Source organism: Streptomyces sp. NPDC006326 (assembly GCF_040612915.1).
Lineage (GTDB): Bacteria > Actinomycetota > Actinomycetes > Streptomycetales > Streptomycetaceae > Streptomyces.
Genome location: NZ_JBEXRC010000001.1, coordinates 281,225 through 337,332 on the forward strand (window position 1 = coordinate 281,225; position 56,108 = coordinate 337,332).

57 protein-coding genes and 1 pseudogene (2 of these 58 running past the window's edge) are annotated in these 56,108 nt (G+C 71.6%); 39 read left to right on the plus strand and 19 right to left on the minus strand.

Annotation, left to right across the window (positions count from 1 at the left end; all coding sequences use genetic code 11):
- Positions 1-44, plus strand: partial view of a SpoIIE family protein phosphatase gene (locus ABZ128_RS01335; RefSeq protein WP_356845465.1) — the end only. Its footprint begins 2,515 nt before the window's first position; 44 of the gene's 2,559 nt are visible here — the last part of the coding sequence; the start codon falls outside the window, past its left edge; its stop codon occupies positions 42-44.
- Positions 45-97: 53 nt separating this feature from the next.
- Here the strand turns inward: ABZ128_RS01335 and ABZ128_RS01340 are convergent, their stop codons facing one another.
- From ABZ128_RS01340 to ABZ128_RS01360, 5 genes are all read right to left on the minus strand, one after another.
- Complete coding sequence (locus ABZ128_RS01340; protein WP_356845390.1) at positions 98-739, minus strand: PQQ-binding-like beta-propeller repeat protein; 642 nt, start codon at positions 737-739, stop codon at positions 98-100.
- 131 nt (positions 740-870) lie between these two features.
- On the minus strand, positions 871-1,644 hold the full coding sequence (locus tag ABZ128_RS01345; protein ID WP_356845391.1) for a succinate dehydrogenase/fumarate reductase iron-sulfur subunit: 774 nt from the start codon (positions 1,642-1,644) through the stop codon (positions 871-873).
- Complete coding sequence (locus ABZ128_RS01350; protein ID WP_356845392.1) at positions 1,641-3,542, minus strand: fumarate reductase/succinate dehydrogenase flavoprotein subunit; 1,902 nt, start codon at positions 3,540-3,542, stop codon at positions 1,641-1,643. The genes ABZ128_RS01345 and ABZ128_RS01350 overlap by 4 nt, the downstream gene beginning before the upstream one ends.
- A gap of 1 nt (position 3,543) precedes the next feature.
- On the minus strand, positions 3,544-4,365 hold the full coding sequence (locus ABZ128_RS01355) for a hypothetical protein (protein ID WP_356845393.1): 822 nt from the start codon (positions 4,363-4,365) through the stop codon (positions 3,544-3,546).
- 106 nt (positions 4,366-4,471) lie between these two features.
- On the minus strand, positions 4,472-4,705 hold the full coding sequence (locus ABZ128_RS01360; protein ID WP_356845394.1) for a hypothetical protein: 234 nt from the start codon (positions 4,703-4,705) through the stop codon (positions 4,472-4,474).
- A 350-nt stretch (positions 4,706-5,055) separates the two neighbouring features.
- Between ABZ128_RS01360 and ABZ128_RS01365 the strand changes: the two genes are divergently transcribed.
- From ABZ128_RS01365 to ABZ128_RS01465, 21 genes are all read left to right on the plus strand, one after another.
- Positions 5,056-7,338, plus strand: a complete 2,283-nt coding sequence (locus ABZ128_RS01365) for an ABC transporter family substrate-binding protein (RefSeq protein ID WP_356845395.1) — start codon at positions 5,056-5,058, stop codon at positions 7,336-7,338.
- A 338-nt stretch (positions 7,339-7,676) separates the two neighbouring features.
- Positions 7,677-9,581, plus strand: coding sequence for a translational GTPase TypA (gene typA / locus ABZ128_RS01370; RefSeq protein WP_356845396.1), 1,905 nt, complete (start codon positions 7,677-7,679; stop codon positions 9,579-9,581).
- A 417-nt stretch (positions 9,582-9,998) separates the two neighbouring features.
- Positions 9,999-11,621 (plus strand): ABC transporter substrate-binding protein, encoded by a 1,623-nt coding sequence (locus ABZ128_RS01375; protein ID WP_356845397.1) that lies wholly within the window; start codon positions 9,999-10,001, stop codon positions 11,619-11,621.
- A 96-nt stretch (positions 11,622-11,717) separates the two neighbouring features.
- Positions 11,718-12,662: an ABC transporter permease gene (locus tag ABZ128_RS01380; RefSeq protein WP_356845398.1), complete on the plus strand. Its 945-nt coding sequence runs from the start codon at positions 11,718-11,720 to the stop codon at positions 12,660-12,662.
- A complete protein-coding gene (locus ABZ128_RS01385) occupies positions 12,655-13,608 on the plus strand; it encodes an ABC transporter permease (RefSeq protein ID WP_356845399.1) in 954 nt (317 codons plus the stop codon). The genes ABZ128_RS01380 and ABZ128_RS01385 overlap by 8 nt, the downstream gene beginning before the upstream one ends.
- 13 nt (positions 13,609-13,621) lie before the next feature.
- The gene (locus ABZ128_RS01390) at positions 13,622-14,677 is read left to right on the plus strand and encodes an ABC transporter ATP-binding protein (protein ID WP_356845400.1); all 1,056 of its coding nucleotides are present in this window, start codon (positions 13,622-13,624) and stop codon (positions 14,675-14,677) included.
- The gene (locus tag ABZ128_RS01395) at positions 14,670-15,722 is read left to right on the plus strand and encodes a dipeptide ABC transporter ATP-binding protein (RefSeq protein WP_356845401.1); all 1,053 of its coding nucleotides are present in this window, start codon (positions 14,670-14,672) and stop codon (positions 15,720-15,722) included. Before ABZ128_RS01390 ends, ABZ128_RS01395 begins: the two co-directional genes overlap by 8 nt.
- A 187-nt stretch (positions 15,723-15,909) precedes the next feature.
- Positions 15,910-16,842, plus strand: coding sequence for a GNAT family N-acetyltransferase (locus ABZ128_RS01400; RefSeq protein WP_356845402.1), 933 nt, complete (start codon positions 15,910-15,912; stop codon positions 16,840-16,842).
- 107 nt (positions 16,843-16,949) lie between these two features.
- The gene (locus ABZ128_RS01405; protein ID WP_356845403.1) at positions 16,950-18,578 is read left to right on the plus strand and encodes an ABC transporter substrate-binding protein; all 1,629 of its coding nucleotides are present in this window, start codon (positions 16,950-16,952) and stop codon (positions 18,576-18,578) included.
- A 30-nt stretch (positions 18,579-18,608) separates the two neighbouring features.
- On the plus strand, positions 18,609-19,532 hold the full coding sequence (locus ABZ128_RS01410) for an ABC transporter permease (RefSeq protein WP_356845404.1): 924 nt from the start codon (positions 18,609-18,611) through the stop codon (positions 19,530-19,532).
- The gene (locus ABZ128_RS01415) at positions 19,525-20,517 is read left to right on the plus strand and encodes an ABC transporter permease (RefSeq protein ID WP_356845405.1); all 993 of its coding nucleotides are present in this window, start codon (positions 19,525-19,527) and stop codon (positions 20,515-20,517) included. The genes ABZ128_RS01410 and ABZ128_RS01415 overlap by 8 nt, the downstream gene beginning before the upstream one ends.
- A gap of 14 nt (positions 20,518-20,531) precedes the next feature.
- Positions 20,532-21,515 carry an ABC transporter ATP-binding protein gene (locus ABZ128_RS01420; RefSeq protein WP_356845406.1) on the plus strand — a complete coding sequence of 328 codons (984 nt, stop codon included), beginning with the start codon at positions 20,532-20,534 and terminating at the stop codon, positions 21,513-21,515.
- Entirely contained in the window at positions 21,508-22,590 is a 1,083-nt protein-coding gene (locus ABZ128_RS01425; RefSeq protein ID WP_356845407.1) for a dipeptide ABC transporter ATP-binding protein, read from the plus strand. The genes ABZ128_RS01420 and ABZ128_RS01425 overlap by 8 nt, the downstream gene beginning before the upstream one ends.
- 367 nt (positions 22,591-22,957) lie before the next feature.
- Positions 22,958-23,152: a hypothetical protein gene (locus ABZ128_RS01430; protein ID WP_030291103.1), complete on the plus strand. Its 195-nt coding sequence runs from the start codon at positions 22,958-22,960 to the stop codon at positions 23,150-23,152.
- Between the two features lie 24 nt (positions 23,153-23,176).
- Complete coding sequence (gene mshB / locus ABZ128_RS01435; protein WP_356845408.1) at positions 23,177-24,076, plus strand: N-acetyl-1-D-myo-inositol-2-amino-2-deoxy-alpha-D-glucopyranoside deacetylase; 900 nt, start codon at positions 23,177-23,179, stop codon at positions 24,074-24,076.
- Positions 24,073-24,456, plus strand: coding sequence for a DUF6113 family protein (locus ABZ128_RS01440; RefSeq protein WP_356845409.1), 384 nt, complete (start codon positions 24,073-24,075; stop codon positions 24,454-24,456). Before mshB ends, ABZ128_RS01440 begins: the two co-directional genes overlap by 4 nt.
- A gap of 359 nt (positions 24,457-24,815) precedes the next feature.
- On the plus strand, positions 24,816-26,675 hold the full coding sequence (locus ABZ128_RS01445; RefSeq protein ID WP_356845410.1) for a peptidoglycan binding domain-containing protein: 1,860 nt from the start codon (positions 24,816-24,818) through the stop codon (positions 26,673-26,675).
- Between the two features lie 151 nt (positions 26,676-26,826).
- Positions 26,827-27,780 (plus strand): ABC transporter ATP-binding protein, encoded by a 954-nt coding sequence (locus tag ABZ128_RS01450; RefSeq protein ID WP_356845411.1) that lies wholly within the window; start codon positions 26,827-26,829, stop codon positions 27,778-27,780.
- A gap of 17 nt (positions 27,781-27,797) precedes the next feature.
- A complete protein-coding gene (locus tag ABZ128_RS01455; RefSeq protein WP_356845466.1) occupies positions 27,798-28,538 on the plus strand; it encodes an ABC transporter permease in 741 nt (246 codons plus the stop codon).
- 52 nt (positions 28,539-28,590) lie between these two features.
- Positions 28,591-29,748, plus strand: a complete 1,158-nt coding sequence (locus ABZ128_RS01460) for a sensor histidine kinase (protein ID WP_356845412.1) — start codon at positions 28,591-28,593, stop codon at positions 29,746-29,748.
- Positions 29,745-30,362, plus strand: coding sequence for a response regulator transcription factor (locus tag ABZ128_RS01465; protein ID WP_356845413.1), 618 nt, complete (start codon positions 29,745-29,747; stop codon positions 30,360-30,362). The genes ABZ128_RS01460 and ABZ128_RS01465 overlap by 4 nt, the downstream gene beginning before the upstream one ends.
- Before the next feature lie 5 nt (positions 30,363-30,367).
- Here the strand turns inward: ABZ128_RS01465 and ABZ128_RS01470 are convergent, their stop codons facing one another.
- Both ABZ128_RS01470 and ABZ128_RS01475 read right to left on the minus strand, forming a co-directional pair.
- Positions 30,368-31,162 carry a transglutaminase-like domain-containing protein gene (locus ABZ128_RS01470; protein ID WP_356845414.1) on the minus strand — a complete coding sequence of 265 codons (795 nt, stop codon included), beginning with the start codon at positions 31,160-31,162 and terminating at the stop codon, positions 30,368-30,370.
- On the minus strand, positions 31,159-32,139 hold the full coding sequence (locus tag ABZ128_RS01475) for a GNAT family N-acetyltransferase (RefSeq protein WP_356845415.1): 981 nt from the start codon (positions 32,137-32,139) through the stop codon (positions 31,159-31,161). The genes ABZ128_RS01470 and ABZ128_RS01475 overlap by 4 nt, the downstream gene beginning before the upstream one ends.
- Before the next feature lie 117 nt (positions 32,140-32,256).
- Between ABZ128_RS01475 and fdxA the strand changes: the two genes are divergently transcribed.
- Both fdxA and dapC read left to right on the plus strand, forming a co-directional pair.
- Positions 32,257-32,583 carry a ferredoxin gene (gene fdxA / locus ABZ128_RS01480; protein WP_030291119.1) on the plus strand — a complete coding sequence of 109 codons (327 nt, stop codon included), beginning with the start codon at positions 32,257-32,259 and terminating at the stop codon, positions 32,581-32,583.
- Positions 32,584-32,690: 107 nt separating this feature from the next.
- Positions 32,691-33,809: a succinyldiaminopimelate transaminase gene (gene dapC, locus ABZ128_RS01485; RefSeq protein WP_356845416.1), complete on the plus strand. Its 1,119-nt coding sequence runs from the start codon at positions 32,691-32,693 to the stop codon at positions 33,807-33,809.
- A 73-nt stretch (positions 33,810-33,882) separates the two neighbouring features.
- Here the strand turns inward: dapC and ABZ128_RS01490 are convergent, their stop codons facing one another.
- Both ABZ128_RS01490 and ABZ128_RS01495 read right to left on the minus strand, forming a co-directional pair.
- A complete protein-coding gene (locus ABZ128_RS01490) occupies positions 33,883-34,278 on the minus strand; it encodes an ATP-binding protein (protein WP_356845417.1) in 396 nt (131 codons plus the stop codon).
- A 236-nt stretch (positions 34,279-34,514) separates the two neighbouring features.
- The gene (locus ABZ128_RS01495; RefSeq protein WP_356845418.1) at positions 34,515-35,474 is read right to left on the minus strand and encodes a hypothetical protein; all 960 of its coding nucleotides are present in this window, start codon (positions 35,472-35,474) and stop codon (positions 34,515-34,517) included.
- A gap of 87 nt (positions 35,475-35,561) precedes the next feature.
- Here ABZ128_RS01495 and dapE point away from each other — a divergent pair, with 87 nt between their 5' ends.
- Both dapE and ABZ128_RS01505 read left to right on the plus strand, forming a co-directional pair.
- On the plus strand, positions 35,562-36,641 hold the full coding sequence (dapE, locus tag ABZ128_RS01500) for a succinyl-diaminopimelate desuccinylase (RefSeq protein WP_356845419.1): 1,080 nt from the start codon (positions 35,562-35,564) through the stop codon (positions 36,639-36,641).
- A 64-nt stretch (positions 36,642-36,705) separates the two neighbouring features.
- Positions 36,706-37,533: a TIGR00730 family Rossman fold protein gene (locus ABZ128_RS01505; protein WP_356845420.1), complete on the plus strand. Its 828-nt coding sequence runs from the start codon at positions 36,706-36,708 to the stop codon at positions 37,531-37,533.
- 31 nt (positions 37,534-37,564) lie between these two features.
- On the opposite strand, the gene folP is transcribed toward ABZ128_RS01505, so the two are convergent.
- The gene (gene folP / locus ABZ128_RS01510) at positions 37,565-38,425 is read right to left on the minus strand and encodes a dihydropteroate synthase (protein ID WP_356845421.1); all 861 of its coding nucleotides are present in this window, start codon (positions 38,423-38,425) and stop codon (positions 37,565-37,567) included.
- A 100-nt stretch (positions 38,426-38,525) separates the two neighbouring features.
- Between folP and ABZ128_RS01515 the strand changes: the two genes are divergently transcribed.
- On the plus strand, positions 38,526-38,924 hold the full coding sequence (locus ABZ128_RS01515) for a DivIVA domain-containing protein (protein WP_356845422.1): 399 nt from the start codon (positions 38,526-38,528) through the stop codon (positions 38,922-38,924).
- Positions 38,921-39,496 (plus strand): DNA-3-methyladenine glycosylase I, encoded by a 576-nt coding sequence (locus tag ABZ128_RS01520; RefSeq protein WP_356845423.1) that lies wholly within the window; start codon positions 38,921-38,923, stop codon positions 39,494-39,496. The genes ABZ128_RS01515 and ABZ128_RS01520 overlap by 4 nt, the downstream gene beginning before the upstream one ends.
- A gap of 43 nt (positions 39,497-39,539) precedes the next feature.
- On the opposite strand, the gene ABZ128_RS01525 is transcribed toward ABZ128_RS01520, so the two are convergent.
- Entirely contained in the window at positions 39,540-40,343 is an 804-nt protein-coding gene (locus ABZ128_RS01525; RefSeq protein WP_356845424.1) for an enoyl-CoA hydratase-related protein, read from the minus strand.
- Positions 40,344-40,675: 332 nt separating this feature from the next.
- Here ABZ128_RS01525 and ABZ128_RS01530 point away from each other — a divergent pair, with 332 nt between their 5' ends.
- Positions 40,676-40,843, plus strand: coding sequence for a DUF3117 domain-containing protein (locus tag ABZ128_RS01530; protein WP_009997451.1), 168 nt, complete (start codon positions 40,676-40,678; stop codon positions 40,841-40,843).
- A gap of 199 nt (positions 40,844-41,042) precedes the next feature.
- Here ABZ128_RS01530 and ABZ128_RS01535 read toward each other — a convergent pair whose 3' ends face one another.
- Positions 41,043-41,705 (minus strand): class I SAM-dependent methyltransferase, encoded by a 663-nt coding sequence (locus tag ABZ128_RS01535; protein ID WP_356845425.1) that lies wholly within the window; start codon positions 41,703-41,705, stop codon positions 41,043-41,045.
- Positions 41,706-41,918: 213 nt separating this feature from the next.
- Here ABZ128_RS01535 and sigE point away from each other — a divergent pair, with 213 nt between their 5' ends.
- The 5 genes and pseudogenes from sigE to ABZ128_RS01560 all read left to right on the plus strand — a co-directional run bounded on the left by sigE (position 41,919) and on the right by ABZ128_RS01560 (position 46,084).
- Positions 41,919-42,698, plus strand: coding sequence for an RNA polymerase sigma factor SigE (gene sigE / locus ABZ128_RS01540; protein WP_356845426.1), 780 nt, complete (start codon positions 41,919-41,921; stop codon positions 42,696-42,698).
- Positions 42,695-43,111 (plus strand): annotated as a pseudogene (locus ABZ128_RS01545) (zf-HC2 domain-containing protein); the annotation flags it as partial. The gene sigE and the pseudogene ABZ128_RS01545, both read left to right, overlap by 4 nt.
- Positions 43,112-43,372: 261 nt before the next feature.
- The gene (locus tag ABZ128_RS01550) at positions 43,373-44,629 is read left to right on the plus strand and encodes a trypsin-like peptidase domain-containing protein (protein WP_356845427.1); all 1,257 of its coding nucleotides are present in this window, start codon (positions 43,373-43,375) and stop codon (positions 44,627-44,629) included.
- Between the two features lie 106 nt (positions 44,630-44,735).
- Positions 44,736-45,173 (plus strand): sec-independent translocase, encoded by a 438-nt coding sequence (locus ABZ128_RS01555; RefSeq protein ID WP_356845428.1) that lies wholly within the window; start codon positions 44,736-44,738, stop codon positions 45,171-45,173.
- Positions 45,174-45,340: 167 nt separating this feature from the next.
- A complete protein-coding gene (locus ABZ128_RS01560) occupies positions 45,341-46,084 on the plus strand; it encodes a hypothetical protein (protein ID WP_356845429.1) in 744 nt (247 codons plus the stop codon).
- A gap of 93 nt (positions 46,085-46,177) precedes the next feature.
- Here the strand turns inward: ABZ128_RS01560 and ABZ128_RS01565 are convergent, their stop codons facing one another.
- The 3 genes from ABZ128_RS01565 to ABZ128_RS01575 all read right to left on the minus strand — a co-directional run bounded on the left by ABZ128_RS01565 (position 46,178) and on the right by ABZ128_RS01575 (position 49,364).
- Positions 46,178-47,311: an Mrp/NBP35 family ATP-binding protein gene (locus ABZ128_RS01565; RefSeq protein WP_356845467.1), complete on the minus strand. Its 1,134-nt coding sequence runs from the start codon at positions 47,309-47,311 to the stop codon at positions 46,178-46,180.
- A gap of 69 nt (positions 47,312-47,380) precedes the next feature.
- Positions 47,381-47,908: a DUF1003 domain-containing protein gene (locus ABZ128_RS01570; protein ID WP_356845468.1), complete on the minus strand. Its 528-nt coding sequence runs from the start codon at positions 47,906-47,908 to the stop codon at positions 47,381-47,383.
- A 175-nt stretch (positions 47,909-48,083) separates the two neighbouring features.
- Positions 48,084-49,364, minus strand: coding sequence for a CBS domain-containing protein (locus ABZ128_RS01575; protein WP_356845430.1), 1,281 nt, complete (start codon positions 49,362-49,364; stop codon positions 48,084-48,086).
- Positions 49,365-49,595: 231 nt separating this feature from the next.
- Here ABZ128_RS01575 and ABZ128_RS01580 point away from each other — a divergent pair, with 231 nt between their 5' ends.
- Positions 49,596-50,390 carry a hypothetical protein gene (locus ABZ128_RS01580; protein ID WP_356845431.1) on the plus strand — a complete coding sequence of 265 codons (795 nt, stop codon included), beginning with the start codon at positions 49,596-49,598 and terminating at the stop codon, positions 50,388-50,390.
- 48 nt (positions 50,391-50,438) lie between these two features.
- Here the strand turns inward: ABZ128_RS01580 and ABZ128_RS01585 are convergent, their stop codons facing one another.
- Together ABZ128_RS01585 and ABZ128_RS01590 are read right to left on the minus strand one after the other, a co-directional pair.
- Positions 50,439-50,951 carry a hypothetical protein gene (locus ABZ128_RS01585; protein ID WP_356845432.1) on the minus strand — a complete coding sequence of 171 codons (513 nt, stop codon included), beginning with the start codon at positions 50,949-50,951 and terminating at the stop codon, positions 50,439-50,441.
- Positions 50,952-50,982: 31 nt separating this feature from the next.
- Positions 50,983-52,098, minus strand: a complete 1,116-nt coding sequence (locus tag ABZ128_RS01590; RefSeq protein ID WP_356845433.1) for a magnesium and cobalt transport protein CorA — start codon at positions 52,096-52,098, stop codon at positions 50,983-50,985.
- Between the two features lie 403 nt (positions 52,099-52,501).
- Between ABZ128_RS01590 and ABZ128_RS01595 the strand changes: the two genes are divergently transcribed.
- The 4 genes from ABZ128_RS01595 (at position 52,502) to ABZ128_RS01610 (ending at position 55,527) form a co-directional block, all read left to right on the plus strand.
- The gene (locus ABZ128_RS01595; protein WP_356845434.1) at positions 52,502-53,086 is read left to right on the plus strand and encodes a suppressor of fused domain protein; all 585 of its coding nucleotides are present in this window, start codon (positions 52,502-52,504) and stop codon (positions 53,084-53,086) included.
- A gap of 61 nt (positions 53,087-53,147) precedes the next feature.
- Positions 53,148-53,789, plus strand: a complete 642-nt coding sequence (locus ABZ128_RS01600; protein WP_356845435.1) for a DUF6758 family protein — start codon at positions 53,148-53,150, stop codon at positions 53,787-53,789.
- A gap of 215 nt (positions 53,790-54,004) precedes the next feature.
- Positions 54,005-54,871, plus strand: coding sequence for a PHP domain-containing protein (locus tag ABZ128_RS01605; RefSeq protein ID WP_356845436.1), 867 nt, complete (start codon positions 54,005-54,007; stop codon positions 54,869-54,871).
- 50 nt (positions 54,872-54,921) lie between these two features.
- A complete protein-coding gene (locus ABZ128_RS01610; RefSeq protein ID WP_356845437.1) occupies positions 54,922-55,527 on the plus strand; it encodes a MarC family protein in 606 nt (201 codons plus the stop codon).
- A gap of 69 nt (positions 55,528-55,596) precedes the next feature.
- On the opposite strand, the gene ABZ128_RS01615 is transcribed toward ABZ128_RS01610, so the two are convergent.
- Complete coding sequence (locus ABZ128_RS01615; protein WP_174250346.1) at positions 55,597-55,749, minus strand: hypothetical protein; 153 nt, start codon at positions 55,747-55,749, stop codon at positions 55,597-55,599.
- A gap of 84 nt (positions 55,750-55,833) precedes the next feature.
- A protein-coding gene (locus ABZ128_RS01620) for an alpha/beta hydrolase (protein ID WP_356845438.1) crosses the window boundary here: on the minus strand, positions 55,834-56,108 show its 3' end. 583 nt of this gene lie beyond the right edge of the window; the window shows 275 of its 858 coding nt (coding positions 584-858); its start codon lies off the right edge, out of view; it ends in the stop codon at positions 55,834-55,836.

Consider the following 56,108-nt stretch of genomic DNA (forward strand, 5'->3'; position numbering starts at 1 on the left):
CATCCGAGCTGTCCGCGGAGCAGCTGCTGGGCATGTACGGCTGACCCCGCGGCCGCGCCGCTCAGGGGCGCGGAGGTCCGCGGCCCGCCGGCCCCGCTCAGTCCCGGGGCAGCGCGAGCGCCGTCAGCTCCGGAACCGGGAGGACGAGGTACTCGCCGGACGGCACCGCCCCGCCGCCGACCCCCGTCCGGTCCTCCCACTGCCGGCGCGGCCGGCCCGTCGCCAGGTCGAGTCCGGCGACGAAGGGGGGTACGGCCCGGTCCCCGCCCAGCAGCGTGCGCCGGGAGCCGGCCGCGGACCTCACGTACAGCGCGCCCGACTGGGTGCCCAGCAGGGTGAGCCCGCAGGTCCGGCCGTCGCGCCGGGTCAGCGAACGCCGCCGGCGCGCCTGCCCGGTGTCGGCCGCCAGCGCGAACACGACGTCCCAGCTGTGCTCCGGCGGGTGGTGCGCGGCCGCGTACACCGTGCCGTGCTTGACGAGCAGCCGCGCCGCGGGCGCGCCGAGCTCCGCGCGCCACCGCTCCTCACCGGTGCGCCGGTCCAGGGCCCGTACCGTGTGCCCGTCCCGTACGTGGACCAGGTCGCCGGGGCCACGAGGCGGTCCGCCACGGTCAGCCTCCGGGACGCACCAGCGCACCCGCCCGCCGTCCGACCGCCCCAGCACCGTCGCGAGGTCCTCGCCGGGGAGCAGCTCCATCACGATGAACAGCCGGCCCTCCTGCTGACCGACGTCGTGCACCACCGTGATGCCCGGGCCCGGTAGCGGTTGGCCAGTCGATCCCCCACGCGCACCGCGAAGCCCCCTGACATCACGTCATCCGACGTTCCCCAGGGGGCCTTGTGTCCTGCGGGCGATCCGTACGGGAGCCGCTACGGCTCCGAACGCCTGCGGATCCTGCTGCCGAGCCAGACCAGCGGGTCGTACTTGCGGTCCACCGCCCGCTCCTTCAGCGGGATCAGGGCGTTGTCGGTGATCTTGATGCCCTCGGGGCAGACCTCCGTACAGCACTTGGTGATGTTGCAGAAGCCGAGCCCGTGCTCCTCCTGCGCCGTGCGCTTGCGGTCCAGGCCCTCCTCCGCCGCCGCGTCCAGGGGGTGCATGTCCAGCTCGGCCACCCGCATCAGGAAGCGCGGACCGGCGAAGGCCGTCTTGTTCTCCTCGTGGTCGCGCACCACATGGCAGGTGTCCTGGCACAGGAAGCACTCGATGCACTTGCGGAACTCCTGCGAGCGGTCCACGTCCACCTGCTGCATCCGGTACGCGCCCGCGGCCACGCCCTGCGGCGGCATGAAGGCCGGGATCTCCCGGGCCTTCTCGTAGTTGAAGGACACGTCGGTGACCAGGTCGCGGACGACCGGGAAGGCCCGCAGCGGAGTGATCGTGACGGTGTCCGTCCGCTCGAAGGTGGACATGCGGGTCATGCACATCAGCCGCGGCCGGCCGTTGATCTCCGCGCTGCACGAACCGCACTTGCCCGCCTTGCAGTTCCAGCGCACCGCCAGGTCCGAGGCCTGGGTGGCCTGGAGCCGGTGGACGATGTCGAGGACGACCTCGCCGTCGTGCACCTCGACGGTGAAGTCCCGCAGCTCCCCGCCCTCCGCGTCGCCCCGCCAGATCCGGAAGCGTGCGTCGTAGGTAGTCACTCGTAGAGCTCCTCTTCGGCGAGGTACTTGACCAGCTCTTCCTTCTCGAAGAGCGCGAGCAGGTCGGGGCGGATGGGTTCGGTGCGGGTCCGCACCAGGGTGATCCGGTCGGCGGCCGGGTCGGCGGGCGCCGGGTCCACCGGGCGGCACAGCAGGTTCACCGGGCGCCAGCTGCGCTCCATCGACGGGCAGTCCTCCCGGGTGTGCCCGCCCCGGCTCTCGGTGCGCTCCAGGGCCGCGCGGGCCACGCACTCGCTGACCAGCAGCATGTTGCGCAGGTCCAGGGCGAGGTGCCAGCCCGGGTTGAACTGCCGGTGCCCCTCCACCCCGGCGCGGGCGGCCCGTACGCGCAGGGCCGCGAGCTTCTGCAGGGCCTGCGCCATCTCGCCCTCGCGGCGGATGATGCCGACCAGGTCGTTCATGGCCGTCTGGAGTTCCTGGTGCAGGGTGTACGGGTTCTCCGCGCCGTCGGCCGCGTGGAAGGGGGCCAGTGCCTCCGCGGCGGCCGCGTCGACCTCCTCCTGGGCGACGGCCGGACGCCCGGCGGACGCGGAGGCGTACTCCGCCGCGTGCAGACCGGCCCGCCGCCCGAAGACGAGCAGGTCGGACAGCGAGTTGCCGCCGAGCCGGTTCGAGCCGTGCATCCCGCCCGCCACCTCGCCCGCCGCGAACAGGCCCGGGACTCCGACGGTGGCCGCGGTGTCCGAGTCCACCGCGATCCCGCCCATCACGTAGTGGCAGGTCGGGCCGACCTCCATCGGCTCGGCGGTGATGTCCACGTCCGCCAGCTCCTTGAACTGGTGGTACATGGAGGGCAGCCGCCGCTTGATCTTCTCGGCCGGCATGCGCGTGGACACGTCGAGGAAGACCCCGCCGTGCGGGGAGCCGCGACCGGCCTTCACCTCGGAGTTGATGGCGCGGGCCACCTCGTCGCGGGGCAGCAGCTCGGGGGGCCGCCGGTTGTGGTCCGGGTCCTCGTACCAGCGGTCGCCCTCCTCCTCGGTCTCGGCGTACTTCTCCTTGAAGACGTCCGGGATGTAGTCGAACATGAACCGCTTGCCCTCGCTGTTGCGCAGCACCCCGCCGTCGCCGCGCACCGACTCGGTGACGAGGATGCCCTTGACCGAGGGCGGCCAGACCATGCCCGTGGGGTGGAACTGCACGAACTCCATGTTCAGCAGCGGGGCCCCGGCGAGCAGGGCCAGCGCGTGGCCGTCGCCGGTGTACTCCCAGGAGTTCGAGGTGGTCTTGAAGGACTTGCCGATGCCGCCGGTGGCCAGGACGACCGCCGGGGCCTCCAGTACGAAGAAGCGACCGGACTCGCGCTCGTAGCAGAAGGTCCCCGAGACCCGCTGCCCGTCCTTGAGCACCCGCGTGACCGTGCACTCCTGGAAGACCTTGAGCCGGGCCTCGTAGTCCCCGTATTCCCTGAAGTCCTCCTGCTGGAGGGCGACGATCTTCTGCTGGAGGGTGCGGATCAGCTCCAGCCCGGTCCGGTCGCCCACGTGCGCGAGGCGCGGGTACTCGTGGCCGCCGAAGTTGCGCTGGGAGATCCTCCCGTCGGGGGTGCGGTCGAAGAGGGCGCCCCAGGTCTCCAGCTCCCAGACCCGGTCCGGCGCCTCCTTGGCGTGCAGCTCGGCCATCCGCCACTGGTTCAGGAACTTGCCGCCCCGCATGGTGTCGCGGAAGTGGACCTGCCAGTTGTCGCCCTCGTTGACGTTGCCCATGGAGGCGGCGATCCCGCCCTCCGCCATCACCGTGTGGGCCTTGCCGAACAGGGACTTGCAGATCACGGCCGTGCGGGCGCCCCGCTCGCGGGCCTCGATGGCGGCCCGCAGCCCGGCGCCGCCGGCGCCGACCACGACCACGTCCCACTGCTGCCGGTCGACTTGAGCCATGTCAGAAGATCCTCGGGTCGGTGACGGTGCCGCTGGCCAGCAGGTACACGTAGAAGTCGCACAGGGCCACGCTGACCAGGGACGCCCACGCCAGCAGCATGTGCCGGGAGTTGAGACGGCTCACCCAGCCCCACAGCCGGTAGCGCACCGGGTGCTTGGAGAAGTGCTTCAGACGGCCGCCCATGATGTGCCGGCACGAGTGGCAGGAGAGGGTGTAGGCCCAGATCAGCACGATGTTGAGGACGAACAGCAGCGTCCCCAGGCCCATGTGGCCCCACTCGTAGCGGTCGTTGCGGAAGGTCAGCACCGTGTCGTAGGTGAGGATGCCCGCGACCGGCAGCGCCGCGTAGAAGAAGTACCGGTGCATGTTCTGGAAGACCAGCGGGAAGCGGGTCTCGCCGGTGTACTTGGTGTGCGGCTCCGCGACGGCGCAGGCGGGCGGCGAGGCCCAGAAACCCCGGTAGTACGCCTTGCGGTAGTAGTAGCAGGTCAGCCGGAAGCCGAGCGGGAAGACGAGGATCAGCAGGGCGGGGGACAGGCCCCACCAGCTGCCGAAGAGGTCCAGGTTCGGCCCGCCGCGCATCTCCTGGCAGTTCTCCGCGAGGCACGGCGAGTAGAACGGGGAGACGTAGGGGGCGGCGTAGTAGTCGGCGTTCGCGAAGGCCCGCCAGGTCGAGTAGACGACGAAGGCGAGCAGCCCGGCCGCGGTGCCGGCCGGGGCCAGCCACCACCGGTCGGTGCGCAGGTGCCGGGCGGCGATCGAGGCCCGGGAGGCGTCGTGGACGCCGGTCAGCTGCCGGGGTGGTTCGGTACCTGTGGCCAAGGGTGACTCCGGGAGGAGTGGTCAGGGTGGCCCGCCGGACACCGGCCGGCCGCCGCTGAGCGCGGCGGCCGGTGTCCGGGGGAATGGCGGGAAACGGCTGTGGGACCTAGGGAGCGCGGCGGTCGCGGGCTCCGAGGCCCTCGTCGTCGGTGTCCGTCCACAGCGTGCTGTCGTACGGGGTGTCCGGGACGGTCACCATGCCCGGCCCGGGCCTGTCGGCGGTGGCGGACCGGCCGCCCTCCGCCTGCTGCCGCCCGGCTTTGCGCTCCAGCTGCTCGACCTTGCGGGTGAGCTCGTCCAGGCTGCGCCGTACGGCGGTCAAATCGTCTTGCAGGGACATGACTTGCCCTCACTTCCGCAGGGTGCGGTGGCAACGCCCATGTGCGCCTGCGAGTGTCGCGCCTCACGTCCCCGCTTGTGAAGGGACATGCAGCGATTGCGGGCGCGCAGGCGCGATCTGTGCGCCCCTCCCTGCCCCCCATTCTCATCCCTCGCCCGAGGGAACGCTCGTCCGCAACGCAAGCGGGATTGGTCCGCACGGGTGGGCTTCGCGGCGTGGCGAGGGTCCGCTGCGGGGGGTGCGGCGGCCCGTCGATTTCAGTGGTTCCGGCACCCGGTGTGATCAGCTCCATATACCGCCAAACGTGATCAAGCTGTCCCTTTCGCCGCCCCGTCCCGGAGGTACCACCCATGTCCCAGAGAAGGCGCAGGTCCTTGGCGCTCCTGACCTCGGGAGTCCTCGCACTGCCGCTGCTCGCGGGGTGCGGCGCCGGTGACGAGGGCGGCCCGGTGGCCGCAGGCCAGGACATCGCGGTGACGCCCCGGAACAAGGTCGCCGACGGCGGCGTGCTGCGCTGGGCCGTGGACAGCCTCCCGGACACCCTCAACACCTTCCAGGCCGACGCGGACGCCACCACCACCCGGATCACCGGGGCGGTGCTGCCCCAGCTGTTCACGCTGGACGGCAAGGGGCGCCCCGTCGCCAACCCGGACTACCTGGAGAAGGCGCAGGTCGTCGCCCGCGAACCCAAGCAGGTGGTCCTGTACAAGCTGAACCAGCAGGCGGTGTGGAGCGACGGCCGCGAGATCGGCGCCGCCGACTTCGTCGCCCAGTGGCGCGCCCTGAGCGGCAAGGACTCCGCGTACTGGACGGCCCGCAACGCCGGCTACGAGCGGATCGAGAAGATCGAGCGGGGCAAGACGGACCTGGAGGTCAAGGTCACCTTCGCCAAGCCGTACACGGACTGGCGGTCCCTGTTCTCCCCGCTCTACCCCAAGCAGGTCACCGGCACCCCGGACGCCTTCAACGAGGGGGCGCGCGGCACCCTCAAGGTCACCGCCGGCCCCTTCAACCTCGGCGCGACCGACAAGAAGACCGCGACCATCGCCCTGACCCGCAACCCCCGCTGGTGGGGCCGCCCCGCCAAACTGGACTCGCTGGTCCTGACGGCCGTGCCCCGCTCCGAGCGCCCGGCGGCGCTGGCCGCGGGCAAGGTGGACATCGCGGAGATCGACCGCAGCGGCGCCGACCGGATCGCCCTGGCACACCGGGAGCGCTCGAACACCTCGGGACCGGGCGGGGCCCCCGCCCACGGACCCGGAGCCCTGACGACCCCGGCCGAGGCCACCCTGTCCTGGGCGGTCGCGTACGGCGTGGACGAGGGCAAGGCCCGCGAGGAACTGGACGCCCGGGTGAGGAACGCGGAGGCGGCCAGGAAGTACACCGACGAGCAGGAAGCGCTGCGCGGCTTCACCATCCGCAAGTCCCTGGAGCCGTCCTACACCCAGCTCGCCCTGAACGGGGCCTCCGGCCCGCTGGCCGACGAGCGGGTCCGGCGGGCCGTGGCCCGGGCGCTGAACCGCAAGGAACTCGCCGAGCTCGTCCTCAAGCCCCTGGGCCTGCCCGCGAAGCCGGTCGGCAGCCACGTGGCGCTGGCCGGGCAGCGGGCGTACGCCGACAACAGCGACGCCCTCGGCGGCCAGGACACCAAGGCGGCCCAGGCCCTGCTCGCGGACGCCGGCTGGCGCCCGAACGGCAAGCTCATCGAACCGGAGGGCGCGAAGGCGGGCCCGGAGAGCGACGCGGAGGCGGGCCGCGAGGACGCGAGGACCGCGGGGCCGGGCACCGGCGACGACGGCCTCTACATCGTGGGCCAGGACGACGAGCGCAACGGCGCCGGGCTGAAGGGGCCCCTGGGGGCGGTCAAGCCGCTGGCGCAGCCCCGGCTCGCCGCCGACCAGAAGGCCTGGCTGCTCGCCCAGGCCGAGGCCGTCGGCGCGGCCGCGTCCGACGGGGACGACAAGGAGGCCGGGCGCACCCCGTCCGTGGAGGGCGAGGCGGCCGATCCCGCCCAGGGCACCGCCTCGCCGGCGCCGGCCCCGGCCAAGCAGACCCGTACCTCGGGATCCGTGCTCGCCAAGGACGGCAAGGCCCTCAGCCTGCGCTTCGTCCTTCCCGCCGGACCGGGCTCGGAGGCCCTGCGCACGGTCGGCGAGCGGATCGCCCAGATGCTCCAGAAGATCGGGGTGAGCACCGAGCTGACCAAGGTGGCCGACGAGAGCTTCTTCAAGGACCACATCGCCTCGGGCCAGTACGACCTGGCGCTCTACTCCTGGCCGGCCACCGCCTACCCCGCCACCGACGCCCGGCCCATCTTCGCCAAGCCGGAGCCGGCCGCGGACGGCTCGCTCCTCGTCGAACAGAACTACACCCGGGTCGGCACCGACCACATCGACCAGCTCTTCGACCAGGCCCTCGGGGAACTGGACGAGGAGGCCTCACGGGACCTGCTGCGCAAGGCCGACGCCCGGATCTGGGCCGCCGCCGGCTCCATCCCGCTCTACCAGCGCCCCCAGCTGGTGGCGGTCAAGCCGTCCCTGGCCAATGCGGGCGCCTTCGGCCTGGGCACCCCCTGCTACCAGGACATCGGCTGGAAGAAGCCCCCGGCCACCGCTTCGAAGAACAAGGGGTGACAAACCGGTGTCCGCCGGAACGACCTCCGGGGCCCAAGCTCAGATGTGACTCAATTCCCTTGCCCGCCGGCCACCCCGGCGGGCAAGGTCGTGGATACCCGTTGACCCGCAGGAACACCAGCAGGAACACCCGCAGGAACCCCACAGCACCGACGGCCGGGCCCCCCACCCCGCACCCGGCTCTTCTCAGTCCTCCGGCCTCTTGACAGACCCCCCGGCAGCCGGTTCCCGCCACGCGACGTACGATGGGGTAAGGCCGTGGCAGGTTTTCCGCCCGGTCGAGGCGCGCGTGCCGGACCGTACGCGACGCCATCCACGATCCCGGGAGAAGCGCCGAAGTGCCCACGCGCCACGACATCCGTAACGTCGCCATCGTCGCCCACGTCGACCATGGCAAGACGACCATCGTCGATGCCATGCTCAAGCAGGCCGGTGCCTTCGCCGCCCACCAGCAGCTCGACGACCGCATGATGGACTCGAACGACCTGGAGCGTGAGAAGGGCATCACGATCCTCGCCAAGAACACGGCGGTGAAGTACCACCCCAAGGACGGCGGGGCCCCGATCACGATCAACATCATCGACACCCCCGGCCACGCCGACTTCGGTGGCGAGGTCGAGCGCGGCCTGTCGATGGTCGACGCCGTCGTCCTGCTGGTGGACGCCTCCGAGGGTCCGCTGCCCCAGACCCGCTTCGTGCTGCGCAAGGCCCTCCAGGCGCGCATGCCGGTCATCCTCTGCATCAACAAGACCGACCGTCCGGACTCCCGGATCGACGAGGTCGTCAACGAGACGTACGACCTCTTCCTCGACCTGGACGCCGACGAGGACCAGATCGAGTTCCCGATCGTCTACGCCTGCGGCCGTGACGGCATCGCCTCGCTGACCAAGCCGGAGGACGGCACCGTCCCCGCGGACAGCGACAGCCTGGAGCCGTTCTTCTCCACCATCCTGGAGCACGTCCCGGCCCCGACGTACGAGGAGGACGCGCCGCTCCAGGCCCACGTCACCAACCTCGACGCCGACAACTTCCTCGGCCGCATCGCGCTGCTCCGCGTCGAGCAGGGCGAGCTGCGCAAGGGCCAGACGGTCGCGTGGATCAAGCGCGACGGCACGATCTCCAACGTCCGCATCACCGAGCTGATGATGACCGAGGCGCTCACCCGCAAGCCGGCCGAGGTGGCGGGCCCGGGTGACATCTGCGCGGTCGCCGGCATCCCCGACATCATGATCGGCGAGACCCTGGCCGACCCGGAGAACCCGGTCGCCCTGCCGCTGATCACGGTGGACGAGCCGGCCATCTCCATGGTCATCGGCACCAACACCTCCCCGCTGGTCGGCCGCGGCGGCACCGGCAAGGGCGCCGACGCCAAGGCCGCGGTCAAGGACCGCAAGGTCACCGCCCGCCAGGTCAAGGACCGTCTGGACCGCGAGCTGATCGGCAACGTCTCGCTCCGCGTCCTCGACACCGAGCGCCCGGACGCCTGGGAGGTCCAGGGCCGTGGCGAGCTCGCGCTGGCGATCCTCGTCGAGCAGATGCGCCGCGAGGGCTTCGAGCTGACGATCGGCAAGCCGCAGGTCGTCACCAAGGAGGTCGACGGCAAGGTCCACGAGCCGGTCGAGCGCATGACGATCGACGTGCCCGAGGAGCACATGGGCGCCGTCACCCAGCTCATGGGTGTCCGCAAGGGCCGCATGGACAACATGTCCAACCACGGCTCCGGCTGGGTGCGCATGGAGTTCGTCGTCCCGTCCCGCGGCCTGATCGGCTTCCGTACGGAGTTCCTGACCCAGACCCGCGGCACCGGTATCGCCCACTCGATCCACGAGGGCCACGAGCCGTGGTTCGGCCCGCTGCAGACCCGCAACAACGGCTCCCTGGTCGCCGACCGCGCCGGTGCGGTCACCGCGTTCGCGATGACCAACCTGCAGGAGCGCGGCGTGCTGTTCACCGACCCCGGCACCGAGGTGTACGAGGGCATGATCGTCGGCGAGAACTCGCGCTCCGACGACATGGACGTGAACATCACCAAGGAGAAGAAGCTCACCAACATGCGGTCCTCGTCGGCCGACTCCTTCGAGGCGATCGTTCCCCCGCGCAAGCTGTCGCTGGAGCAGTCGCTGGAGTTCTGCCGCGACGACGAGTGCGTCGAGGTGACCCCGGAGGCCGTCCGCATCCGCAAGGTCGTCCTGGACCAGAAGGAGCGCTCGCGCACCGCTTCGCGCGCCAAGGCCGCCAAGTAGCCTTACGGGCACGGGCCCGCGCTTCACCGAGCAGCCCCTCTCCCACGGAATCCCGTGGCGGGAGGGGCTGTTCGCGTTTGTCAAGCGGATTGTTGCGTTCTGGTGTCCGGATACCGACCGTGACACTCCGGAGGATGAGCTAACCGTCCGTTTCGCACGTGTCTGTCTCCTATCCGTTTGTCCGGATTTCGGGTTTTCGCCATGGGCTGATGTTGTGAAAACGAGACCACTTAAGTGTGGTTTACGGTCTGGGCGTCCCTGAGGATGGCTCCATTGAGCTCGGGTCAATGGGTCACACGCTGTGGGGAGCGTCGACTCACGAGCACACACGATGGGGCCGGATCTCGCTGTCAGGGGTGTCAGCGGAGACCGGGTCCTTTCACGTATCGACAGTGACTCCTGAGGAGGCAAATACCCATGCGCGGAGCAACGAGCGCCAAGTGGGTCGCGGGTGCCGTCGTCGTGGCGCTGGCCGCCACGGCCTGCAGCACCAGCAAGGACTCGAACGCCGGCAAGTCCGGCGGAAACATCACCGTGGTGCTCGGCGAGCCGCAGCACGGCCTGGTGGGTCAGAACACCGCAGAGTCCGAGGGCGCGGAGGTTCTCAACGCGCTCTTCAAGGGCCTGGTGGACTACGACAACAAGACCAACGAGCCGAAGCTCGCGGTCGCGGAGTCGATCGAGACCAAGGACTCCAAGGTCTGGACCATCAAGATCAAGGACGGCTTCACCTTCCACAACGGCGAGAAGGTCGACGCGCAGTCGTTCGTCCGCGCCTGGAACTGGGGCGCCAACCAGGACAACGCCGCCGAGGGCCTGCCGTTCTACTCGAAGATCGAGGGCTCCGACGAGCTGGCGCCGGGCAAGGACAAGAAGCCCACCGCCACCGAGCTCAAGGGCCTCAAGGTCGTTGACGAGAAGACCTTCACCGTCACGCTGAAGGAGCCCTTCTCCCAGTTCAAGACCATGCTGGGCTACAACGCCTTCTACCCGCTGCCGAAGGCGTTCGAGGCCGACCCGAAGAAGTTCGGCGAGGCCCCGATCGGTAACGGTCCGTTCCAGATGGACGGCGCCTGGGACCACAACAAGCAGATCAAGATCAAGAAGTACGACAAGTACCCGGCCGAGGGCCGCGCGAAGCTCGACGGCGTCACCTTCAAGATCTACGACAACCTGGACACGGCGTACAACGACCTGCGCGCCGACAACATCCAGATCGTCGACAAGCTCCCGATCTCGGCGATGGCCACCGTCTCCCAGGAGTTCGGCGACCGCTACATCTACAAGCCCGAGTCGGGCGTCGGCTACCTCGGTCTCCCGATCGCCACCAACCCGGAGGCGTTCGGCAAGGTCGAGATCCGCAAGGCCATCTCCATGGCCATCGACCGGGACGCCATCGGCAAGACCATCTTCAACGGCACCCGCAAGCCGGCCGACGACTTCATCAGCCCCATCATCCCGGGTTACCGCAAGGGCGCCCTGGGCGAGGCCGGCACCTACAACCCGGCCAAGGCCAAGGAACTCTGGACCCAGGCGGGCGGTGTTCCCGGCAACAAGATCGAGCTCGGCTACAACGCCGACGGTGGTCACAAGGAGTGGATCGAGGCCGTCGCCAACCAGCTGAAGGCGAACCTCGGCGTCGAGGTCACCGCCAAGCCGTACGCCAAGTTCGGCGACATGCTGGACGACCTGGGTGCCCAGAAGTACAAGGGCGGCTTCCGCATGGCGTGGTCCATGGACTACCCGGCTGCGGAGAACTACCTGCGTCCGATCTTCTCGAAGATCGCGATCGAGAACGGCTCCAACTACGGCGGCTACGTCAACGAGGAGTTCGAGAAGACCATGGCGGAGGCCGACAAGGCCACCGACCCCGCCGAGGGTCTGAAGCTGTACCAGAAGGCCGATGACATCATCATCAAGGACCTTCCGTACATCCCGGTCTTCACCTACATGTCTTCCTCGGCCTACTCCAAGTCCGTGAAGAACGTCGAGGTCGACGCCCAGGGCCGCATGGACCTGGCGAACGTCGAGCTCAACTAACACCCCTCTTCACACCAAGGGGACACCGGGGGCGGGCAGGCGGAATCAGGTTTCCGTCTGTCTGCCCCTTCCCCCTGCTCTTCTGTTGGAGGTCTGATGGGCCGCTACCTCATCCGCCGACTCATACAGGCGATCCCTGTACTGCTCGGTGCCACGTTCCTCATTTACTACCTCGCCTTCAGCCTGCCCGGCGACCCCGTTTCGGCGCTCGCGGGCGACAAGAAGGCGGACCCCACCGTCGCAGCCATGCTGCGGGCCAAGTACAACCTGGACGACCCGTTCCTGCTCCAGTACTGGCACTACATCACCAACCTCTTCCAGGGGAACTTCGGTGAGACGCTCCAGGGCCGCCAAGTCATCGACCTGATCAGCGAGGCGTTCCCGTACACGGTGAACCTCGCCCTCGTCGCGTTCGCCATCGAGGCCCTCGTCGGCATCGCCGCCGGTGTCATGTCGGCGCTGCGCCGCGGCAAGTTCATCGACCAGCTGGTGCTGATCACCACGCTGCTGGTCATCTCCATCCCCGTCTTCGTCTTCGGCTTCGTCCTCCAGCTCGTCCTGGGTGTCGAACTCAAGGACGCCTGGGGCATCGACTTCTTCCCCGTCTCCTTCAACGAGACGGACGGCCTGCGCGGTTACCTCCTGCCGGGATTCGTGCTCGCCACCACCTCCCTCGCGTACGTGGCCCGACTGACCCGTACGAGCCTGATGGAGACCATGCGCGCGGACTACGTCCGCACCGCGACCGCGAAGGGCCTGCCCCGCCGCCGCGTCGTCGTGCGCCACGCGCTGCGCAACGCGCTCATCCCGATCGTCACCTTCCTCGGCGCGGACCTCGGCTCGCTCATGGGCGGCGCGGTCATCACCGAGCGGATCTTCAACATCCACGGCATCGGCGGCACGTTGGCGATGTACGTCTGGCAGAAGCAGGGCGTCGTCGTGGTGGGCATCGTGACCCTCCTCGTCCTCGTCTACATGTTCGCCAACCTGATCGTGGACCTGCTGTACGCCGTGCTCGACCCGAGGATCCGTTATGCGTGACACAACTACGGTGGGGGACGAGTTGACCGAGACCGAGATCGCCGGCACCCCCTCCGCCGGCGACACCGCCGCCAAGGCCGGCCGCCAGAAGAAGGAGCGCGAGGCCAGCCTCTGGTCCGACGCCTTCTACGACCTGCGCCGCAACCCCGTCTTCCTGATCGGCGCCGCCCTGGTGCTGTTCATGGCCGTGGTCTCCCTGGCGCCGGGCCTGTTCACCTCGGTGGACGCCTACGCTCCGTGTGACCTGCACAGCTCCATGCTCAAGCCGAGCGGCGACCACATCTTCGGCACCGACGTCCAGGGCTGCGACGTCTACGCCAAGACCGTGTACGCCGCGAGCAACTCGATCATCGTCGGCATCGCCACGACCGCCATGGTCGTCGTCGTGGGCGTCACCTCGGGCCTGCTCGCCGGCTGGTTCGGCGGCTTCACCGACACCCTGCTCTCCCGGTTCGCCGAGATCTTCTTCGCCATCCCGCTGATGCTCGGCGGCATGCTGATCATGTCCGGCCTCGGCAAGGGCAACGCCTGGACCGTCTCCCTGGTGCTCGCCACCCTGGGCTGGCCGCAGATCTTCCGCATCATGCGCTCCTCGGTCCTGGCCAACAAGCACAACGACTACGTGCAGGCCGCCCGCGCCCTCGGCGCCGGCACGTGGCGGATCACGCTGCGCCACATCCTCCCGAACGCCATCGCCCCCGTCATCGTGGTCGGCGCGATCAGCCTGGGTGTGTACATCTCCGCCGAGGCCGCCCTGTCCTACCTCGGCGTGGGCGTCCAGGCGCCGGAGATCTCGTGGGGCCTGATGGTCAGCGACGCCCAGGCGCGCTTCCTCCAGGCGCCCTACATGCTGCTGTTCCCGGCCGCCGCGCTGAGCGTCACGGTGCTCGCGTTCATCATGGTCGGCGACGCGGTACGCGACGCCCTCGACCCGAAGCTGCGCTGAGGAAGGGCGTACGTTGACCATCATCGACAAGACCTCGAACGTCCCCGCGCCGCGCTCGGCGCCGGAGGGGACCCCGCTGCTCGAAGTGCGCGACCTGCACGTCGAGTTCCACACCCGCGACGGCGTCGCCAAGGCCGTCAACGGCGTCTCGTACTCGGTGGACGCCGGCGAGACCCTCGCCGTCCTCGGCGAGTCCGGCTCGGGCAAGTCCGTGACGGCGCAGGCCATCATGGGCATCCTCGACATGCCGCCCGGCAAGATCCCGTCCGGCGAGATCCTCTTCCAGGGCACCGACCTGCTGAAGCTCCCGGCCGAGGAGTACCGCAAGGTCCGCGGCTCGAAGATCGCCATGATCTTCCAGGACGCGCTGTCCTCGCTGAACCCGGTGCACACCGTCGGCGCCCAGCTCGGCGAGATGTTCCGCGTGCACCGCGGGATGTCCAAGAAGGACGCCACGGCCAAGGCCGTCGAGCTCATGGACCGGGTGAAGATCCCCGCCGCCAAGGCGCGCGTGGGCGACTACCCGCACCAGTTCTCCGGCGGTATGCGCCAGCGCATCATGATCGCCATGGCGATGGCCCTGGAGCCGGACCTGATCATCGCCGACGAGCCGACCACGGCCCTCGACGTGACGGTCCAGGCCCAGGTCATGGACCTGCTCGCGGAACTCCAGCGCGAGATGAACATGGGCCTGATCCTGATCACCCACGACCTCGGCGTCGTCGCCGACGTCGCGGACAAGATCGCCGTCATGTACGGCGGCCGGATCGTCGAGACCGCCCCGGTCCACGAGATCTACAGCCGCCCCGCGCACCCGTACACCCGCGGCCTGCTCGACTCGATCCCGCGCCTGGACCAGAAGGGCCAGGAGCTCTACGCGATCAAGGGCCTGCCGCCCAACCTGCTCAACATCCCGTCGGGCTGCGCCTTCAACCCGCGCTGCCCCAAGGCGCAGGACATCTGCCGCACCGACGTGCCGGTCCTGCACCCGGTGACCGAGCAGGACGGCACCGAGCTGCCCGGTCGCGGCAGCGCGTGCCACTTCTGGAAGGAGCAGCTCCATGGCTGAGCTCACCAAGAACGCCCCCGAGCGGGAGCCGATCCTCCAGGTCCGCAACCTGGTCAAGCACTTCCCGCTCACCCAGGGCATCCTGTTCAAGAAGCAGGTCGGCGCGGTCAAGGCGGTCGACGGGGTCTCCTTCGACCTCTACCAGGGCGAGACCCTCGGCATCGTCGGTGAGTCCGGCTGTGGCAAGTCCACCGTCGCCAAGCTGCTGATGAGCCTGGAGAAGGCCACCGCCGGCGAGGTCTTCTACAAGGGCCAGGACATCACCAAGCTGTCGGGCAAGGCCCTCAAGGCCGTCCGCCGCAACATCCAGATGGTGTTCCAGGACCCGTACACCTCGCTGAACCCGCGCATGACCGTCGGCGACATCATCGGCGAGCCGTACGACATCCACCCCGAGGTGGCCCCCAAGGGCGACCGGCGCCGCAAGGTCCAGGAACTCCTGGACGTCGTGGGGCTCAACCCCGAGTACATCAACCGCTACCCGCACCAGTTCTCCGGCGGCCAGCGCCAGCGCATCGGCATCGCCCGCGGCCTCGCGCTCAACCCGGAGATCATCATCTGCGACGAGCCGGTCTCCGCGCTCGACGTGTCGGTGCAGGCGCAGGTCATCAACCTGATGGAGAAGCTCCAGGACGAGTTCAACCTGTCCTACGTCTTCATCGCGCACGACCTGTCGATCGTCCGGCACATCTCGGACCGCGTGGGCGTCATGTACCTGGGCAAGATGGCCGAGATCGGCACCGACGCCGAGATCTACGACCACCCCACCCACCCGTACACCCAGGCGCTGCTCTCCGCCGTCCCGGTCCCGGACCCGGACGCCCGCGAGGGCCGCGAGCGGATCATCCTCACCGGTGACGTCCCGTCCCCGGCCAACCCGCCGTCGGGCTGCCGTTTCCGCACCCGCTGCTGGAAGGCCGTGGACAAGTGCGCCACCGAGGAGCCGCTGCTGGCGGTCCCGGAGCGCTTCAAGGGTCTGAACACCCTGGCCGCGCACGAGTCGGCCTGCCACTTCGCGGAGGAGAAGGCCGTCCTGGCCGTCTGATCCCGCCGGTTCGTCCGAACCTCCGGTCCCCGGTGCCCCACGGCGCCGGGGACCAGGCGTTTTCCGGCCGCGGGCGCGGCGGCGGTCATCCCGCGGGACGCCGGGGGCGTCCCGGCCGGGGATCCGTCCCGCCCTGATCGGGTAATTCCGTTGCGGCCCGGGCGGCGGCGGCCCGACAGTGGGGCCCATGCCCTTCATCGTCCGGCCCGCCGGGCCCGGGGACGCCCCCGACATCTGCGCCCTGCTCAATGCCGTCGACCTGATCGAGATCGGCAGGCCCGAGACAGACCTGGGCACCGTCGAAGCCGACCTCAACCATCCCGGCGTCGACCTCGCCACCGACTCCTGGCTCGCCTTCGAGGACGGCCGGCTCGTCGGCTACGCCCTGGTCTGGGCCGACTCCGGGCCGGGCCGGGCCGACTGCGACCACTACGTGCTGCCCGGGCACCGCCGGGCCGCCCTCACCCTGCTGGAGCGCATGGAGGCCCGGGCCCGCGAGATGGCCGCCGGAGCCGGGCCGGCCGTCCTGCGGCTCCAGCTCAACGTCAAACCCACCCTCGACCTCTCCCTGCTGACCGGCCGCGGCTACCGCACCGTGCGCCGCTACCAGGTGATGACCCGTTCCCTCAGCCCGGCCGCGGACCTTCCGCCCACCCCGCCGCCCGGACTCGTCCTGCGCGACTGCGCCGCCGACCCGGCCGACCGCCGCCGGGCGCACGCCCTGGTGGAGGAGACCTTCGCCGCCCACTTCGGCCATGTGGAGCGGCCGTACGAGCAGTGGCTCGACCACCTGGACGCACGCGCCCTCGACTGGTCGCTGGTGTGGATCGCGAGCCTGCCCGAGCAGGGCGACGTGGCCGTCCTGCTCACCCGCGACGACCGCACCAGCATGGCCTGGCTCAGCCACATCGGCGTACGGGGTGACCTGCGCGGGCAGGGCATCGGCGGCCACCTGCTGCGCCACGGCTTCGCCGCGTACGCCGCCCGCGGCCGCGACACCGTGGGGCTCGGCGTGGACACCCTCAACGAGAGCCGCGCCCTCGCGCTCTACGAGGCGCACGGCATGGGCCTGCACTACGCGGTCGACACCTGGGAGCTGCCTTTGCACTCCCAGGGGTGACAGGGGCGGGACGCGAGGGTGCAATCGGTCCAACCAGGAGTGCGCCGGATCTCTCATGGGGTGACATTGGCCCCTAAGTGAGTCTCGGGAGCCCTAGGAGGCACTCCATGCGCGGAGCCACCCACGCCAAGTGGGCCGCAGGTGCGGTGGCCGTCGCCCTCGTGGCGACGGCCTGCGGCGGCGGGAGCGACAGCGGCGGGGGCGGCGGCGCGGGAATCGTCAGTTCCTCGTGGGGCGACCCGCAGAACCCGCTGGAGCCCGCCAACACCAACGAGGTGCAGGGCGGCAAGGTCCTCGACATGCTCTTCCGCGGCCTCAAGCGGTACGACCCCAAGACCGGCGCGGCCGACAACATGCTCGCCGAGAAGATCGACACGACCGACAGCCAGAACTTCACGATCACCCTGAAGGACGGCTGGACGTTCAGCAACGGCGAGCCGGTCACGGCCCAGTCCTTCGTGGACGCCTGGAACTACGGCGCGGACGTCCGCAACAAGCAGAACAACTCCCCGTTCTTCGCCGACATCGTCGGCTACGCGGACGTGCACCCCACCTCCGGCGAACCCAAGTCCAAGACCATGTCCGGGCTGGTCGTCAAGGACGCCAAGACCTTCACGGTCGCCCTGAAGGCGAAGTTCTCCACCTGGCCCGAGACGCTCGGCTACCAGGCCTTCTCCCCGCTGCCCAAGGCCTTCTTCACCGACCACGCGGGCTGGCTCGCCAAGCCCGTGGGCAACGGCCCGTACACGGTGGACTCGTACACCAAGGGCACCGGGATGAAGCTGCGCAAGTGGGACGGGTACCCGGGCGAGGACAAGGCCCGGAACGGCGGGGTGGACCTCAAGGTCTACACCGACAACAACACCGCCTACACCGACCTGATCTCCGGCAACCTCGACCTCGTCGACGACGTCCCGGCGCAGCAGCTGAAGAACGTCAAGAACGACCTCGGCGACCGGTACATCAACCAGCCCGCGCTCATCATCCAGACCCTCACCTTCCCCCTCTACGACCCGCAGTGGAACAAGGAGGGCATGGAGAAGGTCCGCCGCGGCATCTCCATGGCCATCAACCGCGACGAGATCACCAAGCAGATCTTCCGCGAGACCCGCACCCCCGCCAAGGACTGGACCTCGCCGGCGCTCGGCGAGAAGGGCGGCTTCAACTCCACCCTGTGCGGCGACGCCTGCACCTTCGACCCCGCGGCGGCCAAGAAGCTCATCCAGGAGGGCGGCGGACTGCCCGGCGGCAAGGTCACGCTGACCTCCAACGTGGACACCGGCTCGCACCGCGACTGGATGGACGCCGTCTGCAACAGCATCAACAACGCCATCGGCCAGGGACCGGTCTGCACGGTCAACCCGGTCGGCACCTTCGCGGACTTCCGCAACCAGCAGAGCTCGTACAAGCTGACCGGGCCCTTCCGCTCCGGCTGGCAGGCCGACTACCCGCTCATCCAGAACTTCCTGCAGCCGCTCTACTACACCGGGGCCTCCTCCAACTACGGGAAGTTCAGCGACCCGGACTTCGACAAGCTCGTCGACGAGGCCAACCAGGAGGGCGACGGGGCCAAGGCGATCACCAAGTTCCAGGACGCCGAGAAGATCCTCGCCGCCCAGATGCCGGCCATCCCGCTCTGGTACCAGAACGGCAGCGCCGGCTACGCGGAGCGGCTCTCCGACGTGGCCCTCAACCAGTTCAGCGTGCCGGTCTACAACGAGATCAAGGTCAGCTGACCCTCCTACGGATCGGACCGGGAGCAGTCCATGGGACGTTACGTGATCCGGCGGCTGCTCCAGATGATCCCCGTGTTCATCGGCAGCACGTTCCTGATCTTCTTCATGGTGTACGCGCTCGGCGACCCCGTCGCCGCCCTCTTCGGCGACAAGGCCCCCGACCCCGCCACCGCCGCACGCATCCGCAAGGACCTCTACCTCGACCAGCCGCTGTGGAGGCAGTACCTCCACTACATGGGACAGATCTTCCAGGGCGACTTCGGGACGGCCTTCAACGGCCAGAAGGTCACCGAGCTGATGTCCACGGCCTTCCCCGTCACCCTGCGCCTGACCCTCGTCGCGATCACCATCGAGGTCGTCGTCGGCATCACCCTCGGCGTGATCAGCGGCCTGCGCCGAGGCAGGGCCATCGACACCACCCTGCTCGTGCTCACCCTGATCGTCATCTCCGTGCCGGCCTTCGTGACCGGCTATCTGCTGCAGTTCGTCCTCGGGGTCAAATGGGGCTGGGTCCGACCCACCGTCTCCCCGAGCGCCCCCTTCGACGAGCTGATCCTGCCCGGCGTCGTCCTCGCGCTCGTCTCCCTCGCGTACGTCACCCGGCTCTCGCGCACCTCCATCGCCGAGAACGTCCGCGCCGACTACGTCCGCACCGCCGTCGCCAAAGGGCTGCCGCGCCGCCGGGTCGTCACCCGCCACCTGCTGCGCAACTCGCTCATCCCCGTGGTCACCTTCATCGGCACCGACATCGGCGCCCTGATGGGCGGCGCCATCATCACCGAGCGGATCTTCAACATCCACGGCGTCGGCTACCAGCTCTACCAGGGCATCCTGCGCAACAACTCGCCCACGGTGGTCGGCTTCGTGACCATCCTCGTCATCGTCTTCCTGCTGGCGAACCTGCTCGTCGACCTGCTGTACGCGGTCCTGGACCCGAGGATCCGCTATGCCTGAGCCCTACGACCCGCTCCAGCCCGGGGACCGGGAGGCGATCGCCCCGACGGGGCAGGGGGGAAGCATGGACCTCGCACTGGAGGAGGCCGAGAGCCTGGAGAAGAACCTCGGACCGGCGGGCGGCCCCGGACCCGCCGAGAAGGTCCGCTCCCTGTGGAGCGACGCCTGGCACCAGCTGCGCCGCAACCCCGTCTTCGTCGTCTCGGCGCTGCTGATCCTCTTCCTCGTCGTCATCGCGATCTGGCCGCAGCTCATCGCCGGCGGCGACCCGCTGAAGTGCGACCTGTCCAAGTCCCAGCAGGGCCCCGCCCCCGGCCACCCCTTCGGCTACGACACCCAGGGCTGCGACGTCTACACCCGTACCGTCTACGGCGCCCGCGCCTCCATCACCGTCGGCATCTGCGCCACCGTGGGGGCCGCCCTCCTCGGCTCCGCGCTCGGCGGGCTCGCGGGCTTCTTCGGCGGCTGGGGCGACTCCGTGCTCTCCCGGGTCGCGGACATCTTCTTCGGCATCCCCGTCGTCCTCGGCGGGCTGGTCTTCCTGTCCGTGGTCACCGGCACCACCGTCTGGCCCGTCATCGGCTTCATCGTGCTCCTCGGCTGGCCGCAGGTCGCCCGTATCGCCCGCGGCTCCGTGATCACCGCCAAACAGAACGACTACGTGCAGGCCGCCCGCGCCCTCGGCGCCGGCAACGCCCGGATGCTGCTGCGGCACGTCGCACCCAACGCCGTCGCCCCGGTCATCGTCGTCGCCACCATCGCGCTCGGCACCTACATCGCGCTGGAGGCCACCCTCTCCTTCCTCGGCGTCGGCCTGCGCCCGCCCACCGTCTCCTGGGGCATCGACATCTCCAACGCGGCCCCCCAGATCCGCAACGCCCCGCACATGCTGCTCTACCCGGCGGGCGCGCTGAGCCTGACCGTGCTGGCGTTCATCATGCTCGGCGACGCGGTGCGCGACGCCCTCGACCCCAAACTGCGCTGAGGAGCCCTGCCGCCATGCTGCTCGAAGTGCGCGATCTGCACGTGGAATTCAGGACGCGCGACGGTGTCGCCAAGGCCGTCAACGGCGTGAACTACTCGGTGGACGAGGGCCAGACCCTCGCCGTGCTCGGCGAGTCGGGCTCGGGCAAATCGGTGACCGCACAGGCCGTGATGGGGATCCTCGACATGCCCCCGGGCAGGATCGCGGGCGGCGAGATCCTGTTCAAGGGCAGGAACCTGCTCACCATGAAAGAGGAGGAGCGGCGCAGGATCCGCGGGGCCGAGATGGCGATGATCTTCCAGGACGCCCTGTCCTCGCTGAACCCCGTCCTGAGTGTGGGCGCCCAGCTGGGGGAGATGTACGAGGTCCACCGCGGCATGTCCCGCAAGGACGCCCGGGCGAAGGCCGTCGAGCTGATGGACCGCGTGAAGATCCCGGCGGCCAGGCAGCGCGTGGGGGACTACCCGCACCAGTTCTCCGGCGGCATGCGCCAGCGCATCATGATCGCGATGGCGCTGGCCCTGGAACCCTCCCTGATCATCGCGGACGAGCCGACGACCGCCCTGGACGTCACCGTCCAGGCCCAGGTGATGGACCTGCTCGCCGAGCTCCGGCGCGAGCTCAACATGGGGCTGATCCTGATCACCCACGACCTCGGCGTCGTCGCCGACGTCGCGGACCAGATCGCCGTCATGTACGCCGGCCGGATCGTCGAGTCCGCACCGGTCCACGAGATCTACAAGGCACCCGCCCACCCGTACACGCGGGGCCTGCTGGACTCCATCCCGCGCCTGGACCAGAAGGGCCAGGAGCTGTACGCCATCAAGGGCCTGCCCCCGAACCTCCTCGCCATCCCGCCCGGCTGCGCCTTCAACCCACGCTGCCCGATGGCCCAGCCGGTCTGCCGCACCGACGTGCCGCCGCTGTACGAGGTGACCGGGTCCGCGGTGCCACGGTCGAGCGCCTGCCACTTCTGGAAGGAGTGCCTCCGTGGCTGAAACCATCCTGGAGGTCCGCGACCTGGTCAAGCACTATCCGCTGACCCGGGGCATCCTGTTCAAGAAGCACGTCGGCGCGGTCAAGGCGGTCGACGGCGTTTCCTTCGGCCTCGCCCAGGGGGAGACCCTGGGCATCGTCGGCGAATCGGGCTGCGGTAAGTCCACCGTCGCCAGGATGCTGGTCAACCTGGAACGCCCGACCGCCGGGGCGATCTCGTACAAGGGCGAGGACATCACGCGGCTGTCCGGCAAGGCCCTCAAGGCCGTGCGCCGCAACATCCAGATGGTCTTCCAGGACCCCTACACCTCGCTGAACCCGCGCATGACGGTCGGCGACATCATCGGCGAGCCGTACGAGATCCACCCCGAGGTGGCTCCCAAGGGCGACCGGCGCCGCAAGGTCCAGGAGCTCCTGGACGTGGTCGGCCTCAACCCCGAGTACATCAACCGCTATCCGCACCAGTTCTCCGGCGGCCAGCGCCAGCGCATCGGCATCGCCCGCGGCCTGGCCCTCCGGCCGGAGGTCATCGTCGCGGACGAGCCGGTCTCCGCGCTCGACGTGTCGGTGCAGGCGCAGGTCATCAACCTGCTGGAACGCCTCCAGGCGGAGTTCGACCTCTCGTACGTCTTCATCGCCCACGACCTCTCGATCGTCCGGCACATCTCCGACCGGGTCGGCGTCATGTACCTCGGCCGGGTGGTGGAGATGGGCACCGACACCCAGATCTACGACCACCCCACCCACCCCTACACCCAGGCCCTGCTCTCCGCCGTCCCGGTGCCCGACCCGGAGGCCCGCGCCCACCGGGAGCGGATCATCCTCAGCGGCGACGTCCCCTCACCGGCCGACCCGCCGTCGGGCTGCCCCTTCCGCACCCGCTGCTGGAAGGCCCAGCGCCGCTGCGCCGAGGAAGTCCCGCTCCTCGTGGTGCCGGAGACCTTCCCCTCCGGTCCGGCTGCCCATCCCTCGGCATGCCACTTCGCCGCGGAGAAACAGGTCGTGCCGCCGGCGGGCGAACTGGCGCCGCCGCCCTCGCCGCCGCCCGCCGCGCCGGCAGACCTGACGGAGGAGTAACGGGGACCGCTCATTTCTCGCCACCCGCGTGAATACGCCGCGTGGCGCGATCCGGCAGCCTGCCGTCGGCGGCAACACGGTTTACGTGCAGGCAACTTGACCGTTTCTGCCCCGAGATCTACGGCGGGCAGCCTGATGCCGTGCGGCCGTGCGGGTGCCGACAGCCGGCCGGGGAGGCGTACACGGTCCCCGGCCGGCCTCCCCCGTGACCCTGCGCATGCGCGGCATGCGCCCCCCGTGCTGCCGGAATTCGATCGATGCGCTGGTACGGATAGTTATGATCCGTAGCGCACGGTGGGTATGACTCCGCCGAGCACTGAGTACGAGTACGCGTACCGATGTCCGCTCGACGTGGAGGTGAAACGCCGTGGCACTCTCGATCTCGGCCGTGGTGCTGCTGGCGATCGTCGTCTTCCTGCTGGTCCGCAGGTCGGGCCTGAAGGCGGGACACGCCGTTGTCTGTGTGCTCCTCGGTTTCTACCTGGCGAGTTCGACCATCGCCCCGACCCTGAGCCAGCTCACCACGAACGTGGCCAGCATGATCAGTGGCCTCAAGTTGTAGGCGGGGGCTCGTAGTCTTGGCTCCATGAACGGTCTTCCCGCCCGTCGGCTGCTCCTGGTGCACGCGCACCCGGACGACGAGTCGATCAACAACGGCGTCACCATGGCCAAGTACGCGGCCGAGGGTGCCCACGTCACCCTGGTGACCTGCACCCTCGGCGAGGAGGGTGAGGTCATCCCGCCGGAGCTGGCGCACCTGGCGGCCGACCGCGACGACGCCCTCGGCGCCCACCGCATCGGAGAGCTCGCCGCCGCCATGGCGGAACTGGGCGTCACCGACCACCGGTTCCTCGGCGGCCCCGGCCGCTTCCGGGACTCCGGGATGATGGGGGCCGAGCAGAACCGCCGCCCCGGCTCCTTCTGGTCCGCCGGCGTGGACGAGGCCGCGGCCCACCTCGTCGAGGTGATCCGCGAGCTGCGCCCGCAGGTGCTGGTCACCTACGACCCCGACGGCGGGTACGGGCACCCCGACCACATCCAGGCCCACCGCGTCGCCATGCGCGCGGCGGAGCTCGCCGCCGAGCCCGCGTACCGCCGCGACCTCGGCGATGCGCACGCCATCGAGAAGACCTACTGGAACCGCGTTCCGCGCTCCGTGGTCGAGGAGGGCTTCGCCCGCCTGCGGGCGGCCACCGGGGACAAGCCCCCCTTCCCGGGGCTGGCTTCGCCCGAGGACGTGCCGGGCGTCGTCGACGACGAGCTGATCACCGCGGAGATCGCCGCCGACGAGTCGTTCGTCGCGGCCAAGGCGGCCGCCATGCGCGCCCACGCCACGCAGATCGCCGTGGACGGCCCCTTCTTCGCCCTCTCCAACGACCTGGCGCAGCCGCTGTTCGCCCGCGAGTACTACCAGCTGGTCGCCGGCCGGGCCGGTGCCCCCGCCGGGGAGCGCGAACAGGACCTCTTCGCGGGGGTGCAGGCGTGACCGGAACCCTGACCCCCGGCCGGATCGCCGTCCTGCTCGGGCTGTTGGCCGCGGGGCTGCTGACCGGCGGGGCCGGCTGGCTCGTCGTGGACCTGTGGTTCCCGGGCGGGCTGCTGCTCGCCCTGCTCGCCGTGTCCGGGCTGTTCCTCGGGGGGCGGATCGCCGTCGGGACCGGGCTCGGCGTGGGTGCGGGAGCCCTCGGCTGGTTCCTCGCCTACGTGGTGCTCGGCGTACCGCGCCCCGAGGGGGACTTCCTGCTCGGTTCGTCCGGAATCGGTACGTACGCCTACCTTTTGGGGGGCGCCGTGCTGGCTGTGATCTGCGCCACGCTCCGGAGCCCGTCCGACCGGCCGGTTCCGGCCGCGCGGTCCCATAAGTGACGTGCCGTTGAACTCGGTCGGCGCGTGCGTTCCCGGAGGTTGGGCACGGGCTCGGAGGACCTGCGGAGGGGGCGTGGAGGGGCCCAAGAGGAACCTCGGATTCCCCTAGGTCAGTTGCGTGCGGGCGACGGCCAGTATGGTGGTCGGGCCGCCGAGCTGCCCGCGCACGGTATGACGGGCGGCGGAGCCAACCGGGAGAACCTGCCTTGAGTCGTGAAACCGACAGTTCGTCCTCCGGGCCCCAGGGGCGCGGTGGAGCCGCCCACCCCTCGGGTACGCCGCCGTATGGAACCGGCCAGAACCCGTCCACGGCTGTGGTTCCCCGGCGGGCCGCGGCGACTGCCTCGGAGGAGAACTCTGTGACCTCGAACCCGTCCACGCCCGACACCGACGGACCGAAGACCGAGACCACCCTGACGACCCGGATCCGGATCAACATCCCGGGTTCGCGGCCGATCCCGCCGGTGGTCGTACGCAAGCCGGTGGCCGCCGCCGAGCCGGAGGCCGAGCCCGACACCGCGCCGGCCGCGGCGGAGCCCGCACCGGCCGAGCCGGAGGAGGCGACCAACAACTGGTTCGCCCCCCGCAAGCCGGCCGCCGCGGCGCCCGCACCCGGCCCGGCGCCGTCCGCCGGTCCCGCGCCCGCGCTGCCGACCCGTACCCCGTCCGCCCCCGCGGCGGGCCCCGCGCCCGCGCTGCCGACGCGGACCCCGTCCGCCCCGGCGCCGCTGCCCACCCGCACCCCGGCCCCGCCGTCGGGCCCGGCCGGTCCGCGCCCGGGCGCCCCCGCCGCGGGCTTCGCCCCCGGCGCCCCCGCAGGCCCCGGCGGCCCCACGGGTCCCGGAGGCCCCGCAGGCCCCGGTGCTCCCGGCGCCGCCGGACCGCGTACGGGTGCGCCCGCGGGCCCGGGCTTCGACACGCCCGCCGGGGGCTTCCCGCCCCCGGCCCCGCTCGGCGGCGGCTACCGCCCCGGCGGTCCCGCGGGCTCCCGGCCCGAGCCCCCCTACTCCGACGGCGGACCCTCCACCGAGGCGTTCCCCGCGTACGGCGGCGGCCCCGCGGGCCCCGCCGGCCCGGCCGGTCCCACCGGCGGCCCCGCCCTGGGCAGCGTCCCCGTGGGCGCCCCCCACGCCGACGCGGCACCCCGCTGGCCCGGCCCCGGCCTCGACGACCCGCTGCCCACCCCGGTCCCCGCACCGGGCCCGGGCGCGGCCGGTGCCGAGCGCTCCGCCGCCCGCCCTGCTCCGAGGCCCGCCTCCGCGAAGCCGACCAAGATCAAGCGGGGTCGCTCCCGCCTGGTCGTGATCGGCGGCGGCCTCATCGCCCTCGTCGGCGTCGCGTACGGGGCCGGGCTGCTCCTGAACCACTCCGACGTCCCCAAGGGCACCACCGTGCTCGGCGTCGACATCAGCGGCAGCCGCGACGAGGCCGTCGCCAAGCTCCAGACGGCCTTCGGCAACCGCGCCGCAGCCCCGCTCCAGCTGACCGTCGGCGGCAAGCAGGTGGAGCTCAAGCCGGAGAAGGCCGGCCTGAGCCTGGACAGCCAGACCACCGTCCGCAACGCCGCGGGCAGCGACTACAACCCCGTCACCGTCATCGGCTCCCTCCTCGGCCAGGAACGCGTCGCCGAGCCCGTGATGCCGGTCGACGAGGAGAAGCTCCAAGTCGCCCTCCAGGAGCTGGCGGGCACCGCGGGCACCGCCACCGAGGCCACCATCAAGTTCGACACCGGCAAGCCCGTCGCCGTCCCCGGCAAGGCCGGCACGACCCTCGACGCGGACGCCTCGGCCGACCTGGTCACCAAAGCCTTCCGCACCATGGTCGCCACCGGCAAGGCGGACCCCGTCGAACTCCCCACCACCACCAAGGAGCCGGCGGTCAACCAGGCCGAACTGGACCGGGCGATGAAGGAGTTCGCCGAGCCCGCGATGTCCGGCATCGCCACCGTCAAGGCGGGCAACAAGTCCCTCGCCTTCGGCGCCAAGTCCCTGCCCAAGATCCTCAGCATGCAGGCCGTGGACGGCCACCTGGTCGAGAAGTACGACCTGGAGGCGCTCAAGGCGACCTACGGCAACAGCTTCGACGGCGTCCTGATCATGCGCGGCACCGGCGAGAAGACCCCGGTCACCCCGCAGGACGTGGCCGGGGCGCTGGGCAAGGCGCTGCGCGGCAAGACCCCCGCCGAGCGGACCGCCACCATCGACACCAACGCGAGCTGACGCCCGGCGCCACGCCCGCGGACGAAGCCCCGCCCCCGGTCGGGAGGCGGGGCTTCGCCGTGGTGTCACACCCGTGGCATGACATCCGTCATCCGCTGGTCACGACCGCAGACACTGCCGCGCGCACCCCCGTGCGGGGGATTCTTCCGTCATGACGACGACGACCCCGGCGGTCACCACCGCCGCCCGATCCACCGGACCCGGTGCCGGCCCCGTGGTGAGCTTCCACGACGTGACCAAGAGCTACGGCGCGGTCCGGGCGGTCGACGGCCTCTCCCTCCAGCTCCACCCGGGCGAGACCGTCGCACTGCTCGGCCCCAACGGCGCCGGCAAGTCCTCCACCCTCGACCTGCTGCTCGGCCTGCGCCCCGCAGACTCCGGCACCGTCCGGCTCTTCGGCACCACCCCGCGCGAGGCCATCGCGACCGGCCGGGTCGGCGCGATGCTGCAGAGCGGCGGCCTGATGGAGGAGGTGACCGTACGCGAGGTCGTCGCCCTCGGCTGCGCCCTGCACCCCCGCCCGCACCCCGTCGAGGAGGTGCTCAGCCGCGCCGGCATCGCCGACATCGCGGGCCGGCTCGTCAACAAGCTCTCCGGCGGCCAGGAGCAGCGCGTCCGCTTCGCCCTCGCCACCGCCGGCCACAACGACCTCATCGTCCTCGACGAGCCCACCACCGGCATGGACGTGACCTCCCGCCAGGCCTTCTGGGCCACCATGCGGGAACAGGCCGCCCAGGGCCGCACGGTCCTGTTCGCCACCCACTACCTGGAGGAGGCCGACGCGATCGCCGACCGCGTCCTCGTCCTCAACAAGGGCCGGCTGCTCGCCGACGGCACCGCCGCCGAGATCAAGGCCAAGGCCGGCGCCCGCCGGATCGCCTTCGACCTGCCCGGCGAGGACGTGGACGAGGCCGTGCTGCGCGCCCTCCCGCACCTGACCGGCTACGAACGCCACGGCGACACCGTGCGCCTCCAGTCCGGCGACGCCGACGCGACGGTCCACGCCCTCTACGCCCTCGGCCTCTACCCCCGCAACCTGGAAGTCGCCGGACTGGGCCTGGAACAGGCCTTCATCGCCCTCACCGAGGCCGAGGAGGCCGAGTAACCATGCTGACCACCGGAATGACCAAGCTCATCACGCTGGAGATCAGGCGCGCCCTGCGCAACAAGAAGTACCTGTTCTTCACCGTCCTCTACCCGGCCGCCCTCTTCCTGATGCTCGGCGGCACCCTGGACGGCACCACGAAGGTCATGGGCACCCAACTGACCATGCCCGCCTTCTACATGGTCGCCATGGCCTCCTTCGGCGCCCTGACCGCCGTCCTGGTGGGCAACAGCGAGCGCATCGCCAAGGAGCGCGAGAAGGGCTGGGTCCGCCAGCTGCGGCTGACCGCCCTGCCCGGCCGCGGCTACGTCCTCGCGAAGACGGCCAGCGCCGGGGTGCTGTCCCTGCCCGCGATCCTCGTGGTCTTCGCGGTCGCCGCGGGCGTCAAGGGCGTACGGTTCGACGCCTGGCAGTGGCTCGCCCTGACGGGGTCCATCTGGGCCGGCAGCCTGGTCTTCGCCGCCCTCGGCGTGGCCATCGGCTACCTGGCGAACGGGGACACCGTCCGCCCCGTCACGATGCTGGTCTACTTCGGCCTGTCGATCCTCGGCGGCCTGTGGATGCCCACCGCGAACTTCCCGCAGTGGCTGCAGAACATCTGCGAGTGGCTGCCCACCCGGGCGTACGCGGGCCTCGGCCAGGCCATCGAACTGGGCGGTGCGCCCCACGTGAAGGACGTGGCCACCCTCGCGGTCTATTTCGTAGTGTTCACCGGTGCCGCGGCCTGGCTGTACCGCAAGGACTCGCTGAAGGCCTGACGGCCGCGGGCGCACGGCAGTGACAGTGACCACGGGGGAACGGGAAAGACGGATGGGCATGACGGACGCCTCACGGGGCCTGGCCGTAGGGCGCACGCCGGAGACGCGCGGCCAGAAGGCCGTGAAGGCGCTGTGGATCAGCGTCTGGCTCTTTTACCTCAGCGCGCCCGTCAACGACCTGGTGACCGGCGGCCACAGCACCGGGGCCCGGGTCCTCGGCGGCCTGGGGATGGCGGTCTTCGTCACCTGGTACCTGATCCTGGTCTTCCGCGCGGCCCGGCAGATGCCGGTGCCGCGGGTGCTGCTGTCGGTGGCGGTCCTCTCCGCCCAGGCCATGCTCCTGTCGCTGACGCTGGGCCGCGAATGGCTCGTCCTGTTCGTGTACGTCTCCATCTCCTCCGGCGCCGCGCTGCCCGCCAGGTACTCCCGCTGGACCGTCCTCGGGGCGACCGCCCTGCTGGCGGCCACGGCGTACGCGGTCCCCGACGGCACCGCCTACCTGGCCGGGCTGGTGATCCCGGCCCTCATGGGCGGCTTCGCGATGGCCGGCATCGGCCAGATGATCCGGACCACGATCGAACTGCGCCAGGCGCGGGCCACGGTCGCGCAGCTCGCGGCGAACGAGGAACGCCTGCGGATGGCCCGGGACCTGCACGACCTGCTCGGCCACTCGCTCTCCCTGATCACGCTGAAGAGCGAGCTGGCGGGACGGATGCTGCCCGAGCGGCCGGAGGCCGCGGCCCGGCAGGTGGCGGACATCGAGCGGGTCAGCCGGCAGGCACTGGTGGACGTACGGGAGGCCGTCAGCGGCTACCGGCGGCCGACCCTGCCCGGCGAACTGGCCGGCGCCCGGACCGCGCTGACCGCGGCCGGAGTCCTCGCGGCCCTGCCGTCCGAGGTCCCCGAAGAGCTGCCGGAGGAGACGGAGTCGGCCCTGGCCTGGTCGCTGCGCGAGGCGGTGACCAACGTGGTCCGCCACAGCGGGGCCACCCGCTGCACGGTCACCCTGGAGACCCGCCAGACCCTGGACGGACCGGTGGTGGAACTGACCGTCTCGGACGACGGGACGGGCGGCCAGGCGACCCCGGGCAACGGACTGACGGGCCTGACGGAACGCCTGGAGGCGGTCGGCGGCACCCTCTCGGCCGGTCCCGCCGACCGACGGGGCTTCCGCCTGCTGGCCCGGGCCCCCCTAGGATCGGGATCATGAGCGAACGCCCGATCCGGATCCTCCTGGCCGAGGACCAGTCCATGGTCCGGGAGGCCCTCGCGGCCCTGCTGGGACTGGAGCCGGACATCGAGGTCCTGGCCCAGGTCGCCCGCGGCGACGAGGTGGTGGCGGCGGCCCGCGCCCACGACGTGAACGTCGCCCTGCTGGACATCGAGATGCCGGGCATGACGGGCATAGAGGCGGCGGCGGCCCTGCGCTCCGAGCTCCCCGGCCTGCGGATCGTCATCCTGACCACCTTCGGGCGCCCCGGGTACCTGCGCGGGGCGATGGAGGCGGGGGCGTCGGCCTTCCTGGTCAAGGACGCCCCGGCCGCCCAACTCGCCGACGCGGTGCGCAAGGTCCTCGCGGGCGAGCGGGTCATCGACCCCACGCTGGCGGCGGCGGCCCTCGCGGAGGGCGCGAACCCGCTGACGGACCGGGAGCGGGAGGTCCTGCGGGCGGCGGAGGACGGCGCGACCAACGCCGAACTCGCGGCGCGCCTGCACCTGTCCCAGGGCACGGTCCGCAACTACCTCTCGACCGCGATCCAGAAAATGGCCTCCCGCAACCGGGCGGAGGCCGCCCGCGTGGCCCGGGAAAAGGGCTGGCTCTAGGCGGGTCAGTTCAGGAGGGCGCGGGCCGAGGCGGCCTCGCGGTGGATGCGGAGCGCGGCGTCCGCGTCCACCGCCTCCACCACCTTCGCGTACGCGTCCAGCTCCGAGGCCCCGGCGAGGAACTCCCCGCGCTCCACCAGCAACCGCGCCCGCTCGTAGCGCAGCGAGGCGGCGTGCGACGGCAGCAGCAGGGACAGGTCCACCGCCCACAGTGCGACGGCGGACTGCTCGGGCCGGGTCGCGGCCCACGCCCGGATGTTGTTCAGGATCCGCTGCACGATGTCCAACGTACGGGCCGGCTCCCGCGGCGCCCCGGCCGCCAGCTCCGCCGGGCCCGCCCCGAGGGACGCGCCGCCCGCGAAGGGGTCCGCCACGACTCCCTCCTCCGGGTCACCGAAGCCCACCACGAAGTGCCCCGGCAGCCCCAGCCCGTACACCGGCGCCCCGGCCCGCCGGGCCACCTCCATCCACACCACCGACAGCAGGATCGGCAGCCCGCGCCGCCGCCGCAGCACCTCGTGCAGCAGCGAGGAGGAGAGCCGGTCGTAGTCCGCGGGGGTGCCGTGGAACCCGAGCCGCCCGCCGAGCAGTTCCGCCACCGCCGAGGCCCAGGCCTTCCCGCCGCGCAGCCCGTACGGCAGCATCCCCGCCAGCCGGTCCAGCTCGATCTGGGCCCGGTCCATGGCCCGTTCGTCCAGGTCCGGGTCCGCCTCGGCGGCCAGCAGCAGGCACAGCTGGGCCAGGTCGGGCCGTTCCGAGCGGGCCTCCCGGGCGAATTCCTCACGCCACGCCGAGGTCACGGCGCCGCCCGGTAGTGGTGGTACGCGTGGTGCACGGCGAAGCCCAGCGGCTCGTACAGCGCCAGCGCCCCCGCGTTGTCCGCCTCCACCTGGAGCCACGCCGCCGAGGCGCCCTCCTGCAGCGCCTGCCGCGCCAGCGCCGCCATCACCGCCGTCGCCAGGCCCTCGCGCCGGTGCGCGGGGTCGACCTCGACCGCCGCGAAGCCGGCCCACCGGCCGTCCACCGCCAGCCGTCCGATCGCCCGCCCGGGGACCTGCGCGAACCACACCGAGTCCCCGGCCGCCAGCACCTTCCGCGCCGCCGCCGGATCCTCGACCCGGCCGTAGCGGGCGAGCCACTCCTCGTCGGGGGCGCGGGTCAGCCGAACCGGGGCCACGTCCGCGTCCACGTCCGCGACCGGGGCCAGGGCGGCGATCCGGACCTCCGCCGACACCTCGTTCACCCAGCCCCGGCGCTCCAGCTCGGCGCAGAGCACCTCCTGGGTGCCGGCCGCCCCGGTGGCGGCCTGCACGTACGCCGGCAGGCCCCGTTCCGCGTACCAGGACGTCACTCGCGCGAGTGCTTCGTCGAGCGGCATCCCGGGGTCGCCGAGGGGCAGGACGGAGTTGGCCCGGCGGGTGAATCCGCCCGAGGCCCGCAGGATCCAGTCGCCCAGGGGTTCGCTCTCCAGCGGCTGCCAGGCCCGCGCCCCCGCCCGCGCCAGCTCCTCGAAGGAGGCGGCGGGACCGCGCCGCCGGGCCGGTGCGGGCGGCACGACCTTCCCCGCGACCAGGGAGGATTCCGGGATGCGGACGGATTCGCCGTTCTTTCGTGTGATCGTCAGCACACCCTGGTCCCAGGATGTGAGAACCCCTACCGTGTCGGTGAACGCCGGCGACCCGCTCGTCCCGTTCTCCACCCGTCGTACGGATACTCGTTTACCCACGTCAGCGCGGGTAATACGGATCTCCAGCAGTCCACCGGCAGTGAATTCCACAGCTCTGTCCGCCCCTCCTGTTCGGATCGTGCCCGGGAACGGAGATACTAGGCGTGGGCATCGACGACGCCGCGCTCCCGCGCGATATGGAAAGCCCTACCGAGGAGGAACGAGAGCGTGACCTACGTCATCGCGGAGCCTTGTGTCGACGTCAAGGACAAGGCATGCATCGAAGAGTGCCCCGTCGACTGCATCTACGAGGGCCAGCGGTCCTTGTACATCCACCCGGACGAATGCGTCGACTGTGGTGCCTGTGAGCCGGTCTGCCCGGTCGAGGCCATCTTCTACGAGGACGACACTCCGGAGGAGTGGAAGGACTACTACAAGGCGAACGTCGAGTTCTTCGACGAGCTCGGTTCGCCCGGCGGTGCTTCCAAGCTGGGCCTGATCGAGCGCGATCACCCCTTCATCGCCGCACTGCCGCCCATGGGCGAGGGCCACTGACGGTCACCGCCCCCGGCGGAAGGTGTGCCTCGGTCCCGTACGGCCTTGTGCCGGGCGGGACCGAGCCGTTTCCGCAGTCCCCGTACGAGCAGAGAGCAGAGAGCACCGTGGCCGCCGTATCCGCACGTCTTCCCGCGTTCCCCTGGGACAAGCTGCAGCCGTACAAGGCGACGGCGGCGGCCCACCCCGACGGCATCGTCGACCTGTCGGTCGGCACGCCCGTCGACCCGGTACCGCAGCTGGTCCAGGAGGCCCTGGTCGCGGCCGCCGACTCGCCGGGCTACCCCACGGTGTGGGGCACGCCCGCCCTGCGCGACGCCATCACCGGCTGGCTGCGCGGCCGCCTCGGCGCGAGCGCCGCCGGACACCGCAACGTCCTGCCGGTCGTCGGCTCGAAGGAACTGGTGGCCTGGCTGCCGACCCAGCTGGGCCTGGGCGCCGGCGACAAGGTCGCCTACCCGCGGCTCGCCTACCCCACCTACGAGGTCGGCGCGCGGCTGTGCGGTGCCGAGGCCGTCGTCTACGACACCGAGACATTTGCGAGTGACCCCGCGGGGACGGAGCTGGACCCGGCCGGCGTGAAGCTGCTGTGGCTCAACTCCCCCTCCAACCCCACCGGGAAGGTCATCCCGAAGGAGGAGCTGGTCCGGATCGTCGCCTGGGCGCGCGAGCACGGCATCCTGCTCTTCAGCGACGAGTGCTACCTGGAGCTGGGCTGGGAGGCCGAGCCCGTCTCCGTCCTCCACGACGACGTGTGCGGCGGCTCCTACGAGGGCATCGTGGCCGTCCACTCCCTTTCCAAGCGCTCCAACCTGGCCGGCTACCGGGCCGCGTTCATCGCGGGCGACGCGGACGTGCTCGGCGAGCTGCTGGAGATCCGCAAGCACGGCGGCATGATGACCCCGGCCCCCGTGCAGGCGGCCACGGTCGCGGCGCTCGGCGACGACGTGCACGTCGAGGAGCAGCGCGGGCGCTACGCCGCCCGGCGCGAGGCGCTGCGGGCGGCCCTGGAGGCCCACGGCTTCCGGATCGAGCACAGCGAGGCCAGCCTCTACCTGTGGGTCACCCGGGACGAGCCCTGCTGGGACACGGTCGCCCACCTCGCCGAACTGGGCATCCTGGTCGCTCCGGGCGACTTCTACGGAGAGGCGGGCGCGCGCTTCGTACGGGTCGCCTTCACGGCGACCGACGAACGGGTCGAGGCGGCGGTCAAGCGCCTCTCCTGAGCGGAGCGGACAGCCCGAGGGGGCCGGGAGCAGCTGCTCCCGGCCCCCTCGGCCGTCGTGCGGGGCGGGCGGATCAGCCGCCGAGGACCGGCAGGCCGCCGGGCAGCGGCAGGCCCTGGGTGGGAACGGCACCGGTCACGGTGTCGGTCGCCACCGCGTCGGTCGGCAGCCCCTTCGCCGGCAGTCCGCCGAGCAGGGAGCCCGCGGTGTCGGCGACCTCGCCGGGGGCGCCCGGCAGGGTCTTGGCGGCGGTGTCCGTGGCCGTCGCGGCGGCGGCCTCACCGGTGCCGACGGCCTCGCTCGCGGCGCCCGTGGCCTGTGCGGTGTCCGGGCTGGTGAGGGCGCCCAGCTGCGGCACGGACTCCAGGCCCGCGGCGCTGGCCGCGCCGGCCGCACCGACCACGGGAGCGGCCCCGGCTGCGAGGAGCAGCGCGGTACGGGCGATCCGGCGGGTCAGGGGGAGGGACATGTTGCTCCTAAGCGGTAGCGGCTGAGTACGCCGGTACAACCGCCGGGGGGCGGGGATGAGTTGCGCAGGCCACGGGTAAAGGATCGGTAACGCATCGTTTAATCGGCTTCCGCGACAAGCCCATTGATTGCGCCTCCACCCGCTCCCACCAGGGGTTTGGTGCTTTCCGGAGCCGATCGGCCCGCCCGTCGGACCACCCCCGCACGGGCGACGCCTCGCACGGGTGGGCGATCGGGTCAGCGGGCCACGAAGATCCGCACCTCGTCGTACTCCGCGTTGTGCGGGTCCCCGTCGCCGGACTTCGCGCCGCGGCCGCCCTTCTGCTGCCACTGGCCCTTCGCCTCGCCGGCTATCCACCCCCGCCAGGCGTACGACACCCGGGCGATGTTCATCCCCCGCGCGTTGGCCACGGCCCAGCCCGCCATCGCCCGGCTGCCGCGGGCCGCCCGCTCGCCGCCGTCCCGCTTCTCCACCAGGGTGACCTCGGCCTCCTTGACGGGCCGGCCGGCCGCCGCCCCGGCGGTGGGCTCCTTGGGCGCCGTGTGCAGCCCGTCCTTGCCGAAGATCCGGTTCAGCTCCGCCCGCACCTTCTCCGGATCGCCGGGCCCCGTGGGCGCGGGGCCGCCGCAGGACAGTTCGCCGTCGCCCGCGAGGGCGCCCGTCACCACGGCCGCGTCCGGCTCGTGCTTCGCGTACGCCTGGGGGAAGCCGCTGAGCTGCACCTGCTGCGCGGCCTCGGTCAGCGGGAGCCGCGCCCAGCCCTTCACCTCGACCAGCCGCTCGTAGAAGATCCCGGCCGAGTACACCGGGTCCATGATCTGCTGCGGGGTGCCCCAGCCCTGCGAGGGCCGCTGCTGGAACAGGCCGAGCGAATCCCGGTCGCCGTGGTCGAGGTTGCGCAGCGCCGACTCCTGCATGGCCGTCGCCAGCGCGATGGTCACGGCCCGGTCCGGCAGCCCCTTGGCCACCCCGACGGCCGCTATCGTCGCCGCGTTCGCCGCCTGCTCCGGGGACATGTCGTAGGAGTCCCGCGGCCCCACCCGCGCCGTGCAGTGCGGGGCGCCGCCCCCGCCGACCGTCGAGTCGTACTGCACGGCGAAGTAGCCGATCAGGGCGAACAGGACCAGCAGGCCGGCCGCCGTGCGCAGGGGCCGGCGGCGGCGGGGCCGGGGGCGGGGAAGATCGCTCTGGGACACGCCGCCCACCGTACTTGAGCCGGGTGACGCGTCCACCGTCCGGACGTGGGGAGGTTCGGCGCAGCCCGGGGCGTTAGGGTCAGAGGCATGTCCGTATCCGAGCTGGACCTCACCCTGGACGCCGCCGAGCTGACCGCCCGGCTCGTCGACATTCCGTCCGTGAGCGGCGACGAGAAGGTCCTCGCCGACCTGGTGGAGCAGGCGCTGCGCGCCCTCCCCCACCTCACGGTGGACCGCCACGGCAACAACGTCGTGGCCCGTACGCAGCTCGGCCGCGCCGAGCGCGTCGTCCTGGCCGGGCACCTCGACACCGTGCCGATCGCCGACAACGTCCCGTCCCGCCTCGACGAGAACGACGTCCTGTGGGGCTGCGGCACCACCGACATGAAGTCCGGCGTGGCCGTACAGCTGCGCATCGCCGCGACCGTGCCCGAGCCGAACCGCGACCTCACCTTCGTCTTCTACGACCAGGAGGAGGTCGCCGCCGACCTCAACGGTCTCGGCAAGGTCGCCGCCGCCCACCCCGACTGGCTCACCGGCGACTTCGCGGTGCTGCTGGAGCCGTCCAACGGCGAGGTCGAGGGCGGCTGCCAGGGCACGCTGCGGGTCCTGCTCCGCACGGCCGGCGAGCGCGCCCACTCCGCCCGCAGCTGGATGGGCTCCAACGCGATCCACGCGGCGAGCCCCATCCTGGCCAGGCTGGCGGCGTACGAGCCGCGCAAGCCCGTCATCGACGGCCTGGAGTACCACGAGGGCCTCAACGCGGTCCGCATCGAGGGCGGCGTCGCCAACAACGTCATCCCCGACGCGTGCACGGTGACGGTGAACTTCCGCTACGCCCCCGACCGCTCCGAGGCCGAGGCCATCGCCCACGTCCGCGAGGTCTTCGCGGACTGCGGTGTCGCCGAGTTCGTCGTCGACGACTCCTCCGGCGGGGCCCTTCCCGGGCTCTCCCACCCGGCGGCGGCGGCCTTCATGGAGTCGGTCGGCGGCCGGGCCATGCCCAAGTTCGGCTGGACCGACGTGTCCCGCTTCAGCGCGCTCGGCATCCCGGCGGTCAACTACGGCCCGGGCGACGCCCTGCTGGCGCACAAGGTGGACGAGCGGGTCGAGACCAAGGCGATCCTGCACTGCGAGGAACGACTCCGCGCCTGGCTGACCTCCTGAATTCCGCTCCCGGTCACCTTCGTGCGCCTACCCTGATCCAACGATCAGCAGGAGGGAGCACATCATGGGCAACCACCGCAATTCCGACGGGTTCGCTCGTCGCCGGCCCGAGGAGCAGCAGCTCGGGCCGGTGCTGCGCCGGCGGGGCCAGGTGCAGGCGGGCAGTACGACGGACCAGCGGCTGCTGGACTCGGCCGGGCCCTCCGAGTGGGTGCACACCGATCCCTGGCGGGTCCTGCGGATCCAGTCGGAGTTCATCGAGGGCTTCGGCACGCTGGCGGAGCTGCCGCCGGCGATCAGTGTGTTCGGCTCGGCCCGCACCCCGGCGGGCACGCCGGAGTACGAGGCCGGGGAGCGCATCGGCAGCGCCCTCGTCGAGGCCGGCTTCGCGGTGATCACGGGCGGCGGCCCGGGTGCGATGGAGGCCGCCAACAAGGGGGCCCGGGAGGCGAACGGGATCTCGGTCGGACTCGGGATCGAGCTGCCCTTCGAGCAGGGGCTCAACCCGCACGTGGACCTCGGGCTGAACTTCCGGTACTTCTTCGTCCGCAAGACGATGTTCGTGAAGTACAGCCAGGGCTTCGTCGTCCTGCCGGGCGGACTCGGCACGCTGGACGAGCTGTTCGAGGCCCTGACGCTGGTCCAGACCCGGAAGATCACCCGCTTCCCGATCGTGCTGTTCGGCACCGAGTACTGGGGCGGGCTGGTCGACTGGCTGAGGAACACCGTGATCGCCCAGGGCAAGGCGTCCGAGTACGACCTGATGCTCTTCCACGTCACGGACGACGTGGAGGAGGCGGTGACGCTGGTCAGCAAGGAGGTCGGCGAGGGCACCGGCGAACGCGCCGCCCTGGCCGCCACCGAGGAGGCGGCCCGGGAAGCCGGCGACTGATTCCCGTCGCCGGCCGGCCCCGGCGGACGCGTCAGGCCAGCCCCCGGCGGGCGACCGCCGGGGGCCGGTGGCCCTGGATGGACGCCACCATGTCGAGGACCTGCTTCGTCTCGGCGACCTCGTGGACGCGGTAGACCTGCGCGCCGAGCCAGGCCGAGACGGCCGTCGTGGCCAGGGTGCCCAGCAGGCGTTCCTTGACGGGCCGGTCCAGGGTCTCGCCCACGAAGTCCTTGTTGGACAGGGACACCAGCACCGGCCAGCCCGTCCCGGCCATCTCGGCCAGGCGGCGGGTCGCCTCCAGGGAATGGCGGGTGTTCTTCCCGAAGTCGTGCCCCGGGTCGATCATGATCGACTCCCGGGGGACCCCCAGCGCCGCCGCCCGCTCGGCCAGCCCGACGGTGACCCGCAGGATGTCCGCCATCACATCCTCGTACGCCGTCCGGTGCGGGCGGGTGCGCGGCAGGGCCCCGCCGGCGTGCGTGCACACCAGCCCGGCCCCGTGGCGCGCGGCCACCTCCGCCAGTTTCGGGTCCACCCCGCCCCAGGCGTCGTTGAGGAGATCCGCCCCGGCCTCGCAGACGGCCTCGCCGACCTCGTGCCGCCAGGTGTCCACGCTGATCACCACGTCGGGGTGGCGGCGCCGTACCTCCGCCACGAAGCCCACCGTGCGCCGCGCCTCCTCGGCCGCGTCCACGTGCTCGCCCGGGCCCGCCTTGACCCCGCCGATGTCGATGATCGCGGCGCCTTCGGCAACGGCCTGCTCGACCCGCTCCAGGGCGGGCTCGTCGCGGAACGTCGCGCCCTGGTCGTAGAAGGAGTCCGGCGTCCGGTTCACGATGGCCATGATCACCGGCTCGTGGGTGCCGAACTCGCGCCTGCCCAGTCGCAGCATTCCGTTCTTTCCTCCTCCGGCGGCCCTCGCGCCTCGCCTGCGACCTTAACCTGGTGACCGGAGTGGGTCCCCCAGGTCCCCGGCAGTCTTCCAGGGAGAGTTGATCGTGTTCTGGTTCTTGCTGATCGCGCTGGTCGTGGTCGTCGCCGCGGTCACCCTCGCCGTGGTCGGCGGTGGTTCCGAGGCCGTCCTGCCGGAGGCGGAGCCGGACCGGGTGGCCGACGGGCTGCCGGAGAACCGTCCCGTCGTACGGACCGACATCGACGCCCTGCGGCTGCCGGTGGCGCCCCGCGGCTACCGGATGGCCGAAGTCGACGAGGTGCTGGAGCGCCTCGCGGCCGAGCTCGCCGAGCGGGACGCGCGCATCGCGGAACTCACGAGGGCAGCGGCGGCCCCTTCCCCGGCGGAGCGGCCGGCGGCGGGGCGTGCGGCGGGTGGGCCCGCGGCGGCGGCCGGGGAGCCCGGAGTGGACCTGCACAAGGCGGGGGGCGACCAGTGACCGCGCTCGCCGGCCCGGACGGGGGCCTGCGCTGCCCGTGGGCGCTCGCCACCACGGACTACATCGCCTACCACGACACGGAGTGGGGCCGGCCGCTGCGCGGGGACGACGCCCTGTACGAACGGCTCTGCCTGGAGGCCTTCCAGTCGGGTCTGTCCTGGCTGACGATCCTTCGGCGGCGGGAAGGTTTCCGCAAGGCCTTCGCGGACTTCGAGATCGCGGCGGTCGCCCGCTTCGACGAGACCGACGTGGAGCGGCTGCTCGCCGACGAGGGGATCATCCGAAACCGGGCCAAGATCGAGGCGACGCTCGCCAACGCCAAGGTGCTGGCCGGTTGGGAGCCCGGTGAACTGGACACTCTGATCTGGTCGCACGCCCCCGAACCGGGGCGCCCGGCTCCCCGGTCGATCGCCGAGGTCCCGGCCGTCACGCCCGAGTCGACCGCGCTGTCCAAGGCGCTCAAGAAGGCCGGCATCCGGTTCGTCGGCCCGACCACCGCCTACGCCCTGATGCAGGCCTGCGGCCTGGTCAACGACCACCTCGCCGACTGCACCGCCCGTACCCCCGCCTGAGCGGCGGGGGCCGGGGGCGGCGCCGCGGTCAGGGACGCCGGGGTCAGCGGCCCAGGTACTTCGGCGCCTGCTTCGACAGGAAGGCCTCGACGGCGATCGCGTGGTCCTCGGAGGCACCCGCGCGGGCCTGGAGCGTGTCCTCGTGGGCCAAGGCCTCCGCGAGGGAGCGGGAGGCCCCGTAGGCCAGGGACTCCTTCAGGGCGGCGTAGGCGACCGTCGGACCCGCCGCGAGGGTGCGGGCCACCGCCTCCGCCTCCGCGTGCAGCGCCTCCGAGGAGACGAGCCGGTTCACGATGCCCAGCTCGTACGCCTCCTGCGCCTTCACCGAGCGGGGGAACAGCAGCAGGTCGGAGGCCCGGGAGGCGCCGATCAGGCGGGGCAGCGTCCACGAGACCCCCGAGTCGGCGGTCAGCGCCACGCCCGCGAACGAGGTGTTGAAGGAGGCGGTGTCGGCGACGACGCGGAAGTCCGCCGCCAGCGCGAAGCCGAAGCCCGCCCCGGCCGCGACCCCGTTCACCCCGGCCACGACCGGCTTCGGCATCTCGGTGAGCGCCCGCACGATGGGGTTGTAGTGGTCGGCGACCGTGTTCATGGTCAGCGTGGACCCGTTCGCACGGTCCGCCGCCAGGTTCTCGACGTGCTCCTTGAGGTCCTGGCCGACGCAGAAGGCCCGGTTTCCGGCCGCCGTGAGCAGAACGGCCCGTACGGCCGGGTCCGCGGCCGCGGCCTGGACCGCGTCGCGCAGCGCGACCTTGGCCTCGGTGTTCATGGCGTTCATGGCGTCGGGACGGTTGATCGTGATGGTGGCGAGTCCGTCGGTCACTTCGTAGAGCACGCTGTCGGCCATGGCGGGGGTCCCCCTTCGTCGCGGGCTTGGCTACCGGCCGGTACCGGCCGGTCCAAGGGTCAGCATGGCGGACCCGGCGGGGCCGGGGCATGTGATGTGCGTCAAACGGAGCGAAGGGCGGACGCGGGGTGCGGCGGCGAAGTATCGCAGGCACGTCCCCGAAATGAGTGGTTTTGGCCGAGCGCGTTGCCCAAGCGTTCCCTGCCGATGTTGGTCATCGGGTCCTGACATGCGGGATAATGGCCAAGAAGCAATGTGTTCGATGCCGGGTTCCAGGCGCCTGAATGGGGCCGTCGGCTGACGATGAGCTGGTTTCAGGAAGGGGAACGAGCATGGCGGCCATGAAGCCGCGGACGGGCGACGGCCCGCTCGAGGTCACCAAGGAGGGGCGGGGCATCGTCATGCGCGTACCGCTCGAGGGCGGCGGTCGGCTCGTCGTCGAGCTGACCCCGGACGAGGCGGAAGCCCTGGGTGACGCCCTGAAGAAGGTCGTCGGCTAACACCGTCGGCACTGCGGTCACCATCCGCATTCTCCGTTTTCCCTGCGCTGCCCCGATCCGCTCACCGCGGTCGGGGCAGCGTTGTCTCTTCCTCACCCGTTGCCTTCCCTTGCGCGCCGCTCGCGCGGCCCGGCCCCGGGGCGCCTCGCCGGCTTCGCCGCCGTGCCGGACTGCCGTCCGGCGGTGCCGACCCGCCGGCTCAGCGCCGGACCGCGCACAGCAGGCCGTCGCCGACCGGCAGCAGCGCCGCTTCCAGCGCCGGGCTCTCCCGGACGCTGCGCAGCAGCTCCCGTACGCGCAGGACCTCCGCCTGCTGGGCCGTGGAGTCCACGGTGCGCCCGTCGGAGAAGACCCCTTCGAAGCAGACCAGCCCGCCGGGGCGCAGCAGCCGCAACGATTCGGCGAGGTAGTCGAGGGACTCGGTGGGGTCCCCGTCGCAGAAGACGAGGTCGTAGCCGCCGTCCGCGAGGCGGGGCAGTACATCCAGGGCGCGGCCGGGGATGAAGCGGGCCCGGTTGCCGGCGAAGCCCGCCGCGCGGAAGGCCTGGCGGGCGAAGGCCTGCCGGTCCGGCTCCGGATCGACCGTGGTCAGCACGCCGTCGGGGCGCATGCCGTGCAGGAGGTGGATGCCGGAGACGCCGGTGCCGGTGCCGATCTCGGCGACCGCCTTGGCGTCGGCGGTGGCGGCGAGCAGGCGCAGCGCGGCCCCGGTGCCGGGGGAGACGGAGCGCAGGCCCGCTTCCCTGGCCCGGTCGCGGGCCCACCGCAGAGCGTCGTCCTCGGCGACAAACGCGTCGGCGAAAGCCCAGCTCGTCTGCCGGTTGCCGGTAATGACCCTCTCCTGTCCCCATAGTTGGCGCAACGGTGACTGTATCCGCTGACGTCGGGAACCCGCAGATGGGACCGGGCGTTGAAGAAAACGGCGACGAAAAAACAGTGATGCAAAAGGGACACCGGGACGGGGCCCGGGCGGGATAGATCGGACGGCACCGGGCAGATCGGCGGCCCGGAGGGCCGAAGGGCCGAGCAAAGTTACTGCAAAAACACTTATCCGGAGCTGACGGGAGGGGTGGCTATGGTAGGGACTCCACTGGACACCACCAGAGCCGATAGGGGAGGTGCGGCTGCGCCTGTGGATCGTGGAGGCGTATTCCGACGCCTCTTCTGGTCGGCGGGTGAGCCGAAATCCGTGACCGACATTGCTGACCGCTTCCACACCGCTGCCACCGCAACCACCGCGACCTTTGCCGCCGATGCGGGCACCCAGGCGTGGACCCCTCCCTCGTGGGAGGAGATCGTCAGCACGCACAGTGCGCGGGTCTACCGCCTCGCCTACCGTCTGACGGGCAACCAGCACGACGCCGAGGACCTGACCCAGGAGGTCTTCGTCCGCGTCTTCCGCTCGCTGTCCACCTACACGCCGGGCACCTTCGAGGGCTGGCTCCACCGGATCACCACCAACCTCTTCCTCGACATGGTCCGCCGCAAGCAGCGGATCCGCTTCGACGCACTCGCCGACGACGCGGCCGAGCGGCTGCCGAGCCGCGAGCCGTCCCCCCAGCAAGTGCTCCACGACACCCACTTCGACGCCGACGTCCAGCAGGCGCTCGACACGCTCGCGCCCGAGTTCCGTGCGGCCGTGGTGCTGTGCGACATCGAGGGCCTGTCGTACGAGGAGATCGCCGCGACCCTCGGGGTCAAGCTCGGCACCGTCCGCAGCCGTATCCACCGCGGCCGCTCGCACCTGCGCAAGGCCCTCAAGCACCGGTCTCCCGGAGCCCGGGCCGAGCAGCGCGCGCTGGCGGGGGCGGCGGTGGGCGCGCCGGGAGCCGGGGGAGAGGGCGGAGCCGAGTGAGCGGAGTCAGTCCGTCTCCTGCCGAACACCACCTGGGCGACCGCCTCGCCGCCTTGGTGGACGGGGAGTTGAGCCACGACGCGCGGGAGCGGGTCCTGGCGCACCTGGCCACCTGCGCCAAGTGCAAGGCCGAGGCCGACGCCCAGCGCCGGGTGAAGACGATGTTCGTGGAAAGTGCCCCGCCGCCCCTGTCGGCGGGGCTGCTGGCGCGCCTGCAGGGGCTCCCGGAGGACGGTCCTGACGGGCCGTCGGGACCGGGGCCGTCGGGACCGTTCGGGTACGTGGCGCCGACCGCGCCGCAGCAGGGCTTCCGCATCCACGAGGTGGGCCGGCCGAGGCGGCGCTTCGCCTTCGTCGCGGCCGGGGCGGTGTCGCTGGCCGCCTTCGCGCTGGGCGGCTCCCTCCCGGCGGACGGCGTGGTGGACCCGCGGATGCACGGCGAGGCCCCTGCGACCAGGCCCGGCCCCGTGGCCCCGGTGTCCGATGCGGTGGCCCGCGAACGGGTCCCCGCCCCGGGCTTCACCGCCAGACCCCTGGTCCAGCCCTGGCTGTCCCCCTCGCCCCAGCCGGTGTCCCTGAGACCCTGAGCCGGCTCCGGACCCGCCGGTGAGCCGCCCGGCGGCCCCGGGGGTGGTTGAATCGGCCGCGGAGATACAGGTACACGGGGAGCGCCCATGGCCGACAGTCAGCAGTCCGAACCGGCTCCGTCCTGGTGGAGCCACCCCGACCGGCCCGCGGGCGCGCCCCCCGCGGCCGCCTACGACCCCTGGGCGGCCGGCCCGCTGCACACGGTGGACGGCGGCAGGCCGGCGGCGGGGCCCGTCCGCGGTCTCGTGCTGCGCCAGGCCGTCGCCCTCGGCCTCGGCACCGCCCTCCTCGCCGGCGGCATCGGCGGCTACGTCGGCGTACTCGCCGAGCGCCGGGCCGGCACCCGCCTGGAGCTCCCCCAGGCGGCCGCGGAGGCCAAGGACCGCGCCCCCGACAGCGTGGCCGGCATCGCCGCGACCGCGCTCCCCGGCGTGGTGACCCTGCACGTCCGGGGCAGCGGGGGCGGCGGCACCGGCACCGGGTTCGTGCTCGACGCCGAGGGGCACATCCTGACCAACAACCACGTGGTCGCGGGGGCCAAGGACATAACGGTCACCTTCAGCACGGGCGACAGCGTCACCGCCGAACTCATCGGCCGCGACATCGGGTACGACCTGGCGGTGGTCAAGGTGGACGGGGTACGGGGCCTGAGGCCGCTGACCCTCGGGAATTCCGAGAACGTCAAGGTCGGCGACCCGGTGGTGGCCATCGGCGCGCCCTTCGACCTCTCCAACACCGTCACCGCCGGGATCATCAGCGCCACCGGGCGGCCCATCACCGCGGGCGGGGACAAGGGCGACGGCAGCGACATCAGCTACGTCGACGCCCTGCAGACCGACGCACCGATCAACCCCGGCAATTCGGGCGGCCCTCTCCTCGACGCCAAGGCCCACGTGATCGGCATCAACAGCGCCATCCGCGGAGCCGACGCGGGCGGCGACGGCGGAGACGGCGCGAAGCAGAGCGGCAGCATCGGCCTCGGCTTCGCCATCCCCGTCAACCAGGGCAAGCGGGTCGCCGAGGAGCTCATCCGCACGGGCCGCGCCACCCACCCCGTCATCGGGGTCACCCTCGACATGGAGTACTCGGGTGACGGGGCCCGCGTCGCCACCCGCGGCGAGGGCGGCAAACCGGCCGTCACCCCCGACGGGCCGGGAGAGAGGGCCGGACTGAAGGGCGGCGACGTGATCACCAAGGTGGACGGCACGCGCGTACACGGCGGCGACGAGCTCATCATCAAGATCCGCGCCCACCGCCCGGGTGACCCGCTGAAACTGACCGTGCTCCGCGACGGCCGGGAACGCACCCTGGACATGGTCCTCGGTTCGGCGAACGGATCATGACGGGACGGAGAAACCCCGGCGGATGCGGCACCGAGGTAGGGGCCGTCCGGCAACGCCGGGTACCGTGGGTGCGGGCCCGCAGTGGAGACAGCCGAGGAGCGGCAAGGTGTTCAACGACATAGGCGCACTCGAACTGGTCACGATCGTGGTGCTCGCCATTCTCGTCTTCGGTCCGGACAAGCTGCCGAAGGTGATCCAGGACGTGTCCGGTTTCATCCGGAAGGTCCGCGCGCTCTCCGACAGTGCCAAGCAGGACATCCGCTCCGAACTCGGCCCGGAGTTCAAGGACTTCGAGTTCGAGGACCTGAACCCGAAGACGTTCATCCGCAAGCAGCTGACGGAGAACGAGGACCTCAGGGAGATCCGCAGCAGCTTCGACCTCCGCAAGGAGCTGAACGAGGTCACCGACGCCGTCAACAGCCGCGAGACCGCTCCCGCCTCCGGGGCCTCCGCCGTGACCGCCGCCACCGGCCCGGACCTGCTGAAGAAGCCCGCCGCCCCGGCCGCCGACCAGCGCGCCCCCTTCGACGCCGACGCCACCTGAGGCGCGGCCTGCCGGGCGATCCCGGGTCGGATGGCTATCCTCCATGAGTCCGGACCCGGGACGCCCGAGGGTTTGGGGGTCCCCCAGCCGAGCGAGGGGGAGGGTCCCCCCAGCGAAGCGAGGGGGGAGGGCCGGCTCCGGACCCCACGCAACGAGAGGCCGCCCAGATGGAGACGACGAGCAGCAGCCGGGTAGCGACCCAGCCCGCCGAAGCACCCGCGCCCGCCGCCGAGCCCGCCGCACCTGCCGCACCGGCTCCTGCATCCCCGCAGGTGCCGCCCGAAGCCGCCACGGAGGCGGCCACGCCCGTCCCGGCGGCCCGCCGGACGGCCCAGGGGTACCTGCGGGCCGAGTTCCCCTGGTACGGGCTGGACGGGGCCTTCACCGGCCCCCGCTGGCTCATGCAGGTCGGCACCGGGGCCGACGGCACCGTCGAGCACGGGTCCACCGGGCACGGCGACGAGCCCTCCGCACGCGGGGAGCTCGCGACCGGCGAGAAGGAGCGCTTCGCGGTGGTCGTCACCGTCGCGAGCAATCCGCTGCGCCGCAGCAGCGACGGCACCGGCACCCTGGAGGCCACCTCGGTGTCCTCGGCGGCCTGGCTGGCCGGCTCCGGGCTGCTGGCCTACAGCTGGCCCGGCCAGATGGACCACACCCTGCGCGACGACTGGCTGGAGCAGCAGACCGAGGCCGCCTGGGAGCTGGCCGACGACCTCGACGGGTCGGACTGGTCGACGCTGTCGCTGCCGGTCGACGGCGAGCCGACGCCCTTCCACTACCGCGAGTCCGAGTTCGGCTGGGTCCTGGCCGGCTCCACGCGGGGCGGAGTCCACCTGGGCGCGTACGGGCGGGGGATGAGCGCGTACGGGCTCGGCTTCTCGGTGATCGGCGACCTGAGCGCCTACGAGTAGCCGGCGCCGGGGACGCACGGGGCGTACGGCAAAGGGCACCGCCGACCAGCGGTGCCCTCCACACGCGGCGACCCGGGTCCGGGCCGCCGCCCCTCAGAACTTGTTGCGCGGGGTGATGCCCAGCGACATGCCCGCGAGCCCGCGTGCGCGGCCGCCGAGCTTGCCCGCGATGGTGCGCAGCGCCGCGCCGGCCGGGGAGTCCGGGTCGGACAGGACGACGGGCTTGCCTTCGTCGCCGCCCTCGCGCAGCCGGACGTCGATCGGGATGGAGCCCAGCACGGGGACCGTCGCGCCGACCGTCTTGGTGAGGCCGTCGGCGACCTTCTGGCCGCCGCCCGTGCCGAACACGTCGACCATCTCGTCGCAGTGCGGGCAGGGCAGCCCGGACATGTTCTCGACCACGCCGACGATCTTCTGGTGGGTCTGCACGGCGATGGAGCCGGCCCGCTCCGCGACCTCGGCCGCGGCCTGCTGCGGGGTGGTCACGACCAGGATCTCCGCGTTCGGCACCAGCTGGGCCACGGAGATCGCGATGTCGCCCGTGCCCGGCGGCAGGTCGAGCAGCAGCACGTCCAGGTCGCCCCAGAAGACGTCCGCCAGGAACTGCTGCAGCGCGCGGTGCAGCATCGGGCCGCGCCACACCACCGGGGCGTTGCCCGGGGTGAACATGCCGATGGAGATGACCTTCACGCCGTTCGCGGACGGCGGCATGATCATGTTCTCGACCTGGGTGGGCTTGCCGTCCACGCCCAGCATGCGCGGCACGCTGTGGCCGTAGATGTCCGCGTCCACGACGCCGACCTTCAGGCCGTCCGCCGCCATCGCCGCGGCGAGGTTGACGGTGACCGAGGACTTGCCGACGCCGCCCTTGCCCGAGGCGACCGCGTAGACGCGGGTCAGCGAGCCCGGCTTGGCGAACGGGACCTCGCGCTCGGCGGTGCCGCCGCGCAGCGAGGCAGCCAGCTCCTTGCGCTGCTCGTCGCTCATCACGTCCAGCGTGACGGCCACCGAGGTGACGCCCGCGACCTTCTCCACGGCCTCGCTGACGTTCTCCGTGATGGTCTCGCGCATGGGACAGCCCGACACCGTCAGGTAGACCGTGACGGCGACGGCGCCGCCGTCACCGATCTCCACCGATTTGACCATGCCGAGCTCGGTGATCGGCCGGTGGATCTCAGGGTCGTTCACCGTCGCCAGCGCGTCCAGGATCGCGTCCTGCTCGGGCACGGCGGCGGAGCTTGTGTCGGTAGCCATGCCCCGATGGTACGGCTCGGTAGCGTGCCTCAGGAAAGGCCGCTAGCGGTCGCCTTCGTCACTCTCCGCCGGGAATAGCCGCCGCTCGTCCATCTCCTTGATCAGGTCCTGGAACTCCGAGCGGATCCAGTCGCGCGTCGCGACCTCGCCCAGACCCATCCGCAGGGCCGCGATCTCCCGGGTCAGGTACTCGGTGTCCGCGATCGAACGTTCGTTCTGTTTGCGGTCCTGCTCCAGGTTGACCCGGTCGCGGTCGTCCTGCCGGTTCTGCGCCAGCAGGATCAGCGGAGCGGCGTACGAGGCCTGCAGCGACAGCATCAGCGTCAGGAAGATGAACGGGTACTGGTCGAAGCGCAGGTGCTCCGGCGCGAAGATGTTCCACAGCACCCACACGATGATGACCAGGGTCATCCAGACGATGAACCGGCCCGTGCCGAGGAAGCGCGCCACCCGCTCCGACAGCCGCCCGAAGGCCTCGGGGTCGTACTCGGGCAGCAGCGAGCGGCGCTTGGCCCGCGGCAGGTCCAGGCGGACCCGAGAGCGCGTCAGCGCACTCGACCCCGTGGCCAGCCCCGCCTTGGCCCGTTCGGCCCGCTCGGCGGCGCGGTCGGGCCGCTCCGCCCGCTCCGTGCGCTCGGCCGCCTCCGCCGTGCCGTGCTCACGGGCGTGCTCGCGCCGCTCCCGCCGCTCGCGCACCTGCTCCCGGCGCCGCTCCCGTTCGCGCCCCTGGTCCCCGCGCCCCCGCTCACCGGCCACGGACGGCCTCCTCGGAGTGCTCGGAGTGGAAGTCCTTCTCGCGCCAGTCCTCCGGCAGCAGGTGGTCCAGTACGTCGTCCACGGTCACCGCGCCCAGCAGCGAGCCGCTCTCGTCGACCACCGGCACCGCGACCATGTTGTACGCGGCGAGGTAACTGGTCACCACCGGCAGCGAGGCGTCCGGCGTCAGCGGCGGCAGGCCCGTGTCGACGATCGAGCTGACCAGGGTGAACGGCGGGTCGCGCAGCAGCCGCTGGAAGTGCACCGTGCCCAGGTACTTGCCCGTCGGCGTCTCGTCCGGCGGCCGGCACACGTACACCTGCGCCGCCAGCGCCGGCGACAGGTCCGCCTGCCGTACGCGGGCCAGCGCGTCCGCCACCGTCGCGTCCGGCCGCAGCACGATCGGCTCGGTCGTCATCAGACCGCCCGCGGTGTTCTCCTCGTAGGACAACAGGCGGCGCACGTCCGCCGCGTCGTCGGGCTGCATCAGCGTCAGCAGCCGTTCCTGGTCGTGCTCCGGCAGCTCCGAGAGAAGGTCGGCCGCGTCGTCCGGGTCCATCGCCTCCAGGACGTCGGCGGCGCGCTCCTCCTTCAGCTTGCCGAGGATCTCCACCTGTTCGTCCTCGGGAAGCTCCTCCATGACATCCGCGAGCCGGTCGTCGTCGAGGGCGCTGGCCACCTCGGCGCGCCGCTTGGGCGTCAGGTGGTGCAGGACGCTCGCCACGTCGGCCGGGCGCATCTGCTCGAAGGTCGCCACCAGGTTCTCGGCGCCTTGGCCCTCCTCCTCCAGCGAGAAGCCGGTGACCGCCGACCACTCCACGGTCAGCGTCTCCCCGCGCCGGCGCAGCGCGCCGCCCTTGCCCTTGCGGACGAAGATCCGGTCGATCTCCCAGTCGCGGCGGGCCGGCAGCTGCTGGATGGCCACGTCCAGGACGGTGACCTCCTCGCCGGTCGAGACCAGCCTCACCCGGCGGTCCAGCAGTTCACCGAGGATCAGCCGCTCGGTGGGCCGCTGTTCGAAACGCCGCATGTTGACGACACCGGTGGTGATGACCTGCCCGGACTCCACGCCGGTGACCCGGGTCATGGGCAGGAAGATCCGCCGCCGGCTGACGACCTCGACCACCAGGCCCAGCAGCCGCGGGGGCCGCCCGCCGACGCGCAGCATCGCCACCAGGTCGCGGACACGGCCCACCTGGTCGCCGTTGGGGTCGAAGACGGGCACACCCGACAGATGGGAGACGAAGATCCGTGGGGCGCCACCGGCCATGCGAGCGCCTCCTCAAGCGTCGATCAACAGTCCTTGCGCCCCTCAGGCTAGCCCGTGCCCGCAGCGGACGCCCTGGCAGGCGGTCCGCCCGGGCTGCCCGGCCGCCCACCCCCCGGGCGCACGCGTACGGGCGGGTACGCTGCCTGCTGCCCGGCAACGCTCCACGACGCTCCGCCCCCGCCCGACGACGACCCACCCCGCTCGACCGCGCACGACGAGAGGCACCTGCCCGTGACCGCCTACTTCCCCGCCGCACGGCTGCGCCGGGCCGCCTTCGTCGGTGTCCTGTGCGCGGGCCTGGCCGTCACCGGCACGGGCTGCGGGGCGGACCCCGACGAGGGCACGAACGGCGTCGGCAAACTCTCCGCCGACCAGATCGAGGACAAGGCGAAGGCCGCGGCCGGCTCCGCCGACTCCGTCCACCTGTCCGGCACGCTCGTCAGCGGCGGCAAGTCCTTCACGCTCGACATGCGGCTCGGCAAGGACGGCGGCTCCGGCGAGGTCAAATCGCAGGAGGACACCTTCCAGCTGCTGCGCGTGGGAGACCAGCTGTACCTGAAGGCCAGCGCGGCGTTCTGGGGGAAGTCCGACTCGGCGGGCAAGCTCGGCGACAAGTACGTGAAGGTCCCCCAGAGCGATCCCACCTACAAGCAGTTCCGCGGGTTCACCGACATGCACGTCCTGCTGGACGGGCTGCTCGGACTCGACGGCAAGCTCGCCAAGGGCGACTACACCAAGGTCGGACCCACGCGCGCGGTCCAGGTCACCGCGGACCAGGGCAAGGGCGGCAAGCTCTCCGTCTCCCTGCAGGGGACCCCGTACCCGCTGCGCATGGAGCGCGCCGGGGGCGCCGGGCGGGTGGACCTCTCCGACTGGGGCAAAACCTTCCCGCTGAACCCGCCCGCGCAGGACCAGACGGTCGACTACGGGTCGCAGCTGCCGACGACGAAGGAGCAGGGCGGCGACTCCGCGCCGAGCCCGAGCCCGGGCAAGGGCTCCGGGCAGGGCGCGGACCCGACGAAGTAGGGGAACCGCACGAGCGGGGCAGCAGGGGCGCAGGAGGAGCGGGCCCGGCTAGCGGGCCGCCTTCTTCCGCTTGAGCAGCAGCTTCGGCAGCCCGGCCGGGACCGGCCTGCGGGTGATCGCGGGCGAGGACTGCGGGGCCGCGGCCAGCGAGCCGCTCGGCAGGTCCGTGCTCGCCGCCACCGGCTCCAGCCGCAGCAGCCGGCACTCGCGCGCCCAGCGGTCGGTCATCTCCTCCGAGTCGGGCGCGTTCAGCCGCTTGCCCTTGAGCTCGGCCACCGCCGCCTCCCACGCCTCACCGCGGGGTGCGAGCTCCCGTACGGTCGCGGTCCAGGCCACCAGCCGGCCGCCCTTGTCCTTGCTGCGCACCGTCACCTCGGCGGAGCCCGCGTCCACGAGCCCCGGCAGCGGCTGCTCCCCGGGCCCGTCGCCCAGCACGTGGGCCGCGCCGTCCACCCAGGCGTGCCACAGGGCCCGCTCGGCCCCGGAGCCGCGGACCCAGATCAGGCCGGACTTCTTGGTGGCCTCCTCGACGAGGGCCAGGTCGAGCGTGCTGAGAGTCATGCGCACAGACTAGGCGGTGCCCTGGGGGGCCCTACAGCCAGCCGTGGCGGCGCAGGGCCCGGTGGATGGTGAAGCAGATGCCGACGATCGTCGCCATCACCATCGGATAGCCGTAGCGCCACCGCAGCTCCGGCATGTGGTCGAAGTTCATGCCGTAGACCCCGCAGATCATGGTGGGCACCGCGATGATCGCCGCCCAGGAGGTGATCTTGCGCATGTCCTCGTTCTGGGCGACCGTCGCCTGCGCGAGGTTCGCCTGGAGGATCGAGTTCAGCAGCTCGTCGAAGCCCACGACCTGCTCGTGCACCCGCGCCAGGTGGTCGGCGACGTCACGGAAGTACTTCTGGATGTCCGGGTCGACCAGCCGCATCGGGCGCTCGCTCAGCAGCTCCATCGGCCGCAGCAGCGGGGCGACCGCCCGCTTGAACTCCAGCACCTCCCGCTTGAGCTGGTAGATGCGGCCCGCGTCACCGCCCCGCGCGCCGCCCTTGGCGGGCGCGGCGAACACCGCGCTCTCCACCTCGTCGATGTCGTCCTGTACGGCCGCCGCGACCGCGATGTACCCGTCGACGACGTGGTCGGCGATCGAGTGCAGGACCGACGAGGGGCCCTTCGCCAGCAGTTCGGGGTCGTCCTGCAGACGGTGGCGCAGGCCCTTGAGGGAGCCCTGTCCGCCGTGCCGGACCGTGATGACGAAGTCGGGGCCCGTGAAGCACATCACCTCACCCGTCTCCACGACCTCGCTGGTGGCCGTCAGTTCGGCGTGCTCGACGTAGTGGATCGTCTTGAAGACGGTGAAGAGCGTGTCGTCGTAGCGCTCCAGCTTCGGCCGCTGGTGGGCGTGCACCGCGTCCTCCACCGCGAGCGGGTGCAGACCGAACGTGGCGGCGATCCCCGCGAATTCGGCCTCGGTCGGCTCGTGCAGCCCGATCCAGGCGAACCCGCCGTCCTCGCGGACCCGCCGCATCGCCTCACGCGGCGTCAGACACGCCGATCCGAGCGCGCGCCGGCCGTCGCGGTACACGGCGCAGTCGACGACCGCGCTGCTCGCCGAGGGATCGCGGGTGGTGTCGTAGCCGGGCTGGGCGGGAGTGGACCGGCGCAGCGCGGGACGGACGGCGGCACGCAGGTAGGGCAGCATCGACATGACAGGCTCCTTCGCACGCACGGCTGCGAACCGTACGGGTGGGAGGCCCTCCGTCTCGGACCGGCGGGCAGGGCCGGGCGTCCGGACGGAAGGAACAGGACGGGAGGACAAAGGTCTGCCGTCGCTCTTCGACCGATCGGATGATGACCACGGGGGATCACCGGGTGATCAAACGGGGCGGTGCATGCCCCTGCGGGGAGTGGAAGAGCGGTTGGTACTGCACGATCGACTTCGATCCATTGCAGCCCCACCTCCTCCGGCCGGTCCCCCGTGAGGGACGTCCTGTCTCCGGGGCCTTGAAACGCAGTTCTCCGCGCGGCCCCGATCAGCGATCAACACTATCAGCCGACGGATGGTCAAGACCCGCCCTTTACCCGCCTGATACGAGTTCTATGCTCGCTCCATGGCAGAAATTCTGGCTCTCGTCGAGGCCCGGCTGCGCAGTGCGCTCGGCGAACCCGACGCCCGCGCCTCCGTCACCTTCCTGGGTACCGACCGCATCGAGGTGCTCCGCTTCACCGAGGGCGACCTCGTGCGGTACGCGACCCTCGGCATGTCCGCGCATCCGATGACCGACCCGACCGCCGTCCTCGCCGACCCGCTGCGCGGACCGCGCGCCGAGCTGGTACTGACCGTACGGGCCGGCCTCGCGCCCACCGACAAACTGCTGCGGCCGCTCGCGGTGCTGGCCTCGTCGCCGCAGGTCGAAGGGCTGGTGGTGGCCCCGGGGGCCTCGCTGGACGTGGGCGGGCCGCTGTGGGACGGCGCGCCCTTCACCTCCGTGCTCGTGGCGGAGTCCGGCGGGCTGGTGGAGGACCTGGAACTGGACGAGCCGATGGACCCGGTCCGGTTCCTCCCGCTGCTGCCCATGACGCCGAACGAGGCCGCCTGGAAGCGGGTCCACGGCGCCGCCGCCCTCCAGGAACGCTGGCTCGCGCACGGCACGGATCTGCGGGACCCTCTGCGTACCGCGGTGACGCTGGACTGACACATCCGGACGGGTGATCGCGCCTTGACGGCGCGCCGGGCGGGGAGGAGCGTGGCATCTTATGAGGGGCGAACCGAGTTGCCCGAAATGCGGTGGCCGGGTCAGGGCGCCCGGCCTCTTCTCCGACTCCTGGCAGTGTGAGGTGCACGGCGCGGTGTACCCCCTGCAACCCGTGATCCCGCCCAGCGTCGAGGGCCTGGGCGTGGTGGTGAACCGGGCCCAGGTGCCGGTGTGGATGCCGTGGCCGCTGCCGCTGGGGTGGCTGTTCACCGGGGTGGCGGCCGCCGGGGACGACCGCAGCGGGGGTCGCGGGACGGCGGTGGCGTGTTCGGGCCCCGGGCCGCTGGGCGGGATGGGTGAACTGCTGCTCATCGCGGAGGAACTGGGCGTCGGCCTGGGCGCGCGCTACGCGGGGATCGACGGGCCGGACCCCGGGGCGTACATCGACGTGTCGTCCCCGCCGCACGCCAAGGTGGTCGCGGGGGGACGGCCGACGCCGCTGTGGCACGTGAACGGGGCCCCGGACGACCGGGCGGTCTTCGCGGGCGAGGCGCGGGGGATGTGGCTGTGGGCGGTGGTGTGGCCGGAGCAGTCGGGCCTGCTGCTGTACGACGAGCTGGTGTTGGCCGATCTGCGGGATGCGGGGGCGGAGCTCGAACTGCTGCCCTGCGGGGCGCTCAGTCCGCGGGTCCTGGGACCGTAGCCCTGACCGGGCGGGGTCTGGCCTGATCCGGCCGGGCCGGTGTCCGGCCCGGCCTGGCCGCCTGTCCTGGTCGGCCCGTGGCCGACGCGGCGGTGACCGCTCGTCCTCGGCTCGCCACCGCAGTGTCCCCCCCACCTGCGTGCCTGGTACATCCGGTCCTGGTGGCGGGTATCCTGAGGTGTCCCCCCGTCACCGTTCACCCTGGAGTCACGGCCGTGCGCATCGATCTGCACGCCCACTCCACCGCGTCCGACGGGACCGACAGCCCCGCAGAGCTGGTCCGCAACGCGGCCGCCGCCGGGCTCGACGTGGTGGCGCTGACCGACCACGACACCGTCAGGGGATACGCCGAGGCCATCGCCGCCGTGCCGGCCGGCCTCACCCTCGTGCCCGGGATCGAGCTGTCCTGCCGGCTCGACGGCATCGGGGTGCACATGCTCGCGTACCTCTTCGACGCCGAGGAGCCGGAGTTCGCCCGTGAGCGCGAATTCGTCCGGGACGACCGCACCCCCCGCGCCCAGGCCATGATCGGCAAGCTCCGGGCCCTCGGTGTCGACGTCACCTGGGAGCAGGTGGCCCGTATCGCCGGCGGGGGATCCGTCGGGCGGCCGCACATCGCCACCGCCCTCGTGGAGCTGGGCGTCGTCCCCACCGTGTCCGACGCGTTCACCGCGGACTGGCTCGCCGACGGCGGCCGCGCGTACGCGGAGAAGCACGAGCTCGACCCCTTCGAGGCCATCCGGCTGGTCAAGGCGGCCGGCGGCGTCACCGTGTTCGCGCACCCCGGCGCCGCGAAGCGCGGCCGCTGCGTGCCCGAGTCCGCGATAGCCGGGCTCGCCGCCGCAGGCCTGGACGGCATCGAGGTGGACCACATGGACCACGACGCCGACACGCGCGCCCGGCTGCGCGCCCTGGCCGACGAGCTGGGTCTGCTGACGACCGGTTCCAGCGACTACCACGGCAGCCGCAAGACCTGCCGCCTCGGGGAGTACACGACCGACCCCGAGATCTTCGGCGAGATCACGCGCCGCGCGACGGGGGCCTTCCCCGTACCCGGCGCCGGTGGAGACGCCCGCGCCTAGGCGCCCCTTCTCTTCCCTGGAAACACCCCTCTCTCCTGCAAGGCATCACTGTGTTCGACTTCGCCGTCTTCGGATCCCTTTTTCTCACGCTTTTTGTGATTATGGACCCGCCGGGCATCACGCCGATCTTCCTCGCGCTGACCTCCGGCCGCCCCGCCAAGGTGCAGCGCCGCATGGCCTGGCAGGCCGTCTGCGTGGCGTTCGGCGTCATCGCCGTCTTCGGCATCTGCGGCCAGCAGATCCTGGACTACCTGCACGTCTCCGTACCCGCGCTGATGATCGCCGGTGGTCTGCTGCTGCTGCTCATCGCACTCGACCTGCTCACCGGCAAGACCGACGAGCCGAAGCAGACCAAGGACGTGAACGTCGCGCTCGTCCCGCTCGGCATGCCGCTGCTGGCCGGGCCCGGTGCGATCGTGTCCGTCATCCTCGCCGTGCAGAAGGCCGACGGGTTCGGCGGCCAGCTGTCGGTGTGGACCGCCATCGCCGCCATGCACGTGGTCCTGTGGATCACCATGCGCTATTCGCTCGTGATCATCCGGGTCATCAAGGACGGCGGCGTCGTCCTCGTGACCCGGCTCGCCGGCATGATGCTCTCCGCCATCGCCGTGCAGCAGATCATCAACGGTGTGCTGCAGGTCGTGCGCGGCTCCTGACCGGACGCAGAGCAAACGCCCCCTGACCGGCTCTCGGTCAGGGGGCGTCGACGTCTTCGGTGCGGAGTGTCAGGAGGACGCACTCTCGGCCGGTCGGATCAGGATGCGCTGGCCGATCGACGCGGCCTGCTGAACGATCCGGTTGACGGAGGCCGCGTCCACGACGGTGCTGTCCACGGCGGATCCGTCGACATCGTCCAGGCGCAGAATCTCGAAGCGCACGGGCTTCTCCCTTCGTCAGTGTTCTCCTTGCACTGTTCCAACGAAGTGTAAGAGGCAAACATTCCCTACGCTAAGGAAATTTTTTCACTCGCTAACGACCGACCGCCAGAACGCGGTCAGCGCACCCGCGGTGACCAGCGGGTTCTCGGCGTTCGGGGAGTGTTCCGCACCCGGCACCACCACGCGCTCAGCGCCCAGCCGATCTGTCATGTCGTCCATCAGCGGCACCGGCCACGCATAGTCGACCTCCCCGGACACCACGAGCTTGGGCAGGTCCACCCGGCTCAGCTCCTCGACCCGGTCCGGCTCGGAAACCAGGATGCGGCCCGTGGCCATCAGCTGCTCCGGGACGGTGGCCA

Excerpts from the sequence above, each read along its gene's own strand:
- ABZ128_RS01595 (WP_356845434.1), top strand. The coding sequence starts at position 52,502 with ATGGCAGAAATTCTGGCTCTCGTCGAGGCCCGGCTGCGCAGTGCGCTC.
- ABZ128_RS01350 (WP_356845392.1), bottom strand. The coding sequence starts at position 3,542 with ATGGCTCAAGTCGACCGGCAGCAGTGGGACGTGGTCGTGGTCGGCGCC.
- ABZ128_RS01590 (WP_356845433.1), bottom strand. The coding sequence starts at position 52,098 with ATGTCGATGCTGCCCTACCTGCGTGCCGCCGTCCGTCCCGCGCTGCGC.
- ABZ128_RS01415 (WP_356845405.1), top strand. The coding sequence starts at position 19,525 with ATGCCTGAGCCCTACGACCCGCTCCAGCCCGGGGACCGGGAGGCGATC.
- ABZ128_RS01575 (WP_356845430.1), bottom strand. The coding sequence starts at position 49,364 with ATGGCCGGTGGCGCCCCACGGATCTTCGTCTCCCATCTGTCGGGTGTG.
- sigE (WP_356845426.1), top strand. The coding sequence starts at position 41,919 with ATGGTAGGGACTCCACTGGACACCACCAGAGCCGATAGGGGAGGTGCG.
- mshB (WP_356845408.1), top strand. The coding sequence starts at position 23,177 with ATGAACGGTCTTCCCGCCCGTCGGCTGCTCCTGGTGCACGCGCACCCG.
- ABZ128_RS01420 (WP_356845406.1), top strand. The coding sequence starts at position 20,532 with ATGCTGCTCGAAGTGCGCGATCTGCACGTGGAATTCAGGACGCGCGAC.
- ABZ128_RS01455 (WP_356845466.1), top strand. The coding sequence starts at position 27,798 with ATGACCAAGCTCATCACGCTGGAGATCAGGCGCGCCCTGCGCAACAAG.
- ABZ128_RS01550 (WP_356845427.1), top strand. The coding sequence starts at position 43,373 with ATGGCCGACAGTCAGCAGTCCGAACCGGCTCCGTCCTGGTGGAGCCAC.
- ABZ128_RS01375 (WP_356845397.1), top strand. The coding sequence starts at position 9,999 with ATGCGCGGAGCAACGAGCGCCAAGTGGGTCGCGGGTGCCGTCGTCGTG.
- ABZ128_RS01490 (WP_356845417.1), bottom strand. The coding sequence starts at position 34,278 with ATGTCCCTCCCCCTGACCCGCCGGATCGCCCGTACCGCGCTGCTCCTC.
- ABZ128_RS01400 (WP_356845402.1), top strand. The coding sequence starts at position 15,910 with ATGCCCTTCATCGTCCGGCCCGCCGGGCCCGGGGACGCCCCCGACATC.
- ABZ128_RS01560 (WP_356845429.1), top strand. The coding sequence starts at position 45,341 with ATGGAGACGACGAGCAGCAGCCGGGTAGCGACCCAGCCCGCCGAAGCA.
- ABZ128_RS01380 (WP_356845398.1), top strand. The coding sequence starts at position 11,718 with ATGGGCCGCTACCTCATCCGCCGACTCATACAGGCGATCCCTGTACTG.
- ABZ128_RS01525 (WP_356845424.1), bottom strand. The coding sequence starts at position 40,343 with ATGGCCGACAGCGTGCTCTACGAAGTGACCGACGGACTCGCCACCATC.
- dapE (WP_356845419.1), top strand. The coding sequence starts at position 35,562 with ATGTCCGTATCCGAGCTGGACCTCACCCTGGACGCCGCCGAGCTGACC.
- ABZ128_RS01585 (WP_356845432.1), bottom strand. The coding sequence starts at position 50,951 with ATGACTCTCAGCACGCTCGACCTGGCCCTCGTCGAGGAGGCCACCAAG.
- ABZ128_RS01450 (WP_356845411.1), top strand. The coding sequence starts at position 26,827 with ATGACGACGACGACCCCGGCGGTCACCACCGCCGCCCGATCCACCGGA.
- ABZ128_RS01385 (WP_356845399.1), top strand. The coding sequence starts at position 12,655 with ATGCGTGACACAACTACGGTGGGGGACGAGTTGACCGAGACCGAGATC.
- ABZ128_RS01395 (WP_356845401.1), top strand. The coding sequence starts at position 14,670 with ATGGCTGAGCTCACCAAGAACGCCCCCGAGCGGGAGCCGATCCTCCAG.
- ABZ128_RS01360 (WP_356845394.1), bottom strand. The coding sequence starts at position 4,705 with ATGTCCCTGCAAGACGATTTGACCGCCGTACGGCGCAGCCTGGACGAG.
- ABZ128_RS01530 (WP_009997451.1), top strand. The coding sequence starts at position 40,676 with ATGGCGGCCATGAAGCCGCGGACGGGCGACGGCCCGCTCGAGGTCACC.
- folP (WP_356845421.1), bottom strand. The coding sequence starts at position 38,425 with ATGCTGCGACTGGGCAGGCGCGAGTTCGGCACCCACGAGCCGGTGATC.
- ABZ128_RS01365 (WP_356845395.1), top strand. The coding sequence starts at position 5,056 with ATGTCCCAGAGAAGGCGCAGGTCCTTGGCGCTCCTGACCTCGGGAGTC.
- ABZ128_RS01505 (WP_356845420.1), top strand. The coding sequence starts at position 36,706 with ATGGGCAACCACCGCAATTCCGACGGGTTCGCTCGTCGCCGGCCCGAG.
- ABZ128_RS01410 (WP_356845404.1), top strand. The coding sequence starts at position 18,609 with ATGGGACGTTACGTGATCCGGCGGCTGCTCCAGATGATCCCCGTGTTC.
- ABZ128_RS01405 (WP_356845403.1), top strand. The coding sequence starts at position 16,950 with ATGCGCGGAGCCACCCACGCCAAGTGGGCCGCAGGTGCGGTGGCCGTC.
- ABZ128_RS01600 (WP_356845435.1), top strand. The coding sequence starts at position 53,148 with ATGAGGGGCGAACCGAGTTGCCCGAAATGCGGTGGCCGGGTCAGGGCG.
- ABZ128_RS01460 (WP_356845412.1), top strand. The coding sequence starts at position 28,591 with ATGGGCATGACGGACGCCTCACGGGGCCTGGCCGTAGGGCGCACGCCG.
- ABZ128_RS01465 (WP_356845413.1), top strand. The coding sequence starts at position 29,745 with ATGAGCGAACGCCCGATCCGGATCCTCCTGGCCGAGGACCAGTCCATG.